Below are 55397 nucleotides of genomic sequence, written 5' to 3' on the forward strand. Positions count from 1 at the left end.
TCCGGGCCAGTCAGGAACGCTTCGCCCGTATGGACTCCACCGGGCAGGCCCGCATGGCCGCGCTCCACGGGGGCTCGGCGGACGCCGCGACGCTGGAGGTCGCCCCGAACCTCTGGGCGGGCATCGGGCTCGTACGGGAAGGGGCCGGCACCGCGCTCGTCGGCTCGCACGACGAGGTCGCCCAGCGGCTGTCCGAGTACCGGAGCCTGGGCATCGACGAGTTCATCCTCTCCGGCTATCCCCATCTGGAGGAGGCCTACCGGGTGGGCGAGGAAGTCGCCCCCCGGCTGCGCGCGCTCGTCGCGGGGGCCGGAGCGTGACCGTCGTCGAGCGGACCGCCGCCCCCGCACCGGCCGCGGCCGGTCCCGTACGGGTACGCCGCGTCCCGCCCCGCATCGCCGCCCTGCGCTGGATCGGGCTGCGCGCGGTCGCCCTCGCCGTCCTGCTCGCCGCCTGGCAGGCCGTCGTGGCCGCCGAGGTGTGGCCGCGGGTGCTCGTGCCGTCGCCGGGCGAGGTCTGGCACCAGTTCGTGCTCGCCTCCACGGTCCACGACGGGGTGCGCGGCTACAGCGGGTACCTGCTGATCGAACACCTGGGGGTCAGCCTCCGGCGCATCGGGACCGGTGCGGGGTACGCGATGCTCGCGGGCATCCCGCTGGGGCTGCTCATCGGGGTCGTCAAGCCGCTGGCCGTCGTCCTCGAACCGGCCGTCACCTTTCTGCGTACGCTTCCCCCGCTCGCCTACTTCTCCCTGCTCGTCATCTGGTTCGGCATCGACGAGTCCCCGAAGATCTGGCTCCTCGTCATCGCGGCCCTGCCCCCGATCGCCGCCGCCACCGCCGCCGCCGTGCGCACGGTGCCGGGCGAACTCGTCGAAGCGGCGCGGGCGCTCGGCGCGGGCCCCGTCTCCCTGCTGCTCTCCGTGCGGCTGCCCGCCGCGCTGCCGGAGATCCTCACCGGCGTACGGATCGCCGTCGGCATCGCGTACACCTGCGTCGTCGCCGCCGAGACCATCAACGGGGTCCCCGGCATCGGCGGAATGATCCGCGACGCCCAGCGCTACAACCAGACCGCCGTCGTCATCGCCGGCCTCATCGCCATCGGCCTCTCCGGCATCCTCCTCGACGCCCTGCTCAAGGGCGCCGAGCGCGGGCTCGTGCCGTGGCGCGGCCGGTCCTGAAGCCCATGCCTCTCCTTCCTCTTCCCCTGGAGCACGTCATGTCCGTGGCCATCCGCCGCCGCGCCGCCCTGCTGACCGCCGCCCTCACCGTGCTCACCCTCGCGGGCTGCGGTGACGGCGGATCCGACGGCGGGGGTGACGGCAGGACCGCCGTACGCATCGCCTACCAGGCGATACCCAACGCCGACCTGGTCGTGAAGAACCAGAAGCTGCTGGAGAAGGCGCTGCCCGACGCCGACATCAGCTGGGTGAAGTTCGACTCGGGCGGCGACGTCAACACCGCTGTCATCTCCGGGGCGGTCGACCTGGGGCTCGCCGGTTCCAGCCCCGTCACCAAGGGACTCTCCGCGCCGCTGGACATCCCGTACAAGGTCGTCTGGATCCACGACGTCATCGGCGACAACGAGGCCCTGGTCGCCAGGAAGGGCATCGGCTCCGTCGCGCAGCTGAAGGGGAGGAAGGTCGCCGCCCCCTTCGGGTCGACCACCCACTTCTCGCTGCTGGCCGCGCTCGAGGAGGCCGGTGTGAAGCCGGCGGACGTGAACATCGTGGACCTCCAGCCGCAGGACGCACTCGCCGCCTGGGCCCGGGGCGACATCGACGCCGCGTACGTCTGGACGCCCACGCTCAGCGAGATCCAGAAGACCGGCACGACGCTGGTCACCAGCCGTGAACTCGCCGGGAGGGGCAAGGTCACCGCGGACCTCGGCGTCGTCACGGACGCCTTCGCGAAGAAGCACCCGGACATCGTCACCACCTGGCTGAAGACGCAGGACGAGGCCGTCGAGCAGACCAGGTCCGACCCGGCGAAGGCCGCCGCGTCCATCGGGGCCGAGCTCAACATCCCGCCGGCCGAGGCGAGGAAGCAGCTGGCGCAGCTCGTGCTGCTGACGGCGAAGGAACAGCAGGGCCCGGAGTACCTCGGCACGGCGGGCGCACCCGGGAAGTTCGCGCGGTACCTGCACGAGGCGGCTGTCTTCCTCAAGGGGCAGAAGGCCGTGGACGCCGTCCCGGACCAGGCCGCCTTCGAGAAGGCGCTCGCCGTGGAGGAGCTGGCCCGTGCCGCAGGCTGACCCCCGTGACACCGATGACATCGCGCTGCACGGGATCACTGTGCGGTACGGAAGGGCCAAGGCCTCCGTCACCGCGGTGGAGGACGTCTCCCTGGCGGCCCGGCCGGGGGAGTTCGTCGTCCTGGTCGGCCCGTCGGGCTGCGGGAAGACGACCCTGCTGCGGATCGCCGCCGGATTCGTGACGGCCTCGGAGGGCACCGCGACCGTACGGGGAGAGGCACCGGTGCCCGGCCGGGCGACCGGTGTCGTCTTCCAGCAGCCGAGGCTGTTCCCGTGGCGCACGGCCGGCGGCAACATCGCGTTCGCCCTGGCCCGTCACGGCGTCCCGCGTGAGCTCCGGGCGGCGCGCACCGAGGAGTTGCTCGCGCGGGTCGGGCTGGCCGGGACGGCGGGCCGCCGCACCTGGGAACTCTCCGGGGGCCAGCAGCAGCGGGTCGCCATCGCCCGGGCGCTGGCGGGGGAGCCGCAGGTCCTCCTCATGGACGAGCCGTTCGCCGCGCTGGACGCGCTGACCCGTGAACGGCTCCAGGAGGAGGTCCGCACCCTGGCCGCCGCTTCGGGGACCACGGTGCTCTTCGTGACGCACTCGGCGGAGGAGGCCGTACTGCTCGGCTCCCGGGTCCTGGTCATGGCCGCCGGCCCCGGCAGGATCGTGGCCGAACTGGAGACCGGGCTGGAGCGTGCGGCGGGGACGGACGTGGCGGCCCTGCGCGGCAGCGCGGAGTTCTCCCGGCTGCGCGGGGAGCTCGCGGCGGTGATGCGGGAGGCGGCCCTGGGTCCGGCCGCGGGCTGAGGGACCTCGGCCCGCCGTCAGGGCGGCTCCCCGGACCAGTGGGGCCCGGGGAGCCGCTACTGGGGACACCGTTCAGGAGGCGCTGGTGACCTGGGGCATCTCGCCACCGGTCGTGGTGGGGTCGAACAGCGAGAACACGGCGCCCTGCGGGTCCGTCAGGGTGGCGAACCGCCCGAACGGGATGGTCATCGGGCCGAACCGGAGCTCCGCGCCGAGCGACTTCGCCTGCTCCACCGACGCGTCGCAGTCCGCCACGGTGAAGTACACGTTCATGTGGGCCGGCACCTGGGGAGGGAACTCCGCCCCCATCTTCATCCGGCCGAGGACCGGGTCCGCCCCGAGGTCGTAGAGCGAGAAGTCGATCGCGTCGTCGTCCAGCTGCTTCACCCCGTAGCCGAAGACTGCTGCGAAGAAGTGGTCCGCCTTCTCCGGTTCCCGGGTGTACACCTCCGCCCAGGCGAACGCGCCGGGCACGGTCCGTGCCTCGAACCCCTCGTGCCGGCCGGACTGCCACACCCCGAAGGCGGTCCCGCCGGGGTCGGTGGCCAGCACCATCGTCCCGAAGTCGCCGACCCGCATCGGCTCCACCAGCACCTCGCCCCCGCACGCGCGGATCTTCGCGGCGGTGGCGGCGGCGTCGGGCGACGCGAGGTAGAGGCACCAGGCGTTCGGCGCGTCCTGGCCGGGCACGGGCGGCGAGAGTGCGGCGACGGCCTTGCCGTCCACATGGGCCTGCGTGTAGTCGCCGTACTCAGGCATCGACTCGGCGTACGACCAGCCCAGGAGCTCACCGTAGAAACGTTTCGCCCCTTCGAGGTCGCCGAACGTCCCGTCGGCCCAGCACGGGGTGCCCTCGGATGGTGCGGCCATGGCGCGGACCTCTCTTCGCTCGACGGACGGTCCTTCGTGCCACGCTAGCCAAGGGTCGCCCGGGCGGCGCGCCGAACGCCTCTCAGGCTTCCGGGCCGGCGGGGCCGACGACCGAGCGGGCGATCCCGAGCTCCACCAGATCCTGCGGGCGCAGCCGTAGCTGGTCGGCGGTGGACCGCACCTCGTCCTGACCGCGCTTCAGGATGGCCGCCGCCAGTTCCGGCGCGATCACCGAGAAATAGCTGTCCGTGGTGACGTGCGTGCGGTCCGGTGCGGCCAGGGCAAGCGCACCGCCGGAGCCGCCCTCGCCGATCACGAGGGTCGTCACGGGGACACGGGCGGCGGCGACCGCCGCGAAGACGTCGGCGATGGCCGCGCCCGCGCCCGCCCGCTCCGCCTCCGCGTCGTTGGCCGCGCCAGGGGTGTCGATCAGGGTCAGCACGGGGAGGCCGAGCCGGTCGGCGAGCCGGATCACCCGGGCAGCCGTGCGGTAGCCCGCGGGGCGGGTCGCGGTGCCGCACTGGGCGGCGTACGCCACCGGCCGGCCGTCGCGCAGACCCACCCCGCAGAGCAGTCCCGGATCCCTGCCGCCGCAGCGGTCGCCGCTCAGCGGCAGCCGGTACGCGAAGTACGCGTCCAGATAGGCGGCGGCCCGGGGCCGCGTCGCCGACCTGGCCTGTTCCACCGCGTCCCAGCCGGTGGCCGGTAGTTCCGCGGCCGACAGGGCGGCGGGTACCGGTGCCGCCCGCGGCGGGCCGGTGACCGTCAGCGCGGTCAGCCAGCGGGCCAGGGTCCCGGCCAGCTCGTCCGGCGGGACGACCGCGTCGACCTGGCCCGCCGCCAACTGCCCCTCGGCGGTGTACGCGTACGGATCGGCGTCGGCCGGCCGCACCCGGGAACCCGCGAACCCGATCTGCGCCCCCGGCAGCGCCAGGACCACGTCGGCGCCCGCCCCCACGGTGGCCCAGCCTCCCCCGGTCGTCGGATCCCGCAGCACGGCGATCTGCGGCAGCCCCCGGTCCCGGAGCACTGCGGACGCCCGGGCCACCCGCTGAAGCTGTATCAGCGCGATCATGCCCTCCTGCATCCGGCTGCCCCCGGTCGCGACGAGGGAGACGAGCGGCAGCCCCCGCTCGCCCGCCAGCGCGTACGCGGCCTCCAGCCGGTCCCCGGTGAGCCCGCCCAGCGAGCCGCCCAGGAAGGCGAACTCGAAGGAGACGAGGACGCACTCCCGGCCGCCGACCACGGCGGTCCCGTAGAGGACGGACTCCTCCTCGCCGGTCCGGGAGGAGGCGCGTTCCCTGGATTCCCCGTAGCCGCTCCAGCCGAGCGGCCCGTCCGGCGGGAGCCGCCGCGCGGCGGGGCGGTGTTCCGTGAAGTGTTCCGCGACCGCGTCGACGGCCTGCCGCGCGGACACGCGCTCGCACCGGGCGTCAGACACCGAGCGACCGCTTCATGATCTTGCCCAGCTCGTTGCGGGGCAGGGCGTCGAGATAGCGGACGACGCGAGGACGCTTGTGCGGTGCCAGCAGATCCGCCACATGGTCCGCCAGCTCCCGCTCCCCGGGCGGCGATCCGGGGTCGGCCGGCACCACCCAGGCCACGATCCGCTCGCCGAGGTCCGCGTCCGGCTCGCCGGTCACGGCCGCCTCGCGCACACCGGGGTGGTCGAGCAGGGCATTCTCGATCTCGCCGGCGCCGATCTTGTAGCCGCCGCTCTTGATGAGGTCGGTGGCCTTGCGCCCGACGATCCGCACATAGCCGTCGGGGTCGACCGTCGCCATGTCGCCCGTGCGGAAGAAGCCGTCCTCGGTGAAGGCGGCGGCCGTGGCGTCCGGCCGGTTCAGGTAACCGGTGAAGAGGTTCGGCCCGCGCACCTGGATCTCTCCGATGGACGCGGTGTCCGCGAGCACCGTGCCGTCCTCCTCGACGAGCCTGAGCTCCACACCCGACAGGGGCGGGCCGACCGTCCCGGCACGCGGTGCGCCGTCGGCCCGTACCCCGGTGTTCATCAGGGTCTCCGTCATCCCGTACCGCTCGATCACCCGGCGGCCGGTGGCCGCCGCGATCCGCTCGTGGTCGTGGACCGGCAGGGCCGCCGAGCCGGACACCAGCAGCCGGGCGCCCGCCAGGGCCTTCGCGAGGTTCCCCGGACCGTCCGGACCGGTCAGGGCGCCGGCCAGCCGGTGGTACATGGTGGGCACGCCGAACAGCATCGTTCCCCCCGAGAGCAGCTCGCGGGCCACTCCCTCGGCCGAGAACCGGCCGAGGTGGCGTACGGAGCCGCCCCGGCGCAGCGGGCCGAGGACGCCGAGGATCAGCCCGTGCACGTGGAACAGCGGCAGGGCGTGGACGAGGACGTCCTCACCGGTCCACCCCCAGGCGTCCTCCAGCGCGTCCAGCGACGCGGCGATCGCCCGGCGGGGCAGCACGGCGCCCTTGGGCGGGCCCGTCGTGCCCGAGGTGTAGACGACCAGGGCGGGTGACTCCGGCGAGGGCTCGGGGAGGACGGCCTCCCGGGAGGGGGCGGCCGTGGCCGTGCCGACGTCGAGCCGCTCCAGGCCGCTCAGCGCGGACGGCAGTGCGTCGCCCGTCCCGGCCAGCACGACCGACGGCTCGCTGTCGGCGACGATGTGCGCGAGCTCCCGTTCCCCGGTTTTCGGATTGAGCGGCACGGCGGGGACCCCCGCCCGCAGCGCCGCCACGACGGCGACCACCGTCTCCGGCGTGGACGTGGCCCAGACGGCGACGCGTCCCGCCCCCGCGATCCGGGCGGCGAGGGAGGCGGAGGCATCGGCCAGCTGTGCGTAGCTCAGGACGTGTGCGCCGAACCGGACGGCCTCGGGGGAGTCCGTCCGTCCGGACGCTCCGCTCAGCGCGGGCAGAAGAGAGGTCACCGGTGCAGCCTAGGGCCTCGCGCCCCGCCCCGGACGGGCTTCGCGCCCTCCCCATGACCGGGTTCGCGCCCCGCCCCGGCCCGGGTTCGCGCCCCGCCCCGGCCCGGGTTCGCGCCCCGCCCCGGACGGGCTTCGCGCCCTGCCTGGGACCGGGTTCGCGCCCCGCCCGGGATCGGGATCGTGCGGCCTCCGGCCTCCGGCCTCAGCCGTCGCGCCGGATGGTCCGCATCCGGCCGTAGGCGTACACGGCGCCCGCCAGCGCCAGGTCGGAGAGCAGCATGAAGCCGATCGAGTACGAGCCCTTCGCGCTGTAGATCGCGCCCATGACCAGCGGCGGCACGAAACCGCCGAGGCCGCCCATCGCGCCGACGATGCCGGTCACACTGCCCACCTTGGCCTGCGGGGTCACCTGCGAGACCAGCGCGAAGACGCTGCCGCTCGCGGTGCCGAGCCCCGCCGCCATGCAGAGCAGCGCGATCGTGCCGACCGGGTCCAGACCCGGGTCGAAAGCCTGGACGATGGCCATCAGCGCCGCCAGCAGCAGGGCCCCGGCCGTGACCAGGGCAGGGTGGATCCGGTCCGACAGCCAGCCGCCGACCGGCCGGAAGACGACCGTGACCAGGGCGAAGCCGGCCGCCTTGGTGCCGGCCTCGGTGGGCGACATCTCGTACCAGGTCTTCAGGTACGTCGGCAGGTACACGCCGAAGGCGACGATGCCGCCGAACCCGATCGCATAGAGCGCGGACAGCTCCCAGGTCACCCGCAGCCGGCCCGCCTGGCCCAGCCGGTGTCCCAGGGAGTCCGTCGGGACCGTGCGTCCGGGGTGGTCCGTGATCAGGACGGCCGCGAGCAGCGAGTAGACCAGGAGCGCACCGGCGACGATCCAGAACGGCAGGTTCTCGCTGTGCTTGGCGATGCGGGGCGTGAAGTAGCCGGACAGTGCGACGCCGCCCATGCCCATGCCGAACACCCCGAGCGCGAGGCCCCTCTTCGCCGGCGGGAACCACGAGTTGACCAACGGGATGCCGATCGCGAACGTCGTGCCGCCCAGGCCGAGCAGGAAGCCGACGGCGAGCATCGCCCCGTAGGAGTCCTTCGCGGGGATGAGCAGCAGCACCGGCACGATCGTCAGGGCCGAGACGACGGGGAACATCAGCCGGGCGCCGAACTTGTCGGTCAGCGCGCCCGCCGGGATACGGCCGAGCGAACCCACCAGCACGGGGACCGCCACCAGGAGCGACTGCTGGAAGGAGCTCAGGCCGAGCCGTTCCTTGAAGTCACCGGACAGCGGTGAGATCAGGTTCCACGCCCAGAAGGTGAGCGTGAACCCGATCGTCGCCATGATCAGGTTCCGGTAGGCGGCGGCGGACCGGTCCCGGTCCGGGGCGGGGTCCTGCTGGGCGGTTGTGTCCACGTCGCAAGTCAAGGGCGGGGGGCCGGACGGGGCGCGGTGGGCTGGGCCATCCGGGTAGGCCGTCGGACGGCAGGCGCCCCATGGGCACAGGGCTCGTGCGGACCCTTCGGCGGGGCCGCTCGACCGCCGTTTCCCGCCCCCGGCTGCGACAATCACCGTTATGGACCGGTTGGACAGAGAGATCCTCGGCATTCTCCAGGAGGACGCCCGGATCTCGTACCGCGATCTCGGCGTGCGCGTGGGGCTCAGTGCCAACGCCGCGGGTGACCGTGTGCGCCGCATGCGCCGCGACGGGGTGATCCGCGGCTTCACGGTCATCGTCGACCCGGCCGCCGACACCCGCTCGGGGCTCGTCGTCTTCATCGACGTGTCGCTGCGCCTCGACACGACGAACGAGGAGTTCGAACGCTCGGTGCTCACCCTGCCCGGCATCACCGAGGTGGTGCACGTGACGGGCGGCCACGACTACCTCGTACGCGCCACGGCGGCGGACCCCGGTTCCCTGGACACGCTGTTGCGCCGGCTGAAGAAGGACGCCGGCGTCGCGCACTCCAACACCCGCATCGCCCTCAGAGCCGCGCCTGCCAGGTGACCGTCGGCGACCGGCTGCCGTCCTCGGCACGCCCGTCGTCCGCGACCACGAGCCGTACCGCCGCACTCCCGTCGGGCAGCCGCGCCGTCGCGTCCACCTCCACCTCGACGGCCGACACCCCCTCCCGCCGGTGCGCAGCCGCGAGCGCCCCGCGCAGCACGTCGAGCAGTTCGCCGTCCACCGGCTGCGCCACCAGGGAGTCCACGGCGCCGGTGAACTGCACGGACGGCTGGAAGCCGAGCACCGCCGCAGCGCCGCCCGTCTCGCGCAGGACCCGGCCGCGGAAGGTCGTGGGGGCCTCGGCGGGCGGCTGCTGCAGCGCGAAGATCGCGGTCCTGACCTCCTGGATGGTGGAGTCCAGCTCGTCCACCGCCGTCGCGAGCAGCTCGGCGGTGCCGGTGTCACCCGCCAGGTCCTTGCGCCGGGTCGACTCCAGCATCATCTCCGTCGCGAACAGCCGCTGTACGACGAGGTCGTGCAGGTCACGGGCGATCCGGTCGCGGTCCTCGTAGACCGCGAGCTGCTCCCGGTAGTGCTGTGCGTCGGCCATCACCAGGGCCAGTGCGGCCTGGGAGGCGAACTGGGAGGCGAGCAGCCGGTCCGTCGCCGTGTACGGGGCCTCCCCGCGCCGCCGGGGCAGGGCGAGCGTGCCGATGAGCCTGCCCCCGCTCTGGAGGGGCAGCATCATGCTGGGGCCGAACCGGGACCGCACCGGGGTCGTCATCCGCTCGTCGGTGGCGGAGTCCTCGATGAGGACCTCCTCGCCGCCCAGCAGCTGGACGAGGACGGGGGAGCCCGGCGCGATGGCGGTGCCGACGAGGCCGGCCGGGTCGTCGAGGGTGGAGGCGGCGACGATCTCCATGCCGCCGTCCGGGGTCGGCTGGAGGATCACGCCGGCCGCCGCCCCTGCCAGCACCCTGGCCCGTTCGGCGACGGTCGTCAGGGCGTCGGTCGTGCCCGCTCCGGTCAGCAGCGCGCGGGTGATGGCGGCGGCCCCCTCGATCCAGTGCTCCCTCTGTCGCGCGGCCTCGTACAGATGGGCGCCGCCGATCGCCGCGGCGGCCTGGGAGGCGAGGAGCCGCAGCAGCGCCAGTTCCGTGTCGGTGAACCGCCCCGGCTCCTCCGCGGTGAGGCAGAGGCTGCCCAGCACCTCGGTGTGCACGCGGACCGGTGCCCCGAGGAAGGAGCGCACCGGGAAGGGCGGGGCCTCGCCGTCCCGTGGTGGCTGCGGGCCGGGGGGCAGATCGTCGACGCGCACGGCCTGCGCGTCGTCGACGAGGGTGCCCAGTGCCCCCGTACGGCCGTCCAGGAGAGGGCGGACGGCGCGGCGTTCACCGTCGGACATGCCGGTGGTGAAGAGGTCGGTGACCGTGCGGTCCTCGCCGTGGAGGAGGGCCAGGGCGCCGTGGCGCGCCCCGGCCAGGGCCGTGGCGGTGTCCACGATGTGCTGCAGCGTGGTCCGCAGGTCGAGACCCGTCTCCGCCACCGGGGAGCCCCGCGGTTCTCAGCCGACGAGCGGTGCGAGGACGAGCGGCTGGACCGTGCCGTCCAGCATCGCGCCGAGCCCCAGCACCGAGCACACGTCGGGCCGCTCGGCGATGTGCACGGGCACGCCCGTCGCGTCGCGCAGCATCTGGTCGAGCCCCGGCAGCAGGGCGCTGCCGCCGACCATCATGATCCCGGAGTCCGCGATGTCGGCCACCAGGTCCGGCGGGCAGTCCCGCAGCACCTTGCCGAGGCCGTCGAGCACCGCGGTCAGCGGGGTGTGGATCGCCTGGCGCACGGCGGCGGTGTCGACCTGCACCGAACGGGCCAGGCCGGTGGCCACGTCACGGCCGTGGATCTCCGTCACCGCGGGGCCGTTGAGCGTCAGGCCGTTGCCCCGGAGCGCCAGTTGCAGCGGGCGCACGGACTGGCTGGGAAGCATCAGCTCGTGGTGCTGGCGCAGGTGCTGGATGACCGCGTGGTCGATGGCCTCGCCGCCGATCGGGATGCGTACGGCGGTCACGATCGAGCCGAGCGAGAGCACGGCGATCTGGGTGGTGGCCGCTCCGCAGACCATGATCATGGTGGCGGTCGGCTGCTCCACCGGCAGCCCGCAGCCGATGGCCGCGGCGATGAGGGTGTCGACCAGCTCCACCCGCCGTGCTCCGAGCCCCACGAGGGTCTCGACGGCGGCCCGCTGGGCCAGCGGATCGGCGTCGTGCGGGACACAGGCGGCGGCCCGCAGCCGCGGCTTGCGGCGCAGCTGGCGGCGGAGCTTCTCGCCGAGCAGATGGCGCAGCATGCGCTGCGCCATGTCGATGTCGACGACGGTTCCGCCGGAGACCGGGCGGGCCACCCGGATGTACGCGGGCGTACGGCCGGTCATCTGCTCGGCGAGTGCGCCGACGGCGATGAGCGAGCCGGTGCGCGTGTTCACGGCGGCGACACTGGGCTCGTCGACGACGAGCCCCACTCCCTTGATGTACACACGGGTCCTCGCGGCCCCGAGATCGACGGCGACATGGCAACGGCGCAACTGTTCGAGACTGACGGTCACGGCAGGGTCTCCCGAGAGCGCTGACGGGGGGTACCGGCGGCAGCCGGCTCTCCTGGCATCGTCACGCCGGTCCGGTAGGGGCGCGCGCTGGGTGAGCCGTCGGGGGGACCCGCAGCTGACGGCACGACAGATGCCGCGCGTCGCCGGGAAGCCGGATGCGGACGTGGCGCGAACGGCGCCGGCCGCGGTCGGGGAGCCGTCGCCGGGGACGGCGTGTCAGGTGTCAGGCGCGGTCGGGGAGCAGCCGTTGGGGACGGCGTGTCAGGTGTCAGGCGCCGTCGGGGAGCAGCCGCTGGAACAGTCCCCAGGTGAACTCGGCGACGCGGGGACGGCCGCCCCTGGGGTCGGTGAAGGCCAGCGCCCAGCGGGTCGGCGCGCTGCCCTCCATGGGGCGGGCCGGGGCGAAGGCCCTGGCCACCTCGTCCACGGTGCAGGACCACGGGCTCAGGTCGGCGGCCGTACGCAGCTCGGGGCCCGCCGCACCCGGGGCGCGGACCAGCCATTCGTTCCACACGGCTCCGCCGGGGCCCGCCATCACCTCGAACCGCAGGTCCGGCCAGAGCGGCAGCCGCCACAGCAGCGCGTCGCACTCCAGGTCGCCGACCGTGCGGCGTACGGACGACTCGGGCTCACCCAGCACCGAGCGGTAGCGGCGCAGCGCGCCCCGGCCTCGCGGGGCGCGCAGCATGGCCTGCCAGCGGCGGTTCGCCTCCCTCATCTCGGCGAGGGAGGCGCTCAGTTCATGCCGGGCGTCCTCGACGAGGCCGGGCTGGTGGTCGGCCATCCGGCGCAGCAGGACGAGCTGGAACTGGAGCGGCCCGAACGGGGCGGGAGCGGTCATGCCAGCCATCCTGCCGCGTACCGCAGGGCTCGTGCGGCTCACCCGGAGTCCCCGACTCCACACAGGATCCTCACCTGTGCGCCTTCCTGTGCCCTTCCTCGCGCGTCTAGTCTGCGGGCGCCATGGATTACTGCCACCCGTGCCAACGGCACCTCAACGGGGCGCTGGCCTGCGCCGGTTGCGGGACCCCCGCCGACGCGCTGGCCCCCTACGCCCTCCCGGACCGCTCCGGCGGCCCGGCGGAGCCCGCCGACGGCGCCCCGGAGGCCGCCGGGGCCTCCGGCCACCGCCGCCGCGCCCGGGGAGCCGCCAGGAGGCGTGGCCGTCGTACGCACAGGCGGCGGGGCCGCGCCCTGCTGCTGACGGCGGCGGGTGTGGTGCTGGCGCTGGGGGCGCTGAGCCTGGCCGAGCTGGCCATGGAGCCCGGCGGCGACAGCGGCGCTGCGGACTACGTGACCGAGGCTACGTCCGGCGCCACCGAGCCCGTGCCGTCCGCCCCGTCGAGCACGGAGCCCGCGGACCCCGGGCCGGTGGACGCCCCCACCGTCGTGCCGGTCACCGACGCGCACTCCGGGTCCGCGACGGGCGGCCCGGCCCGCACGACGGCGCCCGCCGCACCTCCGTCGTCCTCCGCCCCGGCGGACACGCCGCCTGCCGCGCCCCCCTCCGCGCCCGCGGAGCCGGGCGGCACCGACGCGCCCTCCGAGCCCTCCGGCTCCGGGAGGCCGACCGCGGACCCGACGACCCCGGAACCGTCGGACGACCCCACGCCCAGCCCCACCCCGTCGCCCTCCGAGACCTGCGAGTGGTGGATCTTCTGCTTCTGACGGTCTAGGCGTCGTCCTCGCCGAGCATCCGGCGCAGGAGGTCGCGCAGGACCGTCCGCTCCGCCTCCGACAGCTCGGCGAGCGGCTCCCGGGCGAAGTCCAGCGCGTCCCGCAGCTCCCCGGCCGTCCGTCTGCCCTCCTCGGTCGGGGCGGCGAGCTTCACCCGCCGGTCGGCCGGGTCCGGGCGGCGCTCCACCAGGCCGCGGAGTTCGAGCCGGTCGACTATGCCGGTGATGTTGGACGGTTCGCATTTGAGCTTCCGGGCCACCTTGCGCATGGGCATCGGCTCCAGGGAGAGGAGCCCGAGCACCCTGGCCTGCGCGCCGGTCAGCGCGTGCGTGGCCGCGGCCCGGTCGTACTCCTCGTGGTAGCGCGCCACCACGCCGCCGATGAGCTGGATGACGTCGAGGGTGAGCGGGTCGGTGCGCGGAGTGGCCATGACACCCAGCGTACCGAATTACTTGACAAGGTGAAATATCTGGACGCATGGTTGTTTCATGTCCTGAAGCTTTTCCGCTTCGCCCCGGCACGACATCGAGGAGACCCGAGCCATGTCCGCACTTCCCACGTCCAGCCGCGAATGGCACCTCGTCGCCCGCCCGCACGGCTGGCCCGAGGCCACGGACTTCGCGCTGCGCGAGGCGCCGGTGGCCGCGCCCGGTGAGGGCCGCGTCCTCGTCCGCAACCTCCACTTCTCGGTCGACCCCTACATGCGCGGCCGGATGAACGACGTGAAGTCGTACACCCCGCCCTTCAAGCTCGACCACCCCATGGACGGCGGCGCGGTCGGCGAGGTCGTCGCCTCGAACGCCGAGGGCTTCGCCGTGGGCGACCACGTGCTGCACGGTCTCGGCTGGCGCGAGTACGCCGACGTCCCCGCCAAGCACGCGGTCAAGGTCGACGGCTCGATCGCCCCCCTCTCCGCCTACCTCGGCGTGCTCGGCATGCCCGGGCTCACCGCCTACGCCGGCCTGTTCGAGGTCGCCTCGTTCAAGGAGGGCGACGCCGTCTTCGTCTCCGGTGCGGCCGGTGCGGTCGGCAGCCAGGTCGGCCAGATGGCGAAGATCAAGGGCGCCTCCCGGGTCATCGGCTCGGCGGGCTCCGACGAGAAGGTCAAGCTCCTCGTCGAGGAGTACGGCTTCGACGCGGCCTTCAACTACAAGAACGGCCCCGTCCGGGAGCAGCTCGCCGAGGCCGCCCCCGACGGCATCGACGTCTACTTCGACAACGTCGGCGGCGAGCACCTGGAGGCCGCGATCTCCTCGCTCAACGTCCACGGCCGCGCCACCATCTGCGGGATGATCGCCCAGTACAACGCCACGGAGCCCACCCCGGGCCCGCGCAACCTCGCCCTCGTCATCGGCAAGCGGCTGCGTCTCCAGGGCATCCTGGTCGGCGACCACGCCGCGCTCCAGCCGCAGTTCGTCCAGGACGTGGCCGGCTGGCTGGCCTCCGGTGAGCTCAAGTACCGCGAGACGGTGGTCGAGGGCATCGAGAACGCGTACGACGCGTTCGTCGGCCTGCTGCGCGGCGAGAACACCGGCAAGATGATCGTCTCGCTGGACGCCTGATCCGGAGCGGGTCCGGAGCCGAGCCGGAGTCGGTCCGGAGCCGGTGCGGACCGCGTTCGGAGCCGACCCGGGCCCCGGCCCCTGCTCCGGACCCGCTCGGCCCCAGGGCGGCGGGCGGCCGGAGCGCCCGGACGACCACCCGCTAGGCTCGGCCCAGGCCGTCGCGGTCGTGGGCGCGAGCCGCGGCGCATCAGCAGGAGGAATGACCCGTATGACCATCCAGAACATCGACGTCGCCTACACCGCCGTCGCCACCGCGGAGAACGGCCGTGACGGCCGCGTCTCCTCCGACGACGGCAACCTCGACGTCGTCGTCAACCCGCCGAAGGCGATGGGCGGCAGCGGCGCGGGCACCAACCCCGAGCAGCTCTTCGCGGCGGGCTACAGCGCCTGCTTCCAGGGCGCTCTCGGCGTGGTCGCCCGCCAGGAGAAGGCCGACATCTCCGGTTCGACGGTGACCGCCTCGGTCTCCATCGGCAAGACCGAGGCCGGCGGCTTCGGCCTGGAGGTCGCGATCAGCGCCTCCATCCCGAACGTCGACACGGCCACCGCCCAGGCGCTCGTCGAGAAGGCGCACCAGGTGTGCCCGTACTCGAACGCCACCCGCGGCAACATCAAGGTCGAGCTGTCCGTCGGCTGACCCGAGCCCGACCCCGTACGTCCGAGGGCCGCATCCCGTCACAGGGGTGCGGCCCTCGGTCGTGCGCGGGTCCGCCGCATCCGCGAAAGCGCGCGCAGGGGCATTGACGGCCGCGAAGGTGGAACTCTACGGTCCCGTTCGAGGTTACGAGCATCATTCGAGATATCGAACGAGTAAGGAAGCCCATGACCCGCACCGCGCGCTTCACCCTCGACCCGGCCTTCACCGTCGGCGACGTCGACCCACGGCTCTTCGGCTCCTTCGTCGAGCACCTCGGCCGCTGTGTCTACGACGGCCTGTTCGAGCCCGGTCACCCGTCGGCCGACGAGGCCGGCCTGCGCACCGACGTCCTGGATCTCGTCCGTGAACTCGGCGTCACCGCCATCCGCTACCCCGGCGGCAACTTCGTCTCCGGCTACCGCTGGGAGGACAGCGTCGGCCCTGCCGACGAGCGCCCCCGCCGGCTCGACCTCGCCTGGCGGTCCACCGAGACGAATCGTTTCGGCCTCTCCGAGTACATCGACTTCCTCAGGAAGATCGGCCCCCGGGCCGAACCCATGCTCGCGGTCAACCTCGGCACCCGCGGGGTCCAGGAGGCCGTCCAGCTCCAGGAGTACGCCAACCATCCGTCCGGCACCGCGCTCTCCGACCTCCGCGCCGCCCACGGTGACAAGGACCCCTTCGGGATCAAGCTGTGGTGCCTGGGCAACGAGATGGACGGCCCCTGGCAGACCGGTCACAAGACGGCCGAGGAGTACGGGCGGCTCGCGGCCGAGACCGCGCGTGCGATGCGCCAGATCGACCCGTCCGTCCAGCTCGTCGCCTGCGGGTCCTCCAGCCGCGCCATGCCGACCTTCGCGGCCTGGGAGGCGACGGTCCTCGCCGAGACCTACGACCTCGTCGACTACGTCTCCCTGCACGCCTACTACGAGGAGACCGACGGCGACCGCGACTCCTTCCTCGCCTCGGCCGTCGACATGGAGTCCTTCATCGAGAGCGTCGTCGCGACCTGCGACCACGTCGGGGCCCGTCTCAAGTCCACGAAGAAGATCAACCTCTCCTTCGACGAGTGGAACGTCTGGTACCAGAAGCGCTTCCAGCAGGAGACGGAGGAGAACCCGCTCGACTGGCCCGAGGCGCCCCGGCTGCTGGAGGACAACTACACCGTCACCGACGCCGTCGTCTTCGGCAGCCTGCTCATCGCCCTGCTGCGCCACGCCGACCGGGTGACCGTCGCCTGCCTCGCCCAGCTGGTCAACGTCATCGCGCCGATCATGACCGAGCCCGGTGGCCCCGCCTGGCGGCAGACCACCTTCATCCCCTTCGCCCAGGCCGCGCGGTACGGCCGGGGCCAGGTCCTCGACGTACGGGTGGACTCGCCCACCCACGGGACGGCGAAGTACGGCGAGACGGACCTGCTGCACGCCACCGCCGTACGGGACCCGGAGACCGGGGCCGTCACGGTCTTCGCCGTGAACCGGAGCCAGGACGCCGAGCTGCCGCTCGAAGTCGCCCTGGCGGGGCTGGAGCTGGGCCGGGTGGCCGAGCACCTGGTCGTCGCGGACGCCGACCCGGAGGCGCGCAACACCCTCGCCGAGCCCGAGCGGGTCGTCCCGCACGCCGCCGAGGGCACCGAGCTCGCCGACGGCACGCTCACGGCGGTGCTGGCCCCGCTCTCCTGGAACATGATCCGGCTGGAGTAGGCCGGACGTCCGACCCGCTACGGGTGCCCCGTGAAGGGGCCGGGCTCCGGCCCCCTCACGGGCTCGCCCTCAGGGGCGGAGGTGCCGGGTGAGGAAGCGTGCGGCGGAGTCCCCGGCGAACCGCGGGACACCGGTGTGCCCTCCCAGGGTGGCGTGCAGCGTCTTCTCCTCGGAGCCGAAGGCGTCGAACAGGTCCAGCGCCGCCTGCCGGTCGTTGCCCTCGTCGTCCCACTGCAGCAGGACGTGCACCGGGACGGTGACCCGGCGCGCTTCCTCGAAGATGACGCGGGGGACGAGGCTCCCGGCGAACAGGACGGCGGCCGAGACGCGCGGCTCGACCGCCGCCAGCCGGGTGCCGATGGAGATCACTCCTCCCGAGTACCCGACCGGCCCGCCGATCCCGGGCAGGTCGAGGAGAGCGTCCAGGGCGTCCTGCCATTCCGGGACCGCCCTGTCGACCAGCGGGAGGACGAGGGCATCGATGAGCGCGTCACCGACGGGCTCGCCGGCCTGCATGGTCCGGCGCAGGTCCGCGCGCGCCTGGTCGACGGCGGGCCATCGCGGCCGGTCGCCGCTGCCGGGGAGCTCGACGGTGGCCGCGGCGAAGCCGTCCGCGACCGCCTGCCGGGCCCGCTCCGCGAGCCGCGGGTACATCCTGTCCAGGCCGAGCGGAGGGTGGCCGAGCAGGATCAGCGGCGCCGGATCCGGCGTGGGTGCGGACGCGGGCGTCCACAGGATGCCGGGGATCTCGCCGAGCAGGAAACGGCGTTCGAGGATGTCGTCGCCGAGGCGGTGTTCGGAGGTGAAACGCATGGTCGTGCCTTTCGGGAGGGCTTGGTGAAGGCGCTCCCGGACGACCTATCGCCCGGCCATGACTCCGCAGGGGAGCACCCATGTCGATACTGCGTTCACGGGTACCACCTCCTGTCTCTCTCGCACGGCCTCCGGCAGGCTAACAGAGCGGCGGGACCGGCTCGAAGGAATATCGACCCCCTGCCCGCCTGCCCGCACCCTGGTACCCCCGCACGCCGGTACGCCGATGGCGCCCGCCCCCAGGCCCGGGGCGGGCGCCATCGGCGTACCGTCGGTTCAGCGTGCGGAGAAGGCGTGCACCGTCGTCGAGCGGTAGGTGGCGCCCGGGCGCAGCACCGCCGTCAGGACGGTGCGTCTGCTGGTTCCGGCGATGAAGGTCATCTACACGACTCCTGTCAGAGGAAAGGGGTGTTACGAACCGACCTTGCGCTTGTTCCAGACGTCGAAGCCGACGGCGGCCAGCAGCACCGCACCCTTGATGACCTGCTGCCAGTCGGTGCCGATGCCGACGAGGTTCATACCGTTGTTCAGCACGCCCAGGACCAGACCACCGATGATCGCGCCGAGGACCGTGCCGACGCCGCCGCTCATCGACGCGCCGCCGATGAACGAGGCGGCGATGGCCTCCAGTTCGAAGTTGAGGCCCGCCTTGGGCGAGGCCGCGTTGAAGCGGGCGGCGAAGACCAGGCCCGCCAGGGCCGCGAGCATGCCCATGTTCAGGAAGACCAGGAAGGTGACCTTCTTGTCCTTCACGCCCGACAGCTTGGCGGCGGGCAGGTTGCCGCCGATGGCGTAGATGTGGCGGCCGACGATCGCGTTGCGCATCAGGTAGCCGAACCCGACCACGAGCACGCCGAGGATGAGCAGCACGACCGGGGCGCCCTTGTAGCTGGCGAGCAGCAGGGTGACGACGAGGACGGCCGAGACCAGTGCCACCAGCTTCAGCACGAACAGCTTGGCCGGCAGCACGTCGAGGGCGAACTCCTGCTGCCGCTTGCGGTCGCGCATCTCCTGGATCACCACGAAGGCGATCAGGGCGAAGCCCAGGAGCAGGGTGAGGTTGTGGTAGTTGGTGGAGGGCCCGACCTCGGGCAGGAAGCCGTTGGCTATCTTCTGCAGGTCCTTCGGGAAGGGGCCGAGGGTCTGGCCCTTCAGGAAGATCTCCGTCAGACCGCGGAAGAGCAGCATGCCCGCGAGGGTCACGATGAACGACGGTATGCCGAGGTAGGCGATGAAGAAGCCCTGCACCGAACCCGCGACGGCGCCGATGGCCAGGCACAGCACCACGGCGAGGGGCCAGGGGAGATCGTGCTCGACCATCAGCACGGCGGCCATCGCACCGATGAAAGCGGTCAGCGAGCCGACCGAGAGGTCGATGTGGCCCGCGATGATGACGAGCATCATGCCGATCGCGAGGATCAGGATGTAGCTGTTCTGCAGCACCAGGTTGGAGACGTTGCGCGGCAGCAGCAGGTCGCCGTCCGTCCACACCGCGAACAGCACCACGATCAGGCCGAGGGCCATCAGCATGCCGTACTGGCGCATGTTGCGGCGCATGCCGCCCAGCATCAGCTGGAGCAGTCCCTCACCGGTGGCCGCCCCGTCCTTGCCGGGCGGCACGGGGGCCGGGGTCTTCGCGGTCACGTCCGTGCTCATCGGGTTACCTCTTTGTCCTTCGTCATCTGACGCATCAGCGCTTCCTGCGAGGCCTCGGCCCGGGAGAACTCACCCGTCAGCCGGCCGGCGGCCATCGTGTAGATGCGGTCGCACATGCCGAGCAGTTCCGGCAGTTCCGAGGAAATGAAGACGACCGCCTTGCCCTGGGCGGCCAGCCGGTCGATGACCGTGTAGATCTCGTACTTGGCTCCCACGTCGATGCCGCGCGTGGGCTCGTCCAGGATCAGCACCTCGGGACCCGCGAAGATCCACTTGCTGAGGACGACCTTCTGCTGGTTGCCGCCGGACAGCTTGCCCACCGGCTCGAAGACGGTCGGCGCCTTGATGTTCATGGACTTCCGGAAGTCCTCGGCGACCTGCCGTTCCCCGTGCTCGTCGACCACGCCCCGCCTGGCGACCTTGCCCAGGGCGGTCAGCGAGATGTTCCGGTTGATCGTGTCGATGAGGTTGAGGCCGTAGTGCTTGCGGTCCTCCGTGGCGTACGCGATGCCGTGCCCGACCGCCTCGGGGACGGTCTTCGTACGGACCACGGCACCGTCCCTGAGGACGGTGCCGCCCGCGTAGCGCCCGTAGGAGCGGCCGAAGACGCTCATCGCCAGTTCGGTGCGGCCGGCGCCCATGAGTCCCGCGATGCCGACGATCTCGCCGCGCCGTACCTCGATCGAGACGTCGTCGACGACCTTGCGCTGCTGGTCGATCGGGTGGTGCACCGTCCAGTTGCGGATCTCCAGGGCGGGCGCGGAGCCCTCCTCCGGGTGGTGCGGGGTCCGCTCCGGGAAGCGGTGCTCCAGATCGCGGCCGACCATCCCGCTGATGATCCGGTCCTCGGTCGTCTCCGCCGCCTTCACGTCGAGCGTCTCGATGGAGCGCCCGTCGCGGATGATCGTGACCGAGTCGGCGACCCGGCGGATCTCGTTCAGCTTGTGCGAGATGATGATCGAGGTCATGCCCTGGTCCTTCAACGAGAGGATCAGGTCGAGGAGTTTGCCGCTGTCCTCGTCGTTGAGCGCCGCCGTCGGCTCGTCGAGGATGAGCAGCTTCACCTTCTTCGAGAGCGCTTTGGCTATCTCCACCAGCTGCTGCTTGCCCACGCCGATGTCGGCGACGCGGGTCTCCGGGTGCTCGTCGAGACCGACCCGGCGCAGCAGTTCACCCGCGTGCCTGAGGGTGTCGTTCCAGTTGATCAGCCCGCGCTTGGCGTGCTCGTTGCCGAGGAAGATGTTCTCCGCGATGGAGAGGTACGGCACCAGTGCCAGTTCCTGGTGGATGATCACGATGCCGTGCTGCTCGCTCGCCCGGATGTCCTTGAACCGGCAGGTCTCGCCCTCGAAGAGGACGTCCCCTTCGTAGCTGCCGTGCGGATGGACGCCGGAGAGCACCTTCATCAGGGTCGACTTGCCGGCGCCGTTCTCTCCGCATATGGCGTGGACCTCGCCCTGACGGACGGTCAGTGTGACGTCCGAGAGCGCCTTCACACCGGGGAAGGTCTTGACGATCGAGCGCATTTCCAGGACGGGTCCCGCCATGGTCTTGCCTTCCAATCCTTGAGGGAGCCCGGTTACTTGAGGTCGTTCTCGGTGTAGTAGCCGCCGTCGACGAGGATCTCCTTGTAGTTGGCCTTGTCGACGCTGACGGGCTGGAGCAGGAAGGCGGGGACGACCTTGGCGCCGTTGTCGTACGACTTGGTGTCGTTGACCTCGGGCTTCTTGTCGTTCAGGACCGCGTCGACCATGTTCGAGGCGACCTTGGCGAGTTCACGCAGGTCCTTGTAGACGGTCTGCGTCTGCTCGCCCGTGATGATGGACTTCACCGAGGCGACCTCGGCGTCCTGGCCCGTGACGACCGGCATCGGCTTGGCCTTGGTGCCGTAGCCGTCCGACTTCAGGGCGGAGAGGATGCCGATGGAGATGCCGTCGTACGGCGAGAGCACGGCGTCGACCCGGGCGCTGCGGTAGCTGGACGTCAGCAGGTCGTCCATGCGCTTCTGGGCGGTGCCGCCGTCCCAGCGCAGGGTGGTGACCTGGTTGAGGGCGGTCTGCTTGGACCGGACGACCAGCTCGCCCTTGTCCACGTAGGGCTTCAGGACGTTCATGGCGCCCTGGAAGAAGTACTTGGTGTTGTTGTCGTCGTTGGAGCCGGCGAACAGCTCGATGCTGAAGGGGCCCTTCTTGCCGTCCTCCAGCCCCAGCTTGTCCACGATGTACGTGCCCTGGAGCTCGCCGACCTTCTCGTTGTCGAACGAGGCGTAGTAGTCGACGTTCTCCGAGCCGAGGATCAGCCGGTCGTAGGAGATCACCGGGATGTCGGCGTCCTTGGCCTGCTGGAGAACGTTGTCGAGCGACTTGTTGTCGATCGCGGCGACGATCAGGGCGTCCACGCCCTGCGTGATCATGTTCTCGATCTGCGAGACCTGCTGGTCCGGGTCGTCCTCGCCGTAGGCCAGCTTGGTCTTGTAGCCCTTGCCCTTGAGCTCCTTCACGACGTTGGCACCGTCGGAGATCCAGCGCTCGGAGGACTTGGTCGGCATTGCGATGCCGATGGTGGCGCCGTCGGAGCCGCCCTTGTCCTCCTCACTGCCGCCCTCGCTGTTCTGGCCGCAGGCGGTCAGGGCGAGGGCCAGGGAGGCGGCGGAGGCTACGGCGGCGAGTGCGGCTCTGCGGTTGCGCATGGTCATCATCCTTGATGTGGGTCATGGCTCGGTCCGGTGGTGCCGAAAGGCTGAGAGCGGCTCGACCGAGAACAGGTGTGTGGGATTGTGCGCGGCTGTGTCTTTTTTTGGGGAGACTGTTTCCGGAACGTTATGACGAAGTTCCGAACCGGCTGAGCGGGCCCGGGAGTCGGCTGCCGAGGGCCGCCATGCCTCCGTCCGCCCCGTGCCGTGCGAGCAGGTCCAGCGCGAGGCGGCCGCGCCGCACGCGCTCCGTGGCGGTGGACAGCGCCAGCTCCCGCAGGTGCCGGCCGTACGGGTAGATCCCGGGCGACCTGGAGAGGCCGAACTTCAGGTACAGGGGCGCGCCGCGTCGGATCAGCTCGGCGACCTCGTACATCCGCACATAACCGCCCAGGTCGTCGGGTGCCTCGATGTAGAGGTCCATCGGCGCCCGCGAGACCCGGCGGATCTCGGTGAGCTGGGCGAGCGTCAGGTCGCTGGGGATGTTGACCGAGTCGGCTCCGAGCTGCTCGAACACGGCGTACGAGGCCGGGTTCACCGGTCCGATGAGCGCGGACACCTTGAAGGTGGTGTCCGCGGGCAGGATGCCCTGCTCGCGCAGCCGGTGCAGGGTCCACAGCACACCCTCGTCGGCCACGAGCAGGCACTTCACACCCAGCCCGGTGGCGCGCAGGGCGTCCTCCACGCAGCCGGCCACGGCGTCGTGGCCCCGGGCGCGCAGCCCGGCCCCGCCGGAGTCGGTGCGGACCGAGGCGCCGGTGTCCCAGGTGCCGCGCGGCCCCGTGAACAGGCAGAGCTCGATGTCCCGTTCGGCGCAGCCCCCGACCATCTCGGTGATCTCGGCGTCGGTCAGCATCCAGATGCCGCTGCCCTGGCTGATGCGGTGGACCGGTACGCCGAGCCTCGCCGACTCCTCGAGCACGACACCGAGGGCCTCCGGGCCCTCCACGGACGGCACCTCGGTGCGCCAGCTCCCCCCGTCGGGGAAGGAGTGCGGGGAGGCGTCGGCCGGGGACAGGGGCGCCGGGCCGAGGCCGAGCGCGGTGAGCGCCGCCTCGCCGGGGCGGCGGGCACCGGCGGCACCGGGGGGAGAGACAGGGGCGTCGTTCACGACTGGTCCTTCATGTTCGGTATTTCGGACGACATTCGGATCTTTGGGGGTACGCCGGTACGGAGGCGGTCAGGTCGCCGCCGGGCCGGCGTACGGATCAGGGCGGGCCCGTCACGGCCGCAGCAGCACCTTCCCGGTCTCCGGATCCCCGGATCCCACCAGCGCCACCGCATCGGCGAACCGCTCCAGCGGGAACTCGTGGGTGATCAGCGGGGCCGGGTCGAGCAACCCGGCCGTGAACGCCCGCACGGCGTAGGACCAGGCGGCCGAGGGTGCACCGAAGACGCTGCGCACGGTGAGCTGGCTGAGTGACAGGTGCACCGGGTCGATGCCCACGGCGCCGGGGGTGAACATCCCGGTCAGCACAACCCGGCCGCCGCGACGCGCCAGCAGGCACGCGTCCGCCGCGGTGGACGGCGCTCCGGCCGTCTCCACGACCAGGTCGTAGCGGCCGCGCACCTCCTCTGCCTCCTTGGGTACCCGGGCCTCGCCCGCCCCGAAGTCCAGGGCCAGCGAAGCGCGTTCCTGCCTCGGGTCGATCACGGTGAGCTCCGCCGGCGACACCGCCGCCAGCAGCTGCACCGCGAGCAGGCCGAGCGTGCCCGCCCCGACCACGGCGATCCGCTCACCCGGCTCGGGAGCCCCCGCCCGTACCGCCGCCGCGATCACGGCGGACGGCTCCAGCAGGGCCGCGGCCCGCAGGTCGGCGTCGTCGGCGAGCGGGTGCAGCAGCCGTGCCGGGACGACCAGGTGGTCGGCGAACGCCCCGGGCCGGGTGAACCCCGTCTCGTCGTAACCCGCGGTGCACAGGGAGGTCTCCCCGTACCGGCACCGCTCGCAGCGCCCGCACGCCCGGAAGCCCTCGGCGACCGTGCGCCGCCCGGTCAGTGCGGGGTCGACGCCCTCGCCCACCGCGTCGACGGTGCCCGCCCACTCGTGCCCCGGGACCACGGGGTAGCGCACGTAGGCGGGGTCGCGACGGCCGTCGTAGACCTCGCGGTCGCTCATGCAGATCCCCGCGGCGGCGACGCGCACCCTGACCTCGCCGGGGCCAGGATCCGGGAGCGGCCCCTCGGTCAGCCGGTGGCTGCCCGGCCGCTCGACGGTCAACGAGCGCGAGACGGGCGTCACTTGGGCTGCCTCTTCTCCCAGCCGTCCGCCCACAGGTCGAACCGCGCCTGCTGCTGCGGGAATTCCGCCGCGGCGTCCACGTCCAGCTCCACGCCGAGCCCGGGGGCGTCGGAGAGCTCGAAGCAGCCGGTCGCGGGGTCGACGGCGGGGGCGCCCTTGACGACCTTCTTGATGTCCGCGTCCGCGAAGTCGTTGAAGTGTTCGAGGATCTTGAAGTTGGGGGTGCAGCCCGCCACCTGGAGGCTCGCCGCGGTCAGCACCGAGCCGCCCACGTTGTGCGGGGCGATCAGCGTGTAGTGGGTCTCGGCGGTCGCTGCGAGCTTGCGGGTCTCCAGGATGCCGCCGATGTGGCCGACGTCCGGCTGGATGATGTCGGCGGCCTGCGACTCGAAGAGCTCGCGGAACTCGATCCGGTCGTGGATGCGTTCGCCCGTCGCGATCGGCAGGTCCACCTTCTCCGCCACCTTGCTCAGGGCCTTGAGGTTCTCCGGCGGGACCGGCTCCTCCAGCCAGGCCGGCCTGAACGGCGCCATCTCGCGCGCGATCCGCACCGCCGTCGACGGGCTGAACCGTCCGTGCATCTCCAGCATCAGCTCGGTGTCGGGGCCGATGGCGTCCCGCACGGCCTCGATGAGGGACACGGCGTAGCGGGTCTCCTCCTGGCCCAGCTCGAAGTGGCCCGTGCCGAAGGGGTCGATCTTCAGCGCCCGGTACCCGCGCTCCACCACTCCCTGCGCCGCCTCGTGGTACGCCTCCGGGGTGCGCTCGGTGGTGTACCAGCCGTTGGCGTACGCCTTGACCCGGTCGGTGACCTTTCCGCCGAGCAGCTGCCAGACGGGGACGCCCAGCGCCTTGCCCTTGATGTCCCAGCAGGCCATCTCGATGACCGCGATGCCGGACATCACGATCTCCCCGGCCCGGCCGTAGTCGCCGTACTTCATCCGCTTGACGAGGTCCTCGATCGCGAACGGGTCGGACCCGGTGATGTGGTTGGCCGACGCCTCCCGCAGATAGCCGAGCAGTGCGTCCGTGCGGCCGAGCATCCGGGTCTCGCCGACTCCGGTGAGACCCTCGTCGGTGTGCACCTGGACGTAGGTGAGGTTGCGCCACGGCGTGCCGACGACGTGCGTGCTGATTCCGGTGATGCGCACGGGTGTTGCCTCTCCACGGTGTTCGGTATTTCGTCACTCGTTCGAAATGCTGGCGTGACCGTAATTCGGGCCCGGGGACGTGTCAATGGTTCGCGCACGTAGGCTGATGCCATGAGTGATCTCGGGGCGGGTTTCGGTTACTTGGTCAAGGGCCAGCGCTGGGCCTTCGGACACGGCCGGTGGTTCGGGTTCGGCCTGCTGCCCGCACTGATCACCCTCGTCGTCTACGCGGGCGCGCTCGTCGGCCTCGGCTACGGCGCGGACGACTTCGCCGGCTGGGCCACCCCGTTCGCCGACGACTGGTCGTCGCCCTGGCTGGGCCTCCTGCGCAACACCCTGACCGTCCTGGTCTTCGTCTTCGGGATATTCCTCGCGGTCATCACCTTCACCGCGGTGACCCTGCTGGTCGGCCAGCCGTTCTACGAGTCGCTCTCCGAGGCCGTCGACCGCAGCGAGGGCGGCGAGGTGCCCGAGTCGGGCCTGCCGCTCTGGCGGGAGCTGTGGATCTCCGCCCGTGACTCCGTCCGCATCCTGCTGCGGGTCGCGCTCTACGGGGTGCTGCTCTTCGCCCTCGGCTTCATCCCCGTCGTCGGGCAGACCGTGGTCCCCGCCCTCGGGTTCTGCGTCTCCGGCTACTTCCTCTCCGAGGAACTGACCGCGGTCGCCCTCCAGCGCCGGGGCATGGTCCTGAAGGACCGGCTCGTGCTGCTGCGCGGCCGGCGCATGGCGGTCCTCGGTTTCGGCGTGCCGCTGGCGCTCGCCTTCCTCGTCCCGTTCGTCGCCGTGTTCCTGATGCCGGGCGCCGTCGCCGGGGCCACCCTGCTGGCCCGTGACCTCACGGCGTCGCCCGAGGCCGAGCCGGCGCCCGCCCCCGCGTCGCCGTACACCCTGCGCAAGGACTGAGCCGGAAGCGCCCGCGGCCGTACCCCCGGACCGCGGCCGACCAGGAGGGAAGAGCGTGACCGAGATGCTTGCCGTCGCCCTGATCACCGTGCTCGCCGTGATCAGCCCGGGTGCCGACTTCGCCATGGTCGTACGCAACAGCTGCCTGTACGGGCGCAGGACGGGCCTCCTGGGGGCCGCGGGTGTCGCCGCCGGTGTCCTGGTCCACGTCACCTACACCATGCTCGGCGTCGGCCTGCTGATCGCCTCGTCCACGGCGCTGTTCACCGTGATCAAGCTGGTGGGTGCCGCCTACCTCGTGTACATCGGGGTCCGCACCTTCCTCGACCGCGGCGAGCTCACCGTCGATCTGAGCGGGAGGAGCGGCCTGAGCGGTCCCGGGGCCCTGCGCACCGGCTTCCTCACCAATGTGCTGAACCCCAAGACCACCCTCTTCGTCGTCTCGACGTTCACCCAGGTCGTCGGCCCGGACACGGCCCTCTGGCAGCAGGCGGGCTACGGACTCTTCATGTCGCTCGCCCACTTCGGGTGGTTCGGGCTCGTGGCGCTGTTCTTCTCCCACGCGCGGCTGCGCACCGCGCTGCTGCGCCGGCAGAGGGCGCTGAACCGGGGGATCGGCTCGGTCCTCGTCGGCCTCGGGGTCACCCTGGGCCTGGCCCGCTGACGTCCCGGCGGGACGACGTCGGCCCGGCCCGGCCGCGTCGTCACTCCTGGCCTCAGCGCACCGAGAACCCGTACACCGTCGTGGAGGTGAACTCCTCGCCGGGCCGCAGCACGGTGCTCGGGAACCCCGGGTGGTTCGGCGCGTCCGGGAAGTGCTGCGTCTCCAGCGCGATCCCGGCGCACGGCACGAAGGGGTCCCCGCCGAAGTGGTCGGCGGTGTAGAGCTGGAGCCCCGGCTCCGTCGTGCGGACCGTGAGCAGACGCCCCGAGGCGGGGTCGTACAGCTCGGCGACCGGTTCCCCGCCGGTCTCCTCCAGCACGTAGTTGGTGTCGTACCCGGGACCGACCGGCTTCTGCTCCCGGAAGTCGAACCGGGTGCCCTGCACCGGCAGGAGCTCGCCCGTGGGGATCGACTCCTCGTCCCCCGGAGTGATCCGCCCGGCCGCCAGCCGCAGTTCGTGCCCGAGCGCGCTCCCGCTGTCCGCCCCGGCGAGGTTCCAGTAGGTGTGGTTCGTCAGGTTGACCACGGTCGGCGCGTCCGTCGTCGCCCGGTAGCCGATCCGCAGCGCGCCGTCCTCGTCCAGGGTGTACGCCACCGAGACCGCCAGCCGCCCGGGGAAGCCCTCCTCGCCGTCCTCGGCGACCAGCGAGAGCCGCACCCCGCCGGGCACCTCCTCGGCGTCCCACACGCGCTTGTCGAAGCCGCGTTCGCCGCCGTGCAGGGTGTTGCGGCCCTCGTTCCTCGTGACCTGGTGCGTCCGCCCGTCGAGGACGAAGGACCCGCCCGCGATCCGGTTCGCGTACCGGCCGACCACGGCGCCGAAGTACGGCCCGGTGTGGGTCTCGTACGCCGTCAGGTCCGGCAGCCCCAGGGCCACCTCGGCGCGGGTGCCGTCCCTGCCGGGGATCTCCACCGACTGCACCACGGCGCCGTACGTCAGCACCCGTACCAGCGTGCCTGCGTGCTCCAGGGTCCAGCGGCGGACCGGTGTGCCGTCCGCGAGCGTGGAGAAGTCTTCGCTGTGTACCGCCGCACCCGTCGTCATGATCAAGAACCTTACGCCGGGGGCCCGGCCTCCGTGACCTTGCGGTAGGCGATCTCCGCCAGCCTGGCCTGGCCGTTGCGCCCCGGGTGGAACCAGTCCCACTCGCTGAGCTGCGCACCGGTGAACCGGTAGTCGAACACCGCCCCGCCGTCGTAGCGGCACCGCTCGTCCCGGGCGCATACGTCGCGCAGCACCTCGTTGTAGGCGACGACCCGCTCCCGCACCGCGTCACGGCGGGCGACGGCCTTCGCCCCCATGTCGTCCGCGTCGGCCAGCATCGACCGGCAGATCCCCAGCTTCCAGATCTGCTTGCCGAGCGGATTCTCCCGCCCCGTCGACCAGAGCCGCTTGAGATCCGGCACGCTCGACACGTACACCTGCGACGTCGGGGCCGCGGAGCGCAACTGCCGCAGCGAGGACTCGAAGGAGGTCCGGAAGTCCGCCACCGGGGTCATCAGGGCCACGGAGTCCCGGCAGGCGTCGTTCGCGCCGATCATCACCGTGACCAGATCCGGCCTGTCCTTCGCCGCCAGCGCCATCTGCTCCGGGAGCTGGGCCATCCGGGCGCCCGACACGGCGTGGTTCCAGCTGTGCGAGGCCGCCTTCGACACACCCAGCAGGCGTACGGCCAGGCTCCGCACCCCGCCGTCGGTGCCGGTCGCCCAGGAGACCTCGGGGCAGTCGGCCAGGACCGAGCAGGCGTCGAAGCCGCGGGTGATGGAGTCCCCGACGGCGGCGACCGAGGCGGGGCTCGCGTCCCAGGCCGGCGTCGGCGAGGGTGAGGGGCTCCGGGTTCCGGCGGCGCTCCGCGGGGCGGGGGACCCGTCGGAGGTGCAGCCCGTGAGCACGGCGGAGCCGGCGAGCGCGACCGCCGTCAGAGTGGCCGCAGCGCCCCGGACACGGCGACGTGGCGAACGCTCGGGCATCCCTGTCTCCCCTCCGGTCACCCGGGTGATTGTGCCCCTGGCACAACCGGACAGCCCCAGGTGGCGGGCCCTCACGCCCTCGCGGGTGAATGCTGAGCGAATCACGGGCCCGGGACCGACGGTACGTCACACAACGGGCCCCGGCGCACGGTAGCTTTTCCCCGTCGAACCAGTGGCGCCCGGCCGGCCCGCAGGCACATCGGTGGGTCCGGTAAGTTAACTCACGTCACATACTGTCCCTTTTCTGGAGATTCACTCCCGATGCTGTTTACTGATGACAACCTCGGGAGCCGGCCGGGAAGCGACGGTACGGGCGCGAGGCCGCTGGGGAAGGCGAACCTCGTCCCACACTGGAGGTCCCGGTGACGACACGTGGAGTTCTGTACGTTCACTCCGCACCGCGCGCGCTGTGCCCGCATGTCGAATGGGCGGTAGCGGGTGTTCTCGGTGTGAGGGTCCAGCTGGACTGGATCAGACAGCCGGCCGCTCCAGGCACCTGGCGGTCGGAATTCTCCTGGAAGGGCCGCGCGGGTACGGCGTCGGAGCTGGCCTCGGCCCTCCGCGGCTGGGATCTGCTGCGCTTCGAGGTGACGGCGGAGCCGTGCCCCACGGCGGAGGGGGAGCGCTACAGCTCCACGCCGGGTCTCGGCATCTTCCACGCCGTCACCGGCATGCACGGCGACATCCTGGTCCCCGAGGACCGGCTGCGGGCGGCGCTGGCGCGCTCCCTGCGCGGCGAGACGGACCTGGAGGCCGAGGTCGCCAAGCTCCTGGGCAAGCCCTGGGACGACGAGCTCGAGTCCTTCCGCCATGCGGGAGAAGGCGCGCCCGTGCGCTGGCTGCACCAGGTCGTCTGACGGGGCAGCGGCTCCGGGGTTCGAGGCAGGCCCAGCTGAAACGTTTCCCTCGATCCCCCGGACGCATGGCCCGTGCCGCTGCCGGCGGCCCCTCAGGCCTGGGACTCGGCCCAGAAGCCCAAGGCCCTCAAGACGCCCGCCCGGACGGCGCCACGCCGTGTGAGCACGGACCGGTCGACCCCGGTGAAGAGGACCGCGAGGCAGACGTCGGCCGGCAGGACCCGCCCGGCCGCCCGCACGGTCACCCGCCTGCCGCTCCCGAGGCCCGCCTGGCGCACCGTGACGACGGAACCGGGGTCCTCCGGGTCGGGGCGCCGGGACAGCTCGTACGCCCGGCGGCTGATCGCCCTGAGCCGGTAGGAGTCGCCCAGGTACGTCATCCGCAGGGCACGCCCCCGGTGCGTCGGGGCCCACCGGTTCCGGCTCATGTGCACGAGCCCGTCCCCCACCCGGAGCGTCGAGCGGTTGAGGGTCGGCATCGACACGAGGTCCACGTGCGGGCCACGCGTCTCGAACACGGCCGTGGGTATCAGACCGCCGCGCACCTCCGCGGAGACCGCGTCCGGCGCGTCCCGGCCCGCCGGGTACACCACCTGGATGTCACCGAGCTCGGCGGACGTGCCCCGCCAGCCGGACCTCGTGACACCGCCCGGCTGCCTCTCCTTCCAGCGCGCGAGAGTGAAAGGGCTGATGGTCGTGTGCATGTCTTCCCTCGTCGGTCGGACGGGTGGAGCGTGCCGGCTCCCCGGACCGGGCGGCGGCACGACGCGGAGCCGTACGGACGGCCGCGCCACGCGCGCGGTCCCGCCCCGGACGGGACGGCCGCGCCACGCGTGAGGCCCGCCTCCCTGGCGGGAAGCGGGCCTCACGGCGGGAACAGCGGGTCAGACGGAGCGGAAGGCCAGCACCACGTTGTGGCCGCCGAAGCCGAACGAGTTGTTGATCGCGGCGATCGGGCCCTCGGGCAGCGCCCTCGGCTCGCCCCGCACGACATCCGCCTCGACGGCCTCGTCGAGGTCGTCGATGTTGATGGTCGGCGGCGCCATGCGGTGGTGCAGCGCCAGGACGGTCGCCACGGTCTCGATTCCGCCCGCGCCACCCAGCAGGTGACCCGTCATCGACTTCGTGGCCGAGATCGCGACGTGGTCCAGGTCGTCGCCCAGCACCGCACGCAGCGCCTTGATCTCCGCGACGTCGCCCTGCGGCGTGGAGGTGGCGTGCGCGTTCAGGTGCACGACCTCCGACGGCTTCAGGTCCGTGGAGTCCAGCAGGTTCTGCATCGCCGCGGCGATGCCGCGCCCGGTGGGCTCGGGCTGCGCGATGTGGTGGGCGTCGGCGGACAGGCCCTGGCCGAGCACCTCGCAGTAGACCTTGGCGCCGCGCGCGGCGGCGTGCTCCGCGGACTCCAGGATCACGACGCCGGCGCCCTCGCCGAGGACGAAGCCGTCGCGGGCGGTGTCGTAGGGACGCGAGGCCTTCTCGGGCTCGTCGTTGCTCTTGGACATCGCCATCATGTTGGCGAACGCGGCGATCGGCAGCGGGTGGATGGCCGCCTCGGTGCCGCCGGCGACGACGACGTCGGCACGGCCGGTGCGGATCATCTCGACGGCGTAGCCGATGGCCTCGGCACCCGACGCGCAGGCGGAGACCGGGGTGTGGACGCCGGCCTGGGCGTTGACCTCGAGACCGACGTTGGCCGCCGGGCCGTTGGGCATGAGCATGGGAACGGTGTGCGGGGAGACGCGGCGTACGCCCTTCTCCTTCAGCACGTCGTACTGGTCGAGCAGGGTGATCACGCCGCCGATGCCGGAGGCGATGACCGAGCCCAGACGCTCGGGCTGGATCTTCTCGTCCTCACCGGCCTTGCCGGTGAAGCCGGCGTCCGCCCAGGCCTCGCGGGCCGCGATCAGCGCGAACTGCGCCGAGCGGTCCAGCTTGCGGGCGAGCGGCCGGGGCAGTACGTCGCCCGGGTCGACGGCCGCGAGGGCGGCGATCCGGACGGGCAGTTCGGCGAAACGTTCGCCCTCGAGAGGCTTGACGCCGGAACGGCCGGCCATCAGACCTTCCCAGGTCGATGCGGAGTCGCCACCCAGCGGAGTGGTTGCGCCGATACCGGTGACGACCACGGTGCGATTGGTCGGGCTCACTGGAAAATCTTCTCCACGTGTAGAGGGTCGTGAATCAGCGGCGCCACCGCCGGGTGGCGACACACGGGACGGGCTGGGATCAGCCCTGGTGCTTCAGGATGTACTCGGCGGCGTCGCCGACCGTCTTGAGATTCTTGACGTCCTCGTCGGGGATCTTGACGTCGAAGCGCTCTTCGGCGGCGACGACGACCTCGACCATGGACAGCGAGTCGACGTCCAGGTCGTCGGTGAAGGACTTGTCCAGCTGGACGTCCTCGACCGGGATACCGGCGATCTCGTTGACGATCTCGGCGAGACCGGTGACGATCTCTTCCTGAGTGGCGGCCATGTTGGCGCTCCTTCGATGTGTTTCTGCAGGGTTCGGGCGAGCGGACCGAAAGGTCCGGTGTGCCTAGGGGAGGGTAACGACCGACGCGGCGTAGACGAGACCCGCCCCGAAGCCGATGATGAGCGCCGTGTCGCCGCTCTTGGCCTGACCGGTCGCCAGAAGCCGCTCCATAGCGAGCGGAATCGAGGCGGCCGACGTGTTGCCGGTGGTTTCCACGTCACGGGCGACCGTGACGTGCTCCGGCAGCTTGAGCGTCTTCACCATCGAGTCGATGATCCGCATGTTGGCCTGGTGCGGAATGAAGACATCCAGGTCCTCCGGGGAGATCCCGGCCGCCTCCAGCGCCTGCTGGGCGACCTTCGCCATCTCGAAGACGGCCCAGCGGAAGACCGCCTGGCCCTCCTGCGTGATGGCGGGGAACTTGACCTCGCCCCGCTCGTTCAGCGGAAGGTTGGAGACGTCGCCGATGTGGAAGTCGTTCCACGCGACGGTCTGCTTGATCGTCTCGGACTTGTCGCCCTCGGAGCCCCAGACCGTGGGGCCGATGGCCGGCTCCTGGGACGGGCCCACGACGACCGCGCCCGCACCGTCACCGAAGAGGAAGGCCGTCGCGCGGTCCTCCAGGTCGGTGAGGTCGCTGAGCCGCTCGACGCCGATGACGAGCACGTACTCCGCGGAGCCCTCGACGATCATGCCCTTGGCGAGCGTGAGGCCGTAGCCGAAGCCCGCGCAGCCGGCGGAGATGTCGAAGGCGGCGGGCTTGCCCGCGCCGATCCGGTGCGCGATGTCGGTCGCGACGGCAGGGGTCTGCTTGAAGTGCGAGACGGTGGAGACGATGACTCCGCCGATCTGCTCGGGAGCGATCCCCGCGTCCGCGATCGCCTTGCCCGAGGCCTCCACGGACATCATCGCCACGGTCTCCTCGTCGGAGGCCCAGTGGCGGGTCGCGATACCGGAGCGGGAGCGGATCCACTCGTCGGACGAGTCGATCGTCTCGAGGATCACCTCGTTCGGCACGACACGGGTCGGGCGGTAGCCGCCCACACCCATGATCCGTGCGTACGGGGCGCCCTTGCTGGGCTTGATCTTCGACATGCTCTCGGGCTCCTTAGGCGCCTGCGTGCTCGGAGATGAGCGCGCGGGCCGCGTCGAGGTCGTCGGGGGTCTTGAGCGCGAGGGTCTCCACGCCGGGCAGCGCGCGCTTGGCGAGCCCGACCAGGGTGCCTCCGGGGGCGGCCTCGATGAGGGCCGTCACACCGAGCTCGGCGAAGGTCTCCATGCACAGATCCCAGCGGACGGGGTTCGCGACCTGGCCGACGAGCCGCGCGATGACCTCGGCGCCGTCGGTGACCGTCTTCCCGTCGGCGTTCGACACGTACGTCACCCTCGGGTCGGTGACCGTCAGGGCGGTGGCCGCCTCACGCAGCTTCTCCACGGCCGGAGCCATGTGGTGCGTGTGGAACGCGCCGGCGACCTTGAGCGGCACCACACGGCGCACGCCCTCGGGCTTGTCCTCCGTCAGCGCGGCGATCTGGGCCGCGGTGCCGGCGGCGACGATCTGCCCGCCGCCGTTGACGTTGGCCGGGGTGAGACCCAGCTTCTCCAGGTGCGGGACGGTGACCTCGGGGTCTCCGCCGAGCAGCGCGGCCATTCCCGTCTCGGTGACCGCGGCTGCCTCGGCCATGCCGAGCCCCCGGGTGCGCACGAAACGGAGCGCGGCCTCGTCCTCGATGACGCCGGCGAGCGCGGCGGCGGTGATCTCACCGACGCTGTGCCCCGCGACGACGCCGGGGGAGGCGTCCAGCGCGGCGGCGGAGAGCAGTCCCGCGGCGACCAGCAGCGGCTGGGCCACCGCCGTGTCGCGGATCTCGTCCGCGTCGGCCTTCGTGCCGTAGTGGGCAAGGTCGAGCCCGATGGCGTCGGACCATCCCGCGATGCGGTCGGCGGCACCGGGGAGTTCGAGCCAGGGAGTCAGGAAGCCGGGCGTCTGAGCGCCTTGGCCGGGAGCGACGAGTACGAGCACCCTCACACTCTCTCTTGTGGACGGCCCCGGACGCCCGTGGGGACAGGGACGAAGAACCGTCAGGGGAATTGTTGAAGTTCGACAAAAGTCTAGGACTGGGTGTCCCCGTCGGCCAAGCGCCCCAGGATGAGGGCGATCCGCAGCGTGAACGCGGACCGGACGTCGGAGGGTGACCAGCCGGTGACGTCGGTCACACGTCGCAGCCGGTAGCGCACGGTATTGGGGTGCACGAACAGCATCCGTGCCGCGCCCTCCAGGCTGCTCGCCTGCTCCAGGTACACACTCAGGGTCTCCAGAAGTGCCGAGCCCGCTTCTTCCAGCGGTCTGTAGATCTCCTCCACCAGCTGATCGCGTGCGGCGGGGTCACCGGCCATCGCGCGCTCAGGAAGGAGATCGTCCGACAGGACGGGCCTCGGAGCGTCCTGCCACGCCGAGCAGGCTCTGAGACCGGCGGCCGCGGCCTGCGCGGAGCGGGTGGCCGCGAGCAGGTCGGGCACCACGGGGCCGGCGACGACAGGACCGGCCGCGTAGGGGCCGATCAGTGACTTCGCCACGTTCAGCGGGTTGTCGCTGCCGCCGGCGATCACGACCAGGCGGTGTCCGAGGACCCCGGTGAGGACCTGGAGCTTGGCGTGCCGGGCGGCCCGCCGGATCGCCTCCACGGTGAGCTCGCTGTCCCCGTCGGGAGCCGTGCCGAGGACGACGCACACATGCTCGGGGGAGTTCCAGCCGAGGGCGGCGGCCCGGGAGACGGCGCCCTCGTCGGCCTCGCCGGACAGCACCGCGTTCACCACGAGGGATTCCAGCCGGGCGTCCCACGCGCCCCGGGCCTCGGCGGCCTGGGCGTACACCTGGGCGGTCGCGAAGGCGATCTCGCGCGCGTAGACGAGCAGGGCCTCGCGCAGCACCGACTCGTCGCCGGGCGCCGCGACCTCCTCGATCGCGGTCTCCATGACCTCGATCGTCGTCCGCACCATCTCGACGGTCTGCCGCAGGGTGATCGCCCTGGTCAGCTCGCGCGGGGCGGTGCCGAACACGTCGGTCGAGATGGCCTGCGGGGTCTCCGGGTACCGGAACCACTCGGTGAACGCGGCGATACCGGCCTGGGCCACCAGGCCGATCCAGGACCGGTTCTCCGGTGGCATCGCCCGGTACCACGGCAGCGTCTCGTCCATGCGGGCGATGGCGTTGGCGGCCAGCCTTCCGGAGGACTGCTCCAGCCGTTTCAGGGTCGCGGCGTGCAGATGGGCGTCATGCGTGGCGGGCTGCTCAGGATCGGGTCGGGGCACGCACACAAGACTGCCTTATCGGAACAGGTGCCCGGAGGGGCGGGGCGTGAGGTCGGCCCGCGGGGATACCGTGGTGCCGTGATGGACGTACGCCGCTCCGGGGACCGGTTCCGCGGCGGAGACCCGGCCACGGGTGACTCCGCGGGCATCGAGACGCTGCACGCCTTCTCCTTCGGGCGGTTCTACGACCCGGACAATCTCCGCTTCGGGCCGATCCTGGCCTGCAACGAGGAGCGTCTCGCCCCGGGCGCCGGCTTCGACGAGCATCCGCACAGCCACACCGAGATCGTCACCTGGGTGGTGGAGGGCGAGCTCACCCACCGCGACTCCGCCTCGCACGCCACCGTCGTACGCGCCGGTGACGTCCAGCACCTGAGCGCGGCCGCCGGGGTCCGGCATGTCGAGCGCAACGACGGGGACGGCCCGCTGACGTTCGTTCAGATGTGGCTGGCACCGCTGGAGCCCGGCGGGGAACCCTCGTACACGCATGTCGCCGGGATCGCCGACTCCACCCCGTACGCCCTTCCCGAGGCCGGTGCGATGCTCCACGTGCGCCGCGTGTCCCAGGGCGAGCGCACCGCCGTGCCGGATGCGGTGGGCGTGTACGTCCATGTGGTGCGGGGGCAGGTGGTCCTCGGGGGAGAGGAACTGGGCGCGGGCGACTCGGCGCGGATCACCGGGTCCAGGGGGCTGGAGATCTCGGCGGTGGAGCCGGCCGAGGTACTGCTCTGGGAGCTCGCCTCGGTGTGAGGGCCGAGAGGGCCGGAGCCCCTGCCGGGGGTCGGCAGGCGGCCATCCGGCGGCGGGCCGGTCTTCACCTCGCGGTCACCGGCACGTCGGTGGACGGGGCAACGATCGGGGCCGTTCGTGCAACCGCGCAGTCAGCGCATCCGTGCCAGGAGGCCCCATGTTCCGCCGGACCCTGTCCGTCGCCGCCGTAGTCGTCGCCCTCGCAGCCACGGGTTCCGTGGCGCAGGCCTCGGCCGCCTCCCGTCCCGGACCCCGCGTCCTGGACGTGATGTCCTTCAACATCCACCACGCCCAGGGCACCGACGACGTACTGGACCTCGACCGGATCGCCCGTGTGGTCAAGGAGAACGGCGCCGACGTGGTGGGCCTCCAGGAGGTCGACCACCACTACTCGGCGCGCAGCGAATGGGCCGACCAGTCCGCCGAACTCGCCGAACGGCTCGGCTTCCACGTGGTGTTCGGCGCCAACATCGACAACGCCCCGCCGGCCGGCAGCGACCACCGGGTGCAGTACGGCACGGCGATCCTGTCCCGCTACCCGATCACCGCCTCGGAGAACACCTGGCTGTTCAGGTCGCCCGACCAGGAGCAGCGCGGCCTGCTGCACGCCACGATCGACGTCCACGGCAGGAAGGTGGAGTTCTACAACACCCACCTGGCCGCCAGTTCACAGACCGACCGGCTCCGGCAGACCGCCCAGGTCGTGGACCTGATCGGCGCGAGGAAGCCGGGCGTCCTGGTGGGCGACTTCAACGCCCTGCCGACGGCGCCGGAGTCCCAGCCGCTCCAGAAGGCGTACACGGACGCGTGGGCCAGGTCCCTGCACCCGCGTGGCGACGGTGCGACCCACCCCTCCGAGACTCCCACCGCGCGGATCGACGTCATCTACACGACGCGCGGGGTGACTCCGCTCGTCACCCGGGTCGTGGACACCGAGCCGGCCGCCTCCGACCACCTGCCGCTGCTCAGCAAGGTCCTCGTCGGGCCGTGACCCCGCACGGCGGTCCCAGGCCCAGGCCCGTGGGGGTGGTCACGTCCTTCGGGGGTCACTGCTTGCCGGTGCCGACGGGGTCCACCACGACCCGCTGGTCGGCACCGTCGGCGATCTGGAGACGGAGCGAGACCGACAGGGCCTTCGAGTGGGTCTCGTCGGGCGGCGTCACCTCGATGGCGCTGACGTACGCGCCCGTGCCCTCGGCCGGCGGATAGTGCAGGGTGAAGCGGGTGGTCTCGCCGTTGCCGAGGTTCACGACCGGGGCGTCGAGCTCGCTGCGCTCGGCGCTGAGAGGGCCTGAGGCGTCCTGGGACCTCAGGTCGACCCCGGGGAAGCCCTTGAGCGTGCACGCCTCGCCGGTGTTCCTGAGGCTGACGAGGAGGTCGCCCTCGCCCATGCCGTGAGTGGCGCCGAAGGCGAGGTTCGACGTCTTGCAGGTGCCGGTGGTGATCTGCCCCTTGCCGCTGCCCTGGGCGGACTGCGAGGCGGAGTCGCCGCCGCCGGCCGTGGGGGTCTCGTCGGACGTGCCGCTGTCACCGGAGGCCGCGTCCGAGGAGGACGAGGACGCCGAGGACGACGACGTGGCCCCGGAGTCGCTCGCGCCCGCGGCGGAGTCCTCGTTCCCCTGGCAGGCGGTGAGCGAGAGCCCTGCGGCGAGGGCCAGTGCGGTGAGGGTGAGCTTCTTGGCGCGCATCGTGTCTTCCTTCGCGGTCGATGAGGTCTGCCCGCCCGCCGGGGCGAGCGCTACTGGTCATCAAGACCCGCTGCCGCCCGGGGACCGTTCCGCTCGCCGGTTCCCTCGTACATGCCTGTTACACGTGAATGCGGGGTGCGGGCAGGCGCCGACAGCGCGCGTGCCGCCCGGCCGAGGGGTGCGCGCCCGGGCCCCGTACCGCCTGTCCGGCCCGAGGATTCGGGCCCGAGCGTCCTGCGAAGCGGTACGCCCCCGCCTGCCGCCGTTCACCGGTCCCGGGGTTCCCCGCGGCGCTCGGCGCACGCATCCGCGACCTGCCGCGGCTGGGACAGGCCCGTGACGTGGCACCCCTTGAACATCGTCGGCGGCACACTCTCTTCACCCACCGCACACCGCTTCCGTCCGGGACGCAGGGGACGGCCGGAGGCCACGCCCATGACACCCGGCCCACCCGGCGGCAGCACCCGCTACCGGGTCACCTGGACGGTGAACTCGTTGCCGTCGGGGTCGAGCATCAGCGCCCGGCCGCCGTCGCCCCCGACCACCTCGGTGCGCGTCGCGCCGAGCGAGACCAGGCGGTCGATCTCCGCGTCCCGGTCGGCCTCGGCGGGCAGGCGGAGGTCGAAGTACAGCCTGTTCGTGCCCGTCTTCCGTGCCACCGGAGGACCACCCCACGTGATCTTCGTGCCGCCGTCCGGCGACTGGATCGCGGTCTCCTCGTCCTGGTCCCAGACCAGCGGCCACCGCAGCGCCTTGCTCCAGAAGTAACCGACCTCCTGCGTACCGTCGCAGGCCAGCGCTCCGATGAAACCGGTGCCGGCGAGGAAGGCGTTGCCGGCCTCGATGACGCAGAACTCGTTGCCGTCGGGATCGGCGAGCACCACATGCCCGTCCTCCGGGAGTTGGCCCACGTCGATGTGGTTCCCGCCGAGCTCCAGTGCCCTGTCCACCGTCTGCCGCTGGTCCTCGGGGGAGGTGCTGGTCAGGTCGAAGTGCGCCTGGTTCCGGCCGGTCTTCGGCTCCTCGCTCGGCAGGAAACGGATGCGGAATCCGGCCGTGTCAGGGGGCAGGAGCGCGACGCCGTCGTCCGGACCGTCGGCCGACTCCCAGCCCAGGACGCCGGACCAGAAGCGTGCCAGGTCCGCCGGGCGGGTCGCGTGGAAGCAGATCGCGAACAGCTGACTGGTCATACCTCGTGCATCTCCGATCCACTGACGGCCGCCACGGCACCTCGCCCACCGGCCGGAGCAGCCTAGGGCGGCCGTGGCGTCCCCGCATCCAAGTTTCCGTCGCGCGGGACCGTGGCCCCCCCCCCCGCAGGACCTGCTTCTCCGGGGCGGCTCCGGCCGGTGTGCCGTGCATCCGGCGCCGGAGCGTCTTCGCGCCCCGGTGGCGGCGTCGCGTCAGTCCTTCGACCTGTCGGCCAGTGCGTCCAGTTCGCGCATGGCCTGGCCATGGGAACTCATCCGGCGCGACACGGTGCCGATCGTGAAGAGCGCCACCCCGGTGACGGACACGGGCACGGAGACGCCGAGCACGGCTATCGCCTCCGGCCAGTCGCGCTCGTCGGCGCAGTCGTCCCCCTTGAACAGGCCCTCGTTGGCGGTGCCGCGATCGGTGAACAGCCGTGACTCGCACTCCGCCGGGTACCGGTCGCCGGGCTCCTCGTCCACCTCGTACGGCGTCAGCAGGAGTACGGCGCACCAGACCCAGAGCAGTGCCGCCAGAGACAACAGGGCAAGGCCCCAGTTACGTGTCCTCCCGGCGTGGTGGCGGAAGTCGAGGTCGAACTCACGGGATCGCATGGCGGATGAATCTATCGGAGCCGGGCGCGGACAGCCTGAACGGAACGGTTGCGCTCCGTCGGGGTGGTTCGTGCCCGGGGCCCCGCCGAGTTGCGGGACAGACCCTTGGTCAACCCGCAGTGCGCCGCAACCAGGCGTCGAGCGTGGCGAAGTCGGAGTCGGCAAGGCCCCGCCAGGACTCGACGTGGTGCAGGAGGGCGAGGCCCGGATGATGTTCTGCCACCCAGGCGCGGTCGATGTCCGTGAGCTCGTCGTCGACCCAGGCGAAGGGCCGTCCGGCGGCCCAGCCGACGAGCCCCGGGGTCTTCCAGTGCAGCCCCGGCGGCTCCTCGGGAGCCGGGTCGGGCCATTCGACCAGGGGCAGTTCGGGCAGACCGAGCCACGGCGCGATGCAGTCGTTCGCCTCGGACATCCACGTCGTCGCCCACACCAGCTCGCACGGCAGCGCCATCAGCCGGGGACCCTGGGCCGGATCGATCCTGGTGGTCAGCGGATTGTCGCCTGGCCGGGAACTCCGACCCCGCCCGTACACCGGATATCCGTCCGGCAGTTGCTGCGGGGTCGCACCGAACGGGAGGAGCGGACCATCGACGTCGAGGAAGAGGAGGGGCAGCGCGGAAGCGGTCACGCCTGCACGGTAACGAGGCGAGGTGGTCTCCCGTGCACCGTGACGGACCAGCGGGCGCACGTGGCGTGCCCTCACACACCCGTACTCGGCGTCCCGGGGTGTGCCGCCCCGGATGCGCGGGTCACCGGAGCGAGCCCGGCCATCAGGAGCACGGCACCGACGGGCAGCAGGTCGAGATCGGCGGCGAAGAGGACGAAGCCCGCGAGGACGAACAGAGGACTCCACACGGGCAGCAGGCGCGGTGTGGCGGTCACCAGCATGACCAGGAGCGTGAGCCACCCCAGCTGGAACGCGAGCGGGCCGGTCATCTCCAGCGGTTCGGGCAACGGTGCCACGTCTGCGAACAGGTCGCCGAGGATCACCCAGAGGAAGCAGGCGATGCCGGACAGGCCGGCCGCCGTGGCCGCGTTCGCCGCGATGCGCCCGCGCAGGGTGGTGCCGGGGACGAGCTCCCGCAGTCTGAACGTCACCACGCCGAAGAGTAAGAAGCCGAAGAAGAAGAGAGTGTGTCCGAGGTTCCAGGCGAGCCCGGGCCCGTGGTCCCCGTCCAGTCCGTCGACCAGCCGCAGCAGGCCGTACAGGGCGAGCAGGAGAGGGGCGACGAGGACGGGGGCGCGCCGGCCGCCCGTGAGGCGTGAGGTCATACCGGCAGCGTCACAGGCCGCCGGTCTCCCGCCTATCGGGGGCGCCCCTCACCTGACTCGGGGATGCGTCCCGTAAGGGGAGCCGAGCCCACGGTGCTGATGCGCGCCGCAGCCACCCACACTCCGACAGCGCCCCGTCGGCGGTGGACGATCGATTTCAGGAGAGGGGTGCGGGGTCGACTTCGGGGTGCGTGAACCGTACGGGCTTGCCCAGCGAACGGGCGTAGGCGATTTCCGCTCGGGTGCTGTCTCCGATGTAGTCGCCGACCACGAACACCTCATCAGCCAGCCGGATCTTCGCCCGGTGCAGATCGTCGAGTCGGACCTTCAGCGTCTCGGCCTCGATGGGATCGGACCAGAGTTCGTGCGGCGACTTGAGGTCGCAGCCCGGTTTGACGACGATCCTTCCGGCTCCGGTCTCCCGTAGTTCGGCCTCGGCCATCTCGGTCATGAAGCGGGTGGATCCGCAGATCACGACGATACGCGGGATGCCCAACAGCTTCTTCGCGTCGGCGAGCTTCTCCTCGGGGGTGGGCAGTTGCGGGTACGTCAATGGTCCTCCTGGCACCGCATGGTCGCGGACGCCGCCCCAGGGTGGCCGAGGGGGCGGACAGTCCGTCAGCGCAGTCCGTCCACGAACGCCTGCCAGGCGTCGGCGCCCAGGACGAGCACGGGGCCGGCCGGGTTCTTGCTGTCGCGGACGGGGACGGAGGCGGGGCAGCCGTCCGCCACCTCGACGCAGTCGCCGCCGGTGCTTCCGCTGTACGAGGACTTCCGCCAGGCCGCGCCGCCGGTGACGGTGCACTCGACGCAGTCACCGCCATTGGTCCCGCTGTACGAGGACTTTCGCCACAGTGCTCCGGCCAGGTCATGGCTGTTTTCCATACCGTTCCTCCATCACATGAGCGATGAGTGTTGCCGAGTTCTCCGGGGAGAGGGCTGCGGCTTGCAATCGAGCGTAGCCGACCGAGCGTTCCTTGATCACCTGCGGATTGGCGGTCATATGGCCCTGGTCGTAGCCATCGACGTAGAACAGGTCGGGATCATTCTCGAACCGGAGCAAGTTGAACGACCCCATCATGCCCGCGTGTTGGCCGACGGAGAACGGGAGCACCTGGATCTGCACCCACGGGCTGTCGCGGAAGTCCAACAAGCGGGCCAGTTGGTTGCGCATGACGTGTTGCCCACCGACCTCCTGGACCAGGGCGGCTTCGCTCAGCACGACCCACAGGGCAGGCGGATGCTCACCGTGAAGGCTGCGCTGGCGCTCCATTCGGGCCGCTACGTGCTCGTCCACCGTGCTCGGGTGGTCGACCGAGAGGAGGGCCCGCGCGTACTCCTCGGTCTGCAACAGCCCGTACACCAACTGCGCCTGGTACGTGGAGATGTACGTCGCCCGCGCCTCCATCTCCGCGTACGGCTGGAACCACGTCGGCAGCTGGCTCCGCAGGACCAGGCCGACCAGCCGTGAGAACACCCCGTCCGTGCCGAGTGCCGCGTCCAGGCGCTCCGAGAAGTCGCGGGTCGGCACCTTCTTCGTCGTCTCGATCTGGCCGATCAGTGAGCCCGTACAGAAGATGATCTCGCCGAGCTGGCCCTGCCGCAGGCCGTGGGCCTCCCGCTGGCGGCGCAACTCCCAGCCGTAGTAGTCCAACGGGGAAGCGCTGGGGTCGAGCGACTGCACGTTGGCCACGGCGGGGGCCTCTCGCTTCAACGCCTGGCGGCGTTCGTTTCAGGTCGTAGCCGAGAGTAATCACCGCACTGCACGCTGGTGGCATGAATCACGTATCCGACACCCGGACCGGTGACGCGGAGGCGGCGGTCTACCGCGCCGACCTGGCGATGGGGGAGCACTCCGCGCGTCATCTGCGCCGCATCCTGCGGCTGTACCTCGCCTGCTGGGGCCTGCTCGCCTTGGCGGACGCGGCGGAGCTGGCCCTGACCGAGCTGATCGCCAACGTCGTGCGGCACGTCCCCGGCCGTCGCTGCCAGACCCTGATCTTCCTGCTTCCGGGCCGTGGCGTGCGGGTCGAGGTGGCCGACGCGTCGCCCCGCCTGCCCCGCATGGTCGCGGGCGATGCGCTCGACGAGGGCGGGCGGGGGCTGCTGCTGGTGGACGCCGTCACGGATGACTGGGGCGTCGAGGCGCACGGCGACCGGGGCAAGACGGTCTGGTTCGAATGCGGTCAGCGGGAGGTGCCGAGCTCCGCCAGCACCGCGTCGGTGAACGGCGTCCAGACCTCGGCCGCCCACGGCCCGAAGGCGCGGTCCGTCAGTGCGACGCAGGCCGCGCCCGCCGCCGGGTCGACCCACAGGAACGTGCCGGACTGGCCGAAGTGGCCGAAGGTGGCGGGGGAGGAGGAATTTCCCGTCCAGTGCGGTGACTTGGAGTCGCGGATCTCGAAGCCGAGGCCCCAGTCGTTGGGGTTCTGATGGCCGTACCCGGGGAGCACGCCCTTGAGGCCCGGATGGACGACGGTCTGGGCCTCCAGGACCGTACGCGGGTCGAGGAGCCTCGGCGCCTGCACCTCGGCGGCGAAGCGCACCAGGTCGTCCACGGTCGAGACGCCGTCCTTGGCGGGTGAGCCCTCCAGGGTCGTCGACGTCATGCCCAGGGGCTCCAGGACCGCCTGGCGCGCGTACTCGGCGAACGGGATGTCCGTGGCCTTCGCGATGTGGTCGCCGAGCACCTCGAAGCCGGCGTTGGAGTACAGGCGGCGGGTGCCGGGAGGGGCCGTGACCCGGTGCTCGTCGAAGGCGAGACCGCTGGTGTGCGCGAGGAGGTGGCGGACGGTGGAGCCCTCGGGGCCCGCCGGTTCGTCCAGCTCGACGGCGCCCTCCTCGTAGGCCACCAGCGCGGCGTAGGCCGCGAGCGGCTTCGTCACCGAGGCCAGCGGGAAGCGGTGCGCGGTGGGACCATGGGTACCCAGGAGCGTGCCGTCCGAGGTGACGACGGCGGCTGCCGCGGTGGGGACGGGCCAGTTCTCGATCATCGCCAGGCTCTGCATGCGTACGAGCCTAACGGGAGCCCGTACGAGGCCTGACGGGGCCCGAATCCGGGATCTCCACCCGTGGACGCTTGCTTGGAGTGCACTCCAAGGTCCTAGCGTGGAGGCATGACGGTGATGGAGAGCACGGAGAGCGTTTCCGCCCGGACGGACACCTGCGCCTCGGCGCCGAAGGCCCATCCGCGCCCCGAGGGCCAGGACCGCTACACGATCAGCGAGGTCGTCGCCTACAGCGGGCTCACCGCCCACACGCTGCGCTGGTACGAGCGGATCGGGCTGATGCCGCACGTCGACCGCTCCCACACGGGCCAGCGCCGGTTCAGCAACCGTGACCTGGACTGGCTGGCCTTCGTCGGCAAGCTGAGGCTGACCGGGATGCCGGTCGCCGACATGGTCAGGTACGCCGAACTCCTCCGCGAGGGCGACCACACCTTCACGCAGCGGCAGGAGCTGCTGGAGGCGACCCGACGCGACGTGAAGACGCGGATCGCGGAGCTCCAGGGCACCCTCGCCGTCCTCGACTTCAAGATCGACTTTTACAGCGGCGCCCGTACGGCGTCCGAAGGGGTATGACGAACATGAGCGACACCGCAAAGATCGCGACAGCGCAGCTCGGGACCGGAGGCCCGCAGGTCGGGGTGCAGGGGCTCGGCTGCATGGGCATCAGCGAGTTCTACGGGGACACCGACGAGACCGCCGCCCGCGACACGCTGGAAGCGGCGCTGGAAGCCGGCGTCACGCTCTTCGACACCGCCGACATCTACGGCCGGGGCGCCAACGAGACCTTCCTCGCGCCGTTCGTGGGCGCGCACCGGGACGAGATCACGCTCGCCACGAAGTTCGCGGTGGAGCGGACCGACGACCCGCACTACCGGGGTGTGCGCAACGACGCCGCGTACATACGCGAGGCCGTGGAGGCCAGCCTCCGCAGGCTGGACACCGACGTCATCGACCTCTACTACATGCACCGCCGCGACCCGCTCGTCCCGTTCGCCGAGTCGGTCGGCGCGATGGCGGAGCTGGTGCGGGAGGGCAAGGTGAAGTACCTCGGTCTGAGCGAGGTGACCGGGGACGAGCTCCGTGAGGCGCACGCCGTGCACCCGATCGCGGCGCTCCAGTCCGAGTGGTCGCTCTTCAGCCGTGACGTGGAGCTGAGCGCCGTGCCCGCGGCCGTCGAGCTCGGGGTGGCCTTCGTGCCGTACTCGCCGCTCGGGCGCGGGTTCCTGACCGGGGCGTTCGCGGACGCGGGGAAGGAGCTGGCGGAGGGTGACTTCCGCAAGCACCAGCCGCGCTTCACCGGTGAGAACGCGAAGACCAACGCAGCCCTGCTGGAGCCCGTCCACAAGATCGCGGCGGCTCACGGGGCGACGGCCGCGCAGGTCGCCCTGGCCTGGGTGCAGCAGCGGGCGCAGGTGCACGGCCTCACCGTGGTGCCGATCCCCGGGACACGCAAGCGCAGCCGCCTGCTGGAGAATGTCGCCGCGACCCGGCTGGTCCTGACCGACCAGGAGCTGGCGCAGCTGGAGCCCATCGCAGGCCAGGTGGCGGGGGACCGGTACCCGGACATGAGCAGCACCTCGGCCGCCCGCGAATAGCGGTCCCGCTCCGGCCGGCGAGGGCGCTCTCACGCCAGCCGGAGCGCGAAGACGGCGAACCCTGCCGCGAGCAGCCCGGCCGCTGCCCGGCGGGCCGTCCCGGTGCCGCCGCCCGCCTCCCAGGGCGCCTCGAACCGGTGGGCGTACCGGGAGATCAGCACCAGCAGCGCGGCGAACAACGGCATCCAGGCGAGCCGGGCCAGGATCCAGCCCACCGAGTCCGGTGCCGTCGTCAGCCCGGGCACCGCACCGGCGAAGGAGGCCGGCACGGCCGCGGTCAGCATCGCCGTCTGGTGCCAGCACAGGATGGTCATCGCCGACAGGTTGACCACCACGACGGGTGCCCACAGCGCTGGGCGGCGCAGGGCGCGGCCGATCCGGCCGTGCAGCAGCACCGCCGCACCGCTCTGCGCCGAGGCCAGCGCGAGTACCAGCAGCGACGGCGGGTGCGAGTTGGTCCGCGCCTCGCCCGGTACGCCGACCATCGACGCCGGGTAGTGGAAGGCGAGCAGCAGCACGGCGAAGAGGGCGGTGCCGCCGACGAGCAGGAGCCCGGCCCCGCGCCGGGTGAGCCGGCCCAGTCCCCAGGAGACACCGAGCTGGTAGGCGAAGAGCCAGCCCGGCAGGATGTTCAGCACGCCCAGCCAGGACGGCACGGCCTCCGCGTACGGCCCGTAGCGCAGGAGGTCGACCGCGGCGACCGTGCCGATCAGCGGGGCCGCCGCCCAGCCGCCGAGCCGCCCGGCCGCACGCACGCAGTACGGCGTCAGAGCCGTGACCACGGCGTACACCCCGACGAACCAGAGCGGCTGGATCACCAGCTTCGCTCCCGTGCGCAGGGTGTCCTCGGGGACGCCGGCGGCGTACAGCACCGGGATCAGCAGCGCCCACACGGCGGTCACACCGAGCACCGGCCGCCCCAGCCGGACCATCCGCCCGCGCAGCCAGGCCACGGTGCTGGACGGTTTGCGGCGGTAGGAGAGGACGGAGGCGTAGCCCCCGACCAGGAAGAACACGCCCAGCATCTGGAGCACCCAGCTCACCGGCGAGAACACCGCGAACGTGGAGAGCGGGCTGGCGTTGTGCAGGGCGCCCCCGCTGTCCCGGGTGAATCCGCCGAGCAGCCAGTGACCCGCGGGCACCGCCAGCAGGGCGAGGGCGCGCAGTCCGTCGACCGCGCGGTCGCGGTGGGCGGGGGTGTCCGCGTCGATGCGGGAGACCAGCCTCCGCACGCTCATCGGGAGACCCCCTCGGCGATGGCGGTGAAGGCGCGAAGCGAGTCCGTGCCGGGGGCGAAGTACCCGGTGTGGCCCACGGCGTCGTCGGCGGGCACCCGGCGCGCGCCGAACTCCTCGTCCGCCGGATCCGCTCCGTGCCCGAGCCCCGCGACCCGGACGTGCGGGACGTCGTCGATCCAGTCGGTGTCGTCCTTGGCCGCCCAGACCCGTGCCCCGGTGCGCAGCCCGGCCACGTCGTCGGCGCGCATCCCGGGGGAGCCGAGCACGACCAGGTCCGTGGCGCCGAGACCGGAGGCCGCGATCCCGCACACCACCGAGCCGTAGCTGTGGCAGAACACGACGGGTGCGGGCAGCCCGTCGGCGGACAGCCCGGCGGTGAAGCGGGTCAGCCGCACCGCGCCCGCCTCGGCCAGCCCCCCGGTCGCCGCGTCGAGGCCGAGCCCGACCGGTGTCGTGTACCCGGCCCAGGCGATCACCGCGCTGCCCGGACCCGTGCCGGCGTACAGCGACCTCGCCATGCCCTTCGGGGTGCCGTACACGTCACCGCGCCGGTCGAAGGTCCCCGCGTCGATGTCCGACCCGGGGACGACGACCGAGACATGCCGGGCGGAGCGGAGGTCCCCGAACACCTCGGCGACCTGGCCGCGCCCGCGCGGATCGAAGGCGAGGATCTGCCGGCCCGGCGCGGCGAGCGACGCGTGGCGAGGGTCGTGGGAGGCCCGCAGCGCCAGGGCGTTGGCACGGTAGCGGAGCTCCAGCGGCACCCCGTCCAGATTGCCGACCACCGAAGGGTGACGTTCCATCAGTTCCCGCTGCTCCGACGCGCTCAACCCGCCGAAGAAACGGTGGACCTGGGCGGGGGTCGCGCGGCCGGGGTCGGGAAGCGCGCGCCCCAGCGACCCGTCGGCCTGCCAGGAGGCGCTGCCCGGCGGCGGCCCCGTCACCGCCCGCTGGGTGTTGCCGGAGGCCCACCCCGCCGTCCCCGCCACCACCGCGGCCGTCAGTGCGACCGCCGCCAGCGTCCTCGTGAATCGGCCCATCGTGCCCTCCCCGTACGGGTTGCGCACACCGGTCGGTGTGCCGGGCAGGAAGGTAGGAGGACGGTGGGTGGCGGGGCGTCACCCCGCGGAGCCAACTGCCCGCTCGTACCGGGGTACGGGGTGTACGGGGGGACAGCGGCAGGCGCACCGGGGGGACAGCCCTACCCCGGACTCCCGTGCGCCGGGCGGTCACGCCCGATCGCCGGGCAGGGGGCGCGGACGTGCCGGCCCACGCCCTGACGCGCCGCGCCCGCCCTCAGGCTCCGCCCGGAGTCACCAGCCCCGACTCGTACGCGAAGATCACGGCCTGCGCCCGGTCCCGCAGGCCCAGCTTGGCCAGCACCTTGCCGATGTGCGTCTTCACCGTCTGCTCGGCCACCACCAGCCGCGCCGCGATCTCCTGGTTCGACAGACCTCGGGCGATCAGCTCCAGGACCTCCGTCTCACGCGGCGTCAGGCCGGTCAGCCGCAACGCGGCCCCGCCTGAGGGCGTCGCGGGCCGCCGGCGCGCGAAGTCCGCGATGAGCCGCCGCGTCACGGACGGCGCGAGCAGCGCGTCCCCCGCCGCCACGATCCGCACCGCCGAGATCAGGTCAGCGGGCGGGGCGTCCTTGAGCAGGAACCCGGACGCCCCGGCGCGCAGCGCCTCGTAGACGTAGTCGTCCACGTCGAACGTCGTGAGCATCAGGACCTTCGGCCGGTGCACCACCCCCGGCGGCGGGCTCAACAGCTCGCGGGCGGCGGCCAGTCCGTCCATCTCCGGCATCCGGACGTCCATCAGGACCACGTCCGGACGGGCCGTCCTGCTCACCTCGATGCCCTTGCGCCCGTCCGGGGCCTCGCCGACCACGTCGATGTCGCTCTGCGCGGCGAGCAGTGCGGCGAACCCGGCCCTCACCATGGCCTGGTCGTCGACGATGATGACGCGGATGGTCACGGTTCCTCCGAAGTCAGGGGGGCCGGGGGCGGATCGGCCGGCGGCAGGGGGAGCCGGGCGGCCACCCTGAAGCCGCCGTCGGGCAGCCGGCCCGTGTCGAGCGTGCCGCCGGTCAACCGTACGCGCTCCCGCATGCCGACCAGCCCGTGTCCCGTCCCCGACGGCTCCAGCGGCGAACCGGGCTGCTCCGCACGGTCGTTGACGACCAGCACCGTCAGATGACCGTCGCCCGCCGTCACCGACACCCGGGTCCTGGCCCCCGGCGCGTGCCGCACGACGTTGGCCAGCGACTCCTGCACGATCCGGTACGCCGACAGGTCCACCGCCGGCGGCACACCGCCCCGCTCCACCGCCTCCCGCACATCCGCCGCCAGCGACAGCTCGGCCGGAAGCCCCGCCCGCACGGTCGCCTCCACCAGCTGCTGCAACCGGTCGAGCCCCGGCTGCGGGGCCAGTTCGCCCCGGCTGTCCTCGCTGCGCAGCACCGACAGCAGCCGCCGCATCTCGGCCAGCGACTCCCGGGCGCCCGCCGCGATCGACGCGAACTCCGCCTGCGCCTCCTCGGAGAGCCCGCTGATCCGGTACGGAGCCGAGTCGGCCTGCACGGTGATCACCGACATGTGGTGGGCGACCACGTCGTGCAGTTCCCGGGCGATCCGGGTGCGCTCCTCCAGCAGCGTCCGCTGCGCGCGCTCGGCCTCGCTGATCGTCTCCTGCTCGACGAGACGGAGCTGGGCCTCGCTCCGCTCCCGTACGGCCGCCCCGATCACCAGCACCACCGCCCCGAGGACGACCAGCAGGAGCGCGCCGCCGTCGCTGCGCCCGGGCGAGGCGAGATGCAGCAGGAACCCGGCCGCGCCCGTCGCCAGCCACACGACGGTCACGGTCCGCCGGCTCTCCCGGAGACCGAGGGCCAGCAGCACGAAGAGGTAGCCCACGATGACCGGCGGGGTCCACGGCCAGATCGTGCCGTCCTGCTCGGGCGACCCCAGCAGCACCAGGGCACCCGCGATGTCGGCGGCGAAGACGATGACCCAGGCCTGTAGCGGCCGGTGCACCAGCATCAGCAGGGGAGCGGCCTGCCCGACGCCCAGAGCTCCGGCGACACCGCCGGACACCCCGTAGTCATGGGTCAGCACCTGGATCGTGACGGGGACGAAGACGGCGGTGAGGGCGAGCACGGCCGCGTACGGCAGCAGCCTCAGCCAGAGCCTGGGGGACCGGGCGAACAGGGGGGCCGGCGGGTGGGACGCGTGGGACAGCCTGTGGGCGAGCTCGCGCAGGGTGCGGCGGGCGGCGCTCGTCGGACCGTCGGCGGGCGGGGGCCCGGCGGGAGAGGTGGGCATGATCGGGTCAGCGTAGGCGCGCAGTACGGCGGGAGGCGTCATACCGGGGTGTGGGCCGCCGGCCCCCGGTCCCCTACCCGGGTACGGGACCGGGCCGGCGGCCCCTCCCTCACGGCCACGACAGCCACCGCAGGAGTCCGCAGCGAGGGCCACGGCCGCTGCTACAGCTCGGCGAGCAGCTCCGCCTTCTTCGCGCTGTACTCCGCGTCGGTCACCAGACCCGCCTGGTGCAGATCCCCGAGGTGGCGTATCCGCTCGGCGATGTCCGCGGGGTCGCGCCGCGTGCCGCCCGCCGGTACGGGGACGGTCGCGACGGGCACCGACTGGGTCCTGCGCACCGACTCCAGGACCGCCGCGGCGAACGGGAGCGACTCGTGCACCTGGCCGTACCCCAGCCCGAAGACGACGGCCGCGGGATCCTGGTCCGGCTGGACACGACCCGCGGCCACGGGCTCGGGGGCCGTGCCGGCCTCGGACTCCGCCGGCGTGCCACGCGGCACCAGCCGGAAGTAGCCCTCGAAGGCCTCGGGCGAACGCCACTCGATCCCGCCGAGCTCCGACACGGGGAAGGTCTGGTCGCCCGCCTTCCACTTCGCGCTCGACGCACCCGTCCAGAACCACCGGAAGGAGACCAGGGAACCGTCGAAGCCCGCCCTGCCGTCGTACGCCTTGAAGCGCATCGGCGCCTCGGGAGCCGTCACCATGAACTGTTCGGCGGGCAGGTCCGCCTCGTCCGGGAGGACGCCGCGCAGCTCGTCCGCGTAGTACTCGGCGAGCGTCTCGCGCTCGGCGGGGAGCACCAGGCGGTAGGGGTCGTTGCCCTCCTTGAGCTGCCCGGCCGCGGCCTCCAGCAGCGGATCGGCACCCGGTCTCGGCACCGCGTGCAGGACCACCGTGCCCCGCTTGCCCGGGGTCAGCGTCACCGACGACAGCGCCGCGTACGGAATGCGGCGCTCGCGCAGACTCTGGAAGAGCTTCGGTGCGCGGATCCCCCGTTCGAAGCGGATGAGCACGGAGTCGGTGTCGAACTCCCAGGTGGCATGAATTCCGGCCAGCACATCACCCATGTGCCTCATCGTATGTGGCACGGCCCCGAACGTCCCCCCTCGGTACAGGCGAAATCGGGCAGGCCGTTCGCCGCTCTCTACGCGCGTCAGACGTTTTTCTACGCGCGTCAGACCTCTTCCCTGCCGGAAATCTCCCGGTGACACGTCCCATCGGCACCTGCGCAGCGGACCGAGTCGTAGGCGCCCACGCCGATCGCGGCGAAGTTGCTGAGGCTCTCCGTGCCCGGCTCGAAATAGCCACTGTGTCCGATCGCGCCGCTCGCCGACACGATCCGTGCCCCGAAGGCCGGGTCGACCGGATCGGCGCCGTGGCCGAGACCGCCGACCGCCATGTTCGGCACGTCCTCGATCCAGTCGTCGGCGTCCCGCATGGCCCACACCCTGGCCCGGGTGTGCAGCGAGGCGGCGTTGTCCGCCCGCATGCCGGGGCTGCCCGCGACCGCGATGTCCGAGACTCTGGACGGCAGGCCGTGCGCGGCCACGCCGCAGAGCACGGAGCCGTAGCTGTGGCAGAACAGCGAGACGTCCGAGGAGCCGGGCAGCGACTCCAGCAGGGCGTTCAGCCGCACCGCCCCCTCCTTCGCGAGCCCGCCCAGCGCCGCGTCCATGCCGATCCCGGCGGGGGCCGTGTAGTCGGCCCACGCGATGACCGCCGTGGACGAACCGGGGCGCGCCGAGCGCTCGGCTCCGTACAGCGACCTGGCCATGCCGACGGGCGCCGCGTTCTCCTTGACGCCGGTGCGCTCCAGCGTCAGGAGGTTCGTGTCCACCCCCGGCACGACGACCGAGACCCGCTCGGCGCGGTCGAGGTCGCCGAAGACCTCGGCGGCCCGGCCGCGGCCCGACGGGTCGAAGGCGAGGATCTGCCGGTCGCCTGCGAGCAGGGAGCGGAAGCGGTCCAGCCGTGCCACGGCCTGATGGCGGCCGTCCGGGGAGAGCCGCACGTCCTGTGTCCGCAGCTCCTCGGCCGTCTCCGCCTGCGCCAGGGCGTGCCGGTTGGCCCGGTAGCGCAAGGTGACCGGCGCACCGTTCAGATTCCCCACCACCAGCGGGTACTTGTCCGCCAGGGCGACCTGCTGGCCCGCGGTGAGCGTCGCGAAGAAATGCGCCAGCCGGTAGGCCGGGGCACCCACGTCCGGGAGGGCGTGACCGGCTATCCGGTCCTTCGCCCAGGAAGCGAGCGCGACCTCGCGCGGTGCGGCGGAGTGCTGGTGACGTACGGCGGTCCACCCGGTGGTCGCCAGCATCACGAACACGACCGCGATGGCGAGCAGCGCGCGCCAAGCGGTGAGCGTGGGGGAGGAGTCGAAGGAAGTCACTGCGCCCCACCCTAGGAGACGCGCACGCGGCGTCGTCGCAGGGGTGACGCGGATCACTCGACCGCGGGGAATTGACCCCCCGTCTCTTACGCTCCGTGTGTGCCGGGACCACGCTCCGGCGCGCCGCACGGCCCTGCGGCGCCCGAAATGCCCCGGGAGGCAGGGGCATTGTGAGGTCGGCCATGCGGCGGCGATGAGGGGAACGGCACACCTGTGCGGTTCACGTAAGGACGTGCCTATGCGGCGCGCCAGCTCCCGGAGAGCGCAGGTCCGAGCTGGTCCAGGTGGAGTTCGGTCAGCTCCCGGAGTGCCTCCACCCCGGCGTCCCTCCGGCATCCCCACAGCTGTCCGGTCAGCCGCATCACGCCGGAGAAGGCGGCGACGGCCACCCGTGGGCGCGGATCCGCGTCGAGGTCGAGCCCCTCACGCTCCGCGATCACCGCGGCGGTCTGCTGCTCCAGGCCGATGTGGCGCCGCATGTGCGCGGCGTGCAGCGCCGGAGTCGATTCGATCATCCGGTAGGCGCGCATCTGGAGTTCGGCCGTGACGTCCTCGTCGTCGGCCTCCGCGAGGGCGTTCCACGCCTTCAGCGCGGCCCCGCGCAATGCCTCGAAAGGGGCCTCGGCGGCAGGGCGTTGACGCAACTCCGTGAGGAAACGGGCGTCGACCGCCTCCTGGACGGCGAACGCGACGGCCTCCTTGTTGGCGAAGTAGCGGAAGAAGGTGCGCTGGGAGACGTCCACGGCGTCGACGATCTCGTCGACGGTGGTCCGGTCGTACCCCTGCGAGGTGAAGAGTCTGAGGGCGGCGTGCAGCAGGGCTTCGCGGGTGCGCCGCTTCTTGCGCTCGCGCAAGCCCGCCGGAGCCCCTGGCACAAGAGCCCCGGATGTCTGCCTGCGTGTCACGTGCCGGACCTCTTTTCCCTGCTTTTACCTGCTCAGCCTACCTGTGAGCTACGTGACAGTTACTGTCTTGTGAATTGGTTTGTCAACTGTCAGAGGCTGACATAACGTCCTGCGCATGACTAGTCAGACCACTGTCGAGAAGGCACCGCGGGAGCCTGAAGACACCTCTGTTCCCGCACCGGTGAAAGGGCTGCGCGGCCACCCCTGGCTGACGCTCTTCGCCGTGGCCATCGGCGTGATGATGGTGGCCCTCGACGGCACGATCGTCGCGATCGCCAACCCGGCCATCCAGCAGGACCTCGGCGCCTCGCTCGCCGACGTCCAGTGGATCACCAACGGCTACATGCTCGCCCTCGCGGTCTCCCTGATCACCGCGGGCAAGCTCGGTGACCGCTTCGGACACCGCCAGACCTTCTTGATAGGCATCGCGGGCTTCGCCGCCGCGTCGGCCGCGATCGGCCTCTCCCAGGGCGTGACCCTGGTGATCGTCTTCCGGGTGCTCCAGGGCCTCTTCGGCGCCCTGCTGATGCCGGCGGCGCTCGGCCTGCTGCGCGCCACCTTCCCGGCCGAGAAGCTGAACATGGCGATCGGCATCTGGGGCATGGTGATCGGCGCCTCCACCGCGGGCGGTCCCATCCTCGGCGGTGTGCTCGTGGAGCACGTCAGCTGGCAGTCCGTCTTCTTCATCAACGTGCCGGTCGGCGTGCTCGCGCTCGTCTTCGGCCTGGTGATCCTCAAGGACCACCGCGCCGTGAACGCGCCCCGCTCCTTCGACATCGGCGGCATCGTGCTGCTGTCGCTGGCGATGTTCTGCCTGATCTGGGCGCTGATCAAGGGCGCCGAGTGGGGCTGGGGCGACCTGAACACGATCGGCTTCCTCGTCGGCGCCGTCGTCCTGTTCGCCGCGTTCGCGTTCACCCAGACGAAGGTCAGGGAGCCCCTGATCCCGCTGGCCATGTTCCGCTCCGTGCCCCTCTCGGCCGGTGTGGTGCTGATGGTGATGATGGCCTTCGCCTTCATGGGCGGGCTGTTCTTCGTGACCTTCTACCTGCAGAACGTGCACGGCATGAGCCCGGTCGACAGCGGTCTGCACCTGCTGCCGCTGACCGGAATGATGATCGTCGGCTCGCCCCTCGCGGGCCTCGCCATCACCAAGCTCGGCCCGCGCGTCCCGCTGGTCGGCGGCATGGTGTTCACCGCGGTCGCGATGTTCGGCATGTCACAGCTGACCGTGGGCACCAGCACGCTGACCATGTCCATCTGGTTCGGTCTGCTCGGTCTCGGCCTCGCCCCGGTGATGGTCGGCGCGACCGAGGTCATCGTCGGCAACGCCCCCATGGAGCTCTCCGGAGTCGCCGGAGGGCTGCAGCAGGCCGCCATGCAGGTCGGTGGCAGCCTCGGTACGGCCGTCCTCGGCGCCGTCATGGCCGCCCAGGTCGACGCCAAGCTCGGTGACAACTGGAAGGGTGCGGGTCTTCCGCCGGTCGACTCCGCGCAGCTGGACCAGGCGTCGTCCGCCATCAAGGTCGGCATGCCGCCCATCGCCCCCGGCACCCCGCCGGAGATCGCGGCGAAGATCACGGATGTCGCCCATGACACGTTCGTGTCGGGCATGAGCTCCGCCTTCATGGTCGCGGGCATCGTCGCGGTGGTCGCCGCCCTGGTCGCCACGCTCACCAAGCGCGGCGCCAACGCCGAGGCGGGCATGGGCGCAGGCCACATCTGACCCGCCCCGGTTCCCCGGTCCG

At 72.0% G+C, this 55397-nt stretch carries 56 protein-coding genes and 1 pseudogene (1 of these 57 running past the window's edge); 18 read left to right on the plus strand and 39 right to left on the minus strand.

What is annotated here, in order from left to right:
• The 4 genes in view from ACFC51_RS08270 to ACFC51_RS08285 are tightly spaced (at most 38 nt apart) and all read left to right on the plus strand, a layout consistent with a single transcriptional unit that may run on beyond the window.
• Positions 1 to 320 carry the 3' portion of an LLM class flavin-dependent oxidoreductase gene (locus ACFC51_RS08270; protein ID WP_376527598.1) on the plus strand. Its footprint begins 784 nt before the window's first position, so 320 of the gene's 1104 nt are visible here — the last part of the coding sequence; the start codon falls outside the window, past its left edge; its stop codon occupies positions 318 to 320.
• The gene (locus ACFC51_RS08275) at positions 317 to 1180 is read left to right on the plus strand and encodes an ABC transporter permease (protein WP_376368507.1); all 864 of its coding nucleotides are present in this window, start codon (positions 317 to 319) and stop codon (positions 1178 to 1180) included. Before ACFC51_RS08270 ends, ACFC51_RS08275 begins: the two co-directional genes overlap by 4 nt.
• Positions 1181 to 1218: 38 nt before the next feature.
• The gene (locus ACFC51_RS08280; RefSeq protein ID WP_376527601.1) at positions 1219 to 2253 is read left to right on the plus strand and encodes an ABC transporter substrate-binding protein; all 1035 of its coding nucleotides are present in this window, start codon (positions 1219 to 1221) and stop codon (positions 2251 to 2253) included.
• Entirely contained in the window at positions 2240 to 3046 is an 807-nt protein-coding gene (locus ACFC51_RS08285) for an ABC transporter ATP-binding protein (RefSeq protein WP_376527604.1), read from the plus strand. Before ACFC51_RS08280 ends, ACFC51_RS08285 begins: the two co-directional genes overlap by 14 nt.
• A gap of 72 nt (positions 3047 to 3118) precedes the next feature.
• Here ACFC51_RS08285 and ACFC51_RS08290 read toward each other — a convergent pair whose 3' ends face one another.
• From ACFC51_RS08290 to ACFC51_RS08305, 4 genes are all read right to left on the minus strand, one after another.
• Positions 3119 to 3916 carry a VOC family protein gene (locus ACFC51_RS08290; RefSeq protein ID WP_376527606.1) on the minus strand — a complete coding sequence of 266 codons (798 nt, stop codon included), beginning with the start codon at positions 3914 to 3916 and terminating at the stop codon, positions 3119 to 3121.
• An 82-nt stretch (positions 3917 to 3998) separates the two neighbouring features.
• Positions 3999 to 5333: a carboxyl transferase domain-containing protein gene (locus tag ACFC51_RS08295; RefSeq protein WP_376368503.1), complete on the minus strand. Its 1335-nt coding sequence runs from the start codon at positions 5331 to 5333 to the stop codon at positions 3999 to 4001.
• Positions 5334 to 5349: 16 nt separating this feature from the next.
• A complete protein-coding gene (locus ACFC51_RS08300) occupies positions 5350 to 6813 on the minus strand; it encodes an acyl-CoA synthetase (RefSeq protein ID WP_376368502.1) in 1464 nt (487 codons plus the stop codon).
• A 202-nt stretch (positions 6814 to 7015) separates the two neighbouring features.
• The gene (locus ACFC51_RS08305) at positions 7016 to 8227 is read right to left on the minus strand and encodes a nitrate/nitrite transporter (protein ID WP_376527609.1); all 1212 of its coding nucleotides are present in this window, start codon (positions 8225 to 8227) and stop codon (positions 7016 to 7018) included.
• A 160-nt stretch (positions 8228 to 8387) separates the two neighbouring features.
• On the opposite strand from ACFC51_RS08305, the gene ACFC51_RS08310 reads away from it, so the two are divergent.
• Entirely contained in the window at positions 8388 to 8819 is a 432-nt protein-coding gene (locus ACFC51_RS08310) for an Lrp/AsnC family transcriptional regulator (RefSeq protein ID WP_014156425.1), read from the plus strand.
• On the opposite strand, the gene ACFC51_RS08315 is transcribed toward ACFC51_RS08310, so the two are convergent.
• The 3 genes from ACFC51_RS08315 to ACFC51_RS08325 form a co-directional block, all read right to left on the minus strand.
• On the minus strand, positions 8797 to 10305 hold the full coding sequence (locus tag ACFC51_RS08315; protein WP_376368500.1) for a GAF domain-containing sensor histidine kinase: 1509 nt from the start codon (positions 10303 to 10305) through the stop codon (positions 8797 to 8799). The two genes, ACFC51_RS08310 and ACFC51_RS08315, sit on opposite strands and share 23 nt — an antisense overlap.
• 18 nt (positions 10306 to 10323) lie before the next feature.
• Entirely contained in the window at positions 10324 to 11361 is a 1038-nt protein-coding gene (locus tag ACFC51_RS08320) for a rod shape-determining protein (protein ID WP_376368499.1), read from the minus strand.
• A gap of 268 nt (positions 11362 to 11629) precedes the next feature.
• Positions 11630 to 12202, minus strand: coding sequence for a hypothetical protein (locus tag ACFC51_RS08325; RefSeq protein ID WP_376527612.1), 573 nt, complete (start codon positions 12200 to 12202; stop codon positions 11630 to 11632).
• A 122-nt stretch (positions 12203 to 12324) separates the two neighbouring features.
• Between ACFC51_RS08325 and ACFC51_RS08330 the strand changes: the two genes are divergently transcribed.
• Complete coding sequence (locus ACFC51_RS08330) at positions 12325 to 13029, plus strand: hypothetical protein (protein WP_376527614.1); 705 nt, start codon at positions 12325 to 12327, stop codon at positions 13027 to 13029.
• A 4-nt stretch (positions 13030 to 13033) separates the two neighbouring features.
• Here the strand turns inward: ACFC51_RS08330 and ACFC51_RS08335 are convergent, their stop codons facing one another.
• Positions 13034 to 13468, minus strand: coding sequence for a MarR family winged helix-turn-helix transcriptional regulator (locus tag ACFC51_RS08335; RefSeq protein ID WP_376368496.1), 435 nt, complete (start codon positions 13466 to 13468; stop codon positions 13034 to 13036).
• A 112-nt stretch (positions 13469 to 13580) separates the two neighbouring features.
• On the opposite strand from ACFC51_RS08335, the gene ACFC51_RS08340 reads away from it, so the two are divergent.
• The 3 genes from ACFC51_RS08340 to ACFC51_RS08350 all read left to right on the plus strand — a co-directional run bounded on the left by ACFC51_RS08340 (position 13581) and on the right by ACFC51_RS08350 (position 16943).
• Positions 13581 to 14600: an NADP-dependent oxidoreductase gene (locus ACFC51_RS08340; protein ID WP_376527617.1), complete on the plus strand. Its 1020-nt coding sequence runs from the start codon at positions 13581 to 13583 to the stop codon at positions 14598 to 14600.
• A gap of 211 nt (positions 14601 to 14811) precedes the next feature.
• A complete protein-coding gene (locus ACFC51_RS08345) occupies positions 14812 to 15240 on the plus strand; it encodes an organic hydroperoxide resistance protein (RefSeq protein WP_376368494.1) in 429 nt (142 codons plus the stop codon).
• Between the two features lie 185 nt (positions 15241 to 15425).
• Complete coding sequence (locus ACFC51_RS08350; RefSeq protein WP_376527619.1) at positions 15426 to 16943, plus strand: alpha-N-arabinofuranosidase; 1518 nt, start codon at positions 15426 to 15428, stop codon at positions 16941 to 16943.
• A 69-nt stretch (positions 16944 to 17012) separates the two neighbouring features.
• Here the strand turns inward: ACFC51_RS08350 and ACFC51_RS08355 are convergent, their stop codons facing one another.
• The 7 genes from ACFC51_RS08355 to ACFC51_RS08385 form a co-directional block, all read right to left on the minus strand.
• Positions 17013 to 17756: a dienelactone hydrolase family protein gene (locus tag ACFC51_RS08355; RefSeq protein WP_376527622.1), complete on the minus strand. Its 744-nt coding sequence runs from the start codon at positions 17754 to 17756 to the stop codon at positions 17013 to 17015.
• A gap of 411 nt (positions 17757 to 18167) precedes the next feature.
• The gene (gene mmsB, locus ACFC51_RS08360; protein WP_376368234.1) at positions 18168 to 19412 is read right to left on the minus strand and encodes a multiple monosaccharide ABC transporter permease; all 1245 of its coding nucleotides are present in this window, start codon (positions 19410 to 19412) and stop codon (positions 18168 to 18170) included.
• Positions 19409 to 20959, minus strand: coding sequence for a multiple monosaccharide ABC transporter ATP-binding protein (mmsA, locus tag ACFC51_RS08365; protein WP_376527624.1), 1551 nt, complete (start codon positions 20957 to 20959; stop codon positions 19409 to 19411). Before mmsA ends, mmsB begins: the two co-directional genes overlap by 4 nt.
• 32 nt (positions 20960 to 20991) lie before the next feature.
• A complete protein-coding gene (gene chvE / locus ACFC51_RS08370; protein ID WP_376368230.1) occupies positions 20992 to 22101 on the minus strand; it encodes a multiple monosaccharide ABC transporter substrate-binding protein in 1110 nt (369 codons plus the stop codon).
• Positions 22102 to 22231: 130 nt separating this feature from the next.
• Positions 22232 to 23215, minus strand: coding sequence for a hypothetical protein (locus ACFC51_RS08375; protein WP_376368228.1), 984 nt, complete (start codon positions 23213 to 23215; stop codon positions 22232 to 22234).
• A gap of 111 nt (positions 23216 to 23326) precedes the next feature.
• Positions 23327 to 24346, minus strand: coding sequence for a zinc-binding dehydrogenase (locus tag ACFC51_RS08380; protein ID WP_376527627.1), 1020 nt, complete (start codon positions 24344 to 24346; stop codon positions 23327 to 23329).
• Positions 24343 to 25497 carry a mandelate racemase/muconate lactonizing enzyme family protein gene (locus ACFC51_RS08385; RefSeq protein WP_376368224.1) on the minus strand — a complete coding sequence of 385 codons (1155 nt, stop codon included), beginning with the start codon at positions 25495 to 25497 and terminating at the stop codon, positions 24343 to 24345. The genes ACFC51_RS08380 and ACFC51_RS08385 overlap by 4 nt, the downstream gene beginning before the upstream one ends.
• Positions 25498 to 25608: 111 nt before the next feature.
• Here ACFC51_RS08385 and ACFC51_RS08390 point away from each other — a divergent pair, with 111 nt between their 5' ends.
• Both ACFC51_RS08390 and ACFC51_RS08395 read left to right on the plus strand, forming a co-directional pair.
• A complete protein-coding gene (locus ACFC51_RS08390; RefSeq protein WP_376527629.1) occupies positions 25609 to 26400 on the plus strand; it encodes an EI24 domain-containing protein in 792 nt (263 codons plus the stop codon).
• Between the two features lie 55 nt (positions 26401 to 26455).
• Positions 26456 to 27064, plus strand: coding sequence for a LysE family translocator (locus tag ACFC51_RS08395; RefSeq protein ID WP_376368220.1), 609 nt, complete (start codon positions 26456 to 26458; stop codon positions 27062 to 27064).
• Positions 27065 to 27116: 52 nt separating this feature from the next.
• On the opposite strand, the gene ACFC51_RS08400 is transcribed toward ACFC51_RS08395, so the two are convergent.
• Both ACFC51_RS08400 and ACFC51_RS08405 read right to left on the minus strand, forming a co-directional pair.
• Complete coding sequence (locus ACFC51_RS08400) at positions 27117 to 28109, minus strand: aldose epimerase family protein (protein WP_376368218.1); 993 nt, start codon at positions 28107 to 28109, stop codon at positions 27117 to 27119.
• An 11-nt stretch (positions 28110 to 28120) separates the two neighbouring features.
• A complete protein-coding gene (locus ACFC51_RS08405) occupies positions 28121 to 29035 on the minus strand; it encodes an SGNH/GDSL hydrolase family protein (protein ID WP_376368216.1) in 915 nt (304 codons plus the stop codon).
• A gap of 362 nt (positions 29036 to 29397) precedes the next feature.
• Between ACFC51_RS08405 and ACFC51_RS08410 the strand changes: the two genes are divergently transcribed.
• Positions 29398 to 29892, plus strand: coding sequence for a DUF3145 domain-containing protein (locus tag ACFC51_RS08410; protein WP_329228467.1), 495 nt, complete (start codon positions 29398 to 29400; stop codon positions 29890 to 29892).
• A gap of 92 nt (positions 29893 to 29984) precedes the next feature.
• Here the strand turns inward: ACFC51_RS08410 and ACFC51_RS08415 are convergent, their stop codons facing one another.
• From ACFC51_RS08415 to ACFC51_RS08440, 6 genes are all read right to left on the minus strand, one after another.
• On the minus strand, positions 29985 to 30596 hold the full coding sequence (locus ACFC51_RS08415; protein WP_376527631.1) for a hypothetical protein: 612 nt from the start codon (positions 30594 to 30596) through the stop codon (positions 29985 to 29987).
• Between the two features lie 180 nt (positions 30597 to 30776).
• Entirely contained in the window at positions 30777 to 32039 is a 1263-nt protein-coding gene (gene fabF, locus ACFC51_RS08420) for a beta-ketoacyl-ACP synthase II (RefSeq protein WP_376368212.1), read from the minus strand.
• Positions 32040 to 32118: 79 nt separating this feature from the next.
• On the minus strand, positions 32119 to 32367 hold the full coding sequence (locus tag ACFC51_RS08425; RefSeq protein ID WP_028439857.1) for an acyl carrier protein: 249 nt from the start codon (positions 32365 to 32367) through the stop codon (positions 32119 to 32121).
• A 63-nt stretch (positions 32368 to 32430) separates the two neighbouring features.
• A complete protein-coding gene (locus ACFC51_RS08430; RefSeq protein ID WP_267075905.1) occupies positions 32431 to 33462 on the minus strand; it encodes a ketoacyl-ACP synthase III in 1032 nt (343 codons plus the stop codon).
• A gap of 13 nt (positions 33463 to 33475) precedes the next feature.
• On the minus strand, positions 33476 to 34390 hold the full coding sequence (locus ACFC51_RS08435) for an ACP S-malonyltransferase (protein ID WP_376368209.1): 915 nt from the start codon (positions 34388 to 34390) through the stop codon (positions 33476 to 33478).
• Positions 34391 to 34479: 89 nt separating this feature from the next.
• Complete coding sequence (locus ACFC51_RS08440; RefSeq protein WP_376368207.1) at positions 34480 to 35679, minus strand: PucR family transcriptional regulator; 1200 nt, start codon at positions 35677 to 35679, stop codon at positions 34480 to 34482.
• An 81-nt stretch (positions 35680 to 35760) separates the two neighbouring features.
• Here ACFC51_RS08440 and ACFC51_RS08445 point away from each other — a divergent pair, with 81 nt between their 5' ends.
• Positions 35761 to 36429 (plus strand): pirin family protein, encoded by a 669-nt coding sequence (locus tag ACFC51_RS08445; RefSeq protein ID WP_376368248.1) that lies wholly within the window; start codon positions 35761 to 35763, stop codon positions 36427 to 36429.
• A 157-nt stretch (positions 36430 to 36586) separates the two neighbouring features.
• Positions 36587 to 37420, plus strand: coding sequence for an endonuclease/exonuclease/phosphatase family protein (locus ACFC51_RS08450; protein WP_376368205.1), 834 nt, complete (start codon positions 36587 to 36589; stop codon positions 37418 to 37420).
• A gap of 55 nt (positions 37421 to 37475) precedes the next feature.
• On the opposite strand, the gene ACFC51_RS08455 is transcribed toward ACFC51_RS08450, so the two are convergent.
• From ACFC51_RS08455 to ACFC51_RS08490, 8 genes are all read right to left on the minus strand, one after another.
• Complete coding sequence (locus ACFC51_RS08455; RefSeq protein WP_376368203.1) at positions 37476 to 38117, minus strand: DUF4232 domain-containing protein; 642 nt, start codon at positions 38115 to 38117, stop codon at positions 37476 to 37478.
• A gap of 467 nt (positions 38118 to 38584) precedes the next feature.
• A complete protein-coding gene (locus tag ACFC51_RS08460) occupies positions 38585 to 39307 on the minus strand; it encodes a VOC family protein (RefSeq protein ID WP_376527634.1) in 723 nt (240 codons plus the stop codon).
• A 213-nt stretch (positions 39308 to 39520) separates the two neighbouring features.
• Positions 39521 to 39922, minus strand: a complete 402-nt coding sequence (locus ACFC51_RS08465) for a hypothetical protein (RefSeq protein ID WP_376368199.1) — start codon at positions 39920 to 39922, stop codon at positions 39521 to 39523.
• A 109-nt stretch (positions 39923 to 40031) separates the two neighbouring features.
• Positions 40032 to 40550: a hypothetical protein gene (locus tag ACFC51_RS08470; protein ID WP_376368197.1), complete on the minus strand. Its 519-nt coding sequence runs from the start codon at positions 40548 to 40550 to the stop codon at positions 40032 to 40034.
• 71 nt (positions 40551 to 40621) lie between these two features.
• Complete coding sequence (locus tag ACFC51_RS08475) at positions 40622 to 41194, minus strand: hypothetical protein (protein ID WP_376527636.1); 573 nt, start codon at positions 41192 to 41194, stop codon at positions 40622 to 40624.
• 157 nt (positions 41195 to 41351) lie between these two features.
• Positions 41352 to 41747: a hypothetical protein gene (locus ACFC51_RS08480; RefSeq protein ID WP_376527638.1), complete on the minus strand. Its 396-nt coding sequence runs from the start codon at positions 41745 to 41747 to the stop codon at positions 41352 to 41354.
• A gap of 65 nt (positions 41748 to 41812) precedes the next feature.
• Positions 41813 to 42079, minus strand: coding sequence for a DUF397 domain-containing protein (locus ACFC51_RS08485; protein ID WP_376368193.1), 267 nt, complete (start codon positions 42077 to 42079; stop codon positions 41813 to 41815).
• On the minus strand, positions 42063 to 42887 hold the full coding sequence (locus ACFC51_RS08490) for a helix-turn-helix domain-containing protein (protein WP_376368191.1): 825 nt from the start codon (positions 42885 to 42887) through the stop codon (positions 42063 to 42065). Before ACFC51_RS08490 ends, ACFC51_RS08485 begins: the two co-directional genes overlap by 17 nt.
• Before the next feature lie 83 nt (positions 42888 to 42970).
• Here ACFC51_RS08490 and ACFC51_RS08495 point away from each other — a divergent pair.
• Positions 42971 to 43378 (plus strand): annotated as a pseudogene (locus tag ACFC51_RS08495) (ATP-binding protein); the annotation flags it as partial.
• Between the two features lie 2 nt (positions 43379 to 43380).
• Here ACFC51_RS08495 and ACFC51_RS08500 read toward each other — a convergent pair.
• The gene (locus ACFC51_RS08500; protein ID WP_376368189.1) at positions 43381 to 44202 is read right to left on the minus strand and encodes a serine hydrolase domain-containing protein; all 822 of its coding nucleotides are present in this window, start codon (positions 44200 to 44202) and stop codon (positions 43381 to 43383) included.
• A 108-nt stretch (positions 44203 to 44310) separates the two neighbouring features.
• Between ACFC51_RS08500 and ACFC51_RS08505 the strand changes: the two genes are divergently transcribed.
• Entirely contained in the window at positions 44311 to 44775 is a 465-nt protein-coding gene (locus ACFC51_RS08505) for a MerR family transcriptional regulator (protein WP_376368187.1), read from the plus strand.
• 5 nt (positions 44776 to 44780) lie between these two features.
• Positions 44781 to 45797, plus strand: coding sequence for an aldo/keto reductase (locus tag ACFC51_RS08510; protein ID WP_376368185.1), 1017 nt, complete (start codon positions 44781 to 44783; stop codon positions 45795 to 45797).
• Positions 45798 to 45826: 29 nt separating this feature from the next.
• Here the strand turns inward: ACFC51_RS08510 and ACFC51_RS08515 are convergent, their stop codons facing one another.
• From ACFC51_RS08515 to ACFC51_RS08545, 7 genes are all read right to left on the minus strand, one after another.
• Complete coding sequence (locus ACFC51_RS08515) at positions 45827 to 47035, minus strand: acyltransferase (protein ID WP_376527640.1); 1209 nt, start codon at positions 47033 to 47035, stop codon at positions 45827 to 45829.
• On the minus strand, positions 47032 to 48075 hold the full coding sequence (locus ACFC51_RS08520; RefSeq protein WP_376527642.1) for an alpha/beta hydrolase: 1044 nt from the start codon (positions 48073 to 48075) through the stop codon (positions 47032 to 47034). The genes ACFC51_RS08515 and ACFC51_RS08520 overlap by 4 nt, the downstream gene beginning before the upstream one ends.
• Before the next feature lie 256 nt (positions 48076 to 48331).
• Entirely contained in the window at positions 48332 to 49012 is a 681-nt protein-coding gene (locus ACFC51_RS08525; RefSeq protein ID WP_376368181.1) for a response regulator, read from the minus strand.
• Positions 49009 to 50358, minus strand: coding sequence for a sensor histidine kinase (locus tag ACFC51_RS08530; RefSeq protein WP_376368180.1), 1350 nt, complete (start codon positions 50356 to 50358; stop codon positions 49009 to 49011). The genes ACFC51_RS08525 and ACFC51_RS08530 overlap by 4 nt, the downstream gene beginning before the upstream one ends.
• 161 nt (positions 50359 to 50519) lie before the next feature.
• Positions 50520 to 51425, minus strand: coding sequence for a DUF4429 domain-containing protein (locus ACFC51_RS08535; protein WP_376368179.1), 906 nt, complete (start codon positions 51423 to 51425; stop codon positions 50520 to 50522).
• Between the two features lie 107 nt (positions 51426 to 51532).
• Positions 51533 to 52744, minus strand: coding sequence for an alpha/beta hydrolase (locus ACFC51_RS08540; protein WP_376368178.1), 1212 nt, complete (start codon positions 52742 to 52744; stop codon positions 51533 to 51535).
• A gap of 236 nt (positions 52745 to 52980) precedes the next feature.
• The gene (locus ACFC51_RS08545) at positions 52981 to 53649 is read right to left on the minus strand and encodes a TetR family transcriptional regulator (RefSeq protein ID WP_376368177.1); all 669 of its coding nucleotides are present in this window, start codon (positions 53647 to 53649) and stop codon (positions 52981 to 52983) included.
• Between the two features lie 238 nt (positions 53650 to 53887).
• On the opposite strand from ACFC51_RS08545, the gene ACFC51_RS08550 reads away from it, so the two are divergent.
• Positions 53888 to 55375, plus strand: a complete 1488-nt coding sequence (locus ACFC51_RS08550; protein WP_376368246.1) for an MFS transporter — start codon at positions 53888 to 53890, stop codon at positions 55373 to 55375.
• The last annotated feature ends 22 nt before the right edge of the window (positions 55376 to 55397 follow it).

Origin of the sequence: Streptomyces sp. NPDC055962 (assembly GCF_042270185.1) — a bacterium.
In the GTDB taxonomy this organism is placed as follows: Bacteria; Actinomycetota; Actinomycetes; order Streptomycetales; family Streptomycetaceae; genus Streptomyces.

What these genes read in the sequence shown, in the direction of transcription:
- ACFC51_RS08280 (WP_376527601.1), top strand. Translation starts at nt 1,219, where the DNA reads ATGTCCGTGGCCATCCGCCGCCGCGCCGCCCTGCTGACCGCCGCCCTC.
- ACFC51_RS08290 (WP_376527606.1), bottom strand. Translation starts at nt 3,916, where the DNA reads ATGGCCGCACCATCCGAGGGCACCCCGTGCTGGGCCGACGGGACGTTC.
- ACFC51_RS08310 (WP_014156425.1), top strand. Translation starts at nt 8,388, where the DNA reads ATGGACCGGTTGGACAGAGAGATCCTCGGCATTCTCCAGGAGGACGCC.
- ACFC51_RS08325 (WP_376527612.1), bottom strand. Translation starts at nt 12,202, where the DNA reads ATGACCGCTCCCGCCCCGTTCGGGCCGCTCCAGTTCCAGCTCGTCCTG.
- ACFC51_RS08330 (WP_376527614.1), top strand. Translation starts at nt 12,325, where the DNA reads ATGGATTACTGCCACCCGTGCCAACGGCACCTCAACGGGGCGCTGGCC.
- ACFC51_RS08335 (WP_376368496.1), bottom strand. Translation starts at nt 13,468, where the DNA reads ATGGCCACTCCGCGCACCGACCCGCTCACCCTCGACGTCATCCAGCTC.
- ACFC51_RS08340 (WP_376527617.1), top strand. Translation starts at nt 13,581, where the DNA reads ATGTCCGCACTTCCCACGTCCAGCCGCGAATGGCACCTCGTCGCCCGC.
- ACFC51_RS08345 (WP_376368494.1), top strand. Translation starts at nt 14,812, where the DNA reads ATGACCATCCAGAACATCGACGTCGCCTACACCGCCGTCGCCACCGCG.
- ACFC51_RS08350 (WP_376527619.1), top strand. Translation starts at nt 15,426, where the DNA reads ATGACCCGCACCGCGCGCTTCACCCTCGACCCGGCCTTCACCGTCGGC.
- ACFC51_RS08355 (WP_376527622.1), bottom strand. Translation starts at nt 17,756, where the DNA reads ATGCGTTTCACCTCCGAACACCGCCTCGGCGACGACATCCTCGAACGC.
- mmsB (WP_376368234.1), bottom strand. Translation starts at nt 19,412, where the DNA reads ATGAGCACGGACGTGACCGCGAAGACCCCGGCCCCCGTGCCGCCCGGC.
- mmsA (WP_376527624.1), bottom strand. Translation starts at nt 20,959, where the DNA reads ATGGCGGGACCCGTCCTGGAAATGCGCTCGATCGTCAAGACCTTCCCC.
- chvE (WP_376368230.1), bottom strand. Translation starts at nt 22,101, where the DNA reads ATGCGCAACCGCAGAGCCGCACTCGCCGCCGTAGCCTCCGCCGCCTCC.
- ACFC51_RS08390 (WP_376527629.1), top strand. Translation starts at nt 25,609, where the DNA reads ATGAGTGATCTCGGGGCGGGTTTCGGTTACTTGGTCAAGGGCCAGCGC.
- ACFC51_RS08400 (WP_376368218.1), bottom strand. Translation starts at nt 28,109, where the DNA reads ATGACGACGGGTGCGGCGGTACACAGCGAAGACTTCTCCACGCTCGCG.
- ACFC51_RS08405 (WP_376368216.1), bottom strand. Translation starts at nt 29,035, where the DNA reads ATGCCCGAGCGTTCGCCACGTCGCCGTGTCCGGGGCGCTGCGGCCACT.
- ACFC51_RS08415 (WP_376527631.1), bottom strand. Translation starts at nt 30,596, where the DNA reads ATGCACACGACCATCAGCCCTTTCACTCTCGCGCGCTGGAAGGAGAGG.
- ACFC51_RS08425 (WP_028439857.1), bottom strand. Translation starts at nt 32,367, where the DNA reads ATGGCCGCCACTCAGGAAGAGATCGTCACCGGTCTCGCCGAGATCGTC.
- ACFC51_RS08430 (WP_267075905.1), bottom strand. Translation starts at nt 33,462, where the DNA reads ATGTCGAAGATCAAGCCCAGCAAGGGCGCCCCGTACGCACGGATCATG.
- ACFC51_RS08445 (WP_376368248.1), top strand. Translation starts at nt 35,761, where the DNA reads ATGGACGTACGCCGCTCCGGGGACCGGTTCCGCGGCGGAGACCCGGCC.
- ACFC51_RS08450 (WP_376368205.1), top strand. Translation starts at nt 36,587, where the DNA reads ATGTTCCGCCGGACCCTGTCCGTCGCCGCCGTAGTCGTCGCCCTCGCA.
- ACFC51_RS08455 (WP_376368203.1), bottom strand. Translation starts at nt 38,117, where the DNA reads ATGCGCGCCAAGAAGCTCACCCTCACCGCACTGGCCCTCGCCGCAGGG.
- ACFC51_RS08460 (WP_376527634.1), bottom strand. Translation starts at nt 39,307, where the DNA reads ATGACCAGTCAGCTGTTCGCGATCTGCTTCCACGCGACCCGCCCGGCG.
- ACFC51_RS08465 (WP_376368199.1), bottom strand. Translation starts at nt 39,922, where the DNA reads ATGCGATCCCGTGAGTTCGACCTCGACTTCCGCCACCACGCCGGGAGG.
- ACFC51_RS08475 (WP_376527636.1), bottom strand. Translation starts at nt 41,194, where the DNA reads ATGACCTCACGCCTCACGGGCGGCCGGCGCGCCCCCGTCCTCGTCGCC.
- ACFC51_RS08485 (WP_376368193.1), bottom strand. Translation starts at nt 42,079, where the DNA reads ATGGAAAACAGCCATGACCTGGCCGGAGCACTGTGGCGAAAGTCCTCG.
- ACFC51_RS08500 (WP_376368189.1), bottom strand. Translation starts at nt 44,202, where the DNA reads ATGCAGAGCCTGGCGATGATCGAGAACTGGCCCGTCCCCACCGCGGCA.
- ACFC51_RS08505 (WP_376368187.1), top strand. Translation starts at nt 44,311, where the DNA reads ATGACGGTGATGGAGAGCACGGAGAGCGTTTCCGCCCGGACGGACACC.
- ACFC51_RS08510 (WP_376368185.1), top strand. Translation starts at nt 44,781, where the DNA reads ATGAGCGACACCGCAAAGATCGCGACAGCGCAGCTCGGGACCGGAGGC.
- ACFC51_RS08515 (WP_376527640.1), bottom strand. Translation starts at nt 47,035, where the DNA reads ATGAGCGTGCGGAGGCTGGTCTCCCGCATCGACGCGGACACCCCCGCC.
- ACFC51_RS08520 (WP_376527642.1), bottom strand. Translation starts at nt 48,075, where the DNA reads ATGGGCCGATTCACGAGGACGCTGGCGGCGGTCGCACTGACGGCCGCG.
- ACFC51_RS08530 (WP_376368180.1), bottom strand. Translation starts at nt 50,358, where the DNA reads ATGCCCACCTCTCCCGCCGGGCCCCCGCCCGCCGACGGTCCGACGAGC.
- ACFC51_RS08535 (WP_376368179.1), bottom strand. Translation starts at nt 51,425, where the DNA reads ATGGGTGATGTGCTGGCCGGAATTCATGCCACCTGGGAGTTCGACACC.
- ACFC51_RS08550 (WP_376368246.1), top strand. Translation starts at nt 53,888, where the DNA reads ATGATGGTGGCCCTCGACGGCACGATCGTCGCGATCGCCAACCCGGCC.